Origin of the sequence: Methanoculleus sp. (genome assembly GCF_020696975.1) — an archaeon.
Classification (GTDB): Archaea; Halobacteriota; Methanomicrobia; order Methanomicrobiales; family Methanoculleaceae; genus Methanoculleus.
The window spans coordinates 1-56,989 of record NZ_JAJGBK010000017.1 but is presented as its reverse complement, the minus strand read 5'-3'; the positions used below and the strand labels follow the sequence as shown (position 1 = coordinate 56,989).

53 protein-coding genes and 1 other RNA gene (1 of these 54 cut by a window edge) are annotated in these 56,989 nt (G+C 60.8%); 27 read left to right on the top strand and 27 right to left on the bottom strand.

The window, feature by feature from the left end:
• Nucleotides 1–1,072, bottom strand: partial view of an alpha-amylase gene (locus tag QZ650_RS04375; protein WP_292521543.1) — the 5' portion only. 380 nt of this gene lie to the left of the window's left edge; 1,072 of the gene's 1,452 nt are visible here — the first part of the coding sequence; its start codon is at nt 1,070–1,072; the stop codon falls past the left edge of the window.
• 210 nt (nt 1,073–1,282) lie between these two features.
• Between QZ650_RS04375 and QZ650_RS04370 the strand changes: the two genes are divergently transcribed.
• Both QZ650_RS04370 and QZ650_RS04365 read left to right on the top strand, forming a co-directional pair.
• Nucleotides 1,283–2,131, top strand: coding sequence for a GNAT family N-acetyltransferase (locus QZ650_RS04370; protein ID WP_292521545.1), 849 nt, complete (start codon nt 1,283–1,285; stop codon nt 2,129–2,131).
• Nucleotides 2,132–2,200: 69 nt separating this feature from the next.
• Entirely contained in the window at nt 2,201–4,480 is a 2,280-nt protein-coding gene (locus QZ650_RS04365; protein WP_292521548.1) for an Orn/Lys/Arg decarboxylase N-terminal domain-containing protein, read from the top strand.
• Between the two features lie 6 nt (nt 4,481–4,486).
• Here QZ650_RS04365 and QZ650_RS04360 read toward each other — a convergent pair whose 3' ends face one another.
• Nucleotides 4,487–5,806, bottom strand: coding sequence for an MFS transporter (locus QZ650_RS04360; RefSeq protein WP_292521550.1), 1,320 nt, complete (start codon nt 5,804–5,806; stop codon nt 4,487–4,489).
• A gap of 394 nt (nt 5,807–6,200) precedes the next feature.
• Here QZ650_RS04360 and QZ650_RS11855 point away from each other — a divergent pair, with 394 nt between their 5' ends.
• On the top strand, nt 6,201–6,716 hold the full coding sequence (locus QZ650_RS11855) for a pre-peptidase C-terminal domain-containing protein (protein ID WP_292527403.1): 516 nt from the start codon (nt 6,201–6,203) through the stop codon (nt 6,714–6,716).
• 83 nt (nt 6,717–6,799) lie between these two features.
• A complete protein-coding gene (locus QZ650_RS04355; protein WP_292521552.1) occupies nt 6,800–7,573 on the top strand; it encodes a winged helix-turn-helix transcriptional regulator in 774 nt (257 codons plus the stop codon).
• A gap of 104 nt (nt 7,574–7,677) precedes the next feature.
• Here QZ650_RS04355 and QZ650_RS04350 read toward each other — a convergent pair whose 3' ends face one another.
• On the bottom strand, nt 7,678–8,370 hold the full coding sequence (locus QZ650_RS04350; RefSeq protein ID WP_292521554.1) for a hypothetical protein: 693 nt from the start codon (nt 8,368–8,370) through the stop codon (nt 7,678–7,680).
• A 487-nt stretch (nt 8,371–8,857) separates the two neighbouring features.
• Between QZ650_RS04350 and QZ650_RS04345 the strand changes: the two genes are divergently transcribed.
• The 7 genes from QZ650_RS04345 to QZ650_RS04315 all read left to right on the top strand — a co-directional run bounded on the left by QZ650_RS04345 (nt 8,858) and on the right by QZ650_RS04315 (nt 17,618).
• On the top strand, nt 8,858–10,156 hold the full coding sequence (locus QZ650_RS04345; RefSeq protein ID WP_292521556.1) for a hypothetical protein: 1,299 nt from the start codon (nt 8,858–8,860) through the stop codon (nt 10,154–10,156).
• A 31-nt stretch (nt 10,157–10,187) separates the two neighbouring features.
• Nucleotides 10,188–10,913, top strand: coding sequence for a carboxypeptidase regulatory-like domain-containing protein (locus QZ650_RS04340; protein WP_292521557.1), 726 nt, complete (start codon nt 10,188–10,190; stop codon nt 10,911–10,913).
• 304 nt (nt 10,914–11,217) lie between these two features.
• On the top strand, nt 11,218–12,240 hold the full coding sequence (locus tag QZ650_RS04335; RefSeq protein ID WP_292521559.1) for a cytochrome c biogenesis protein CcdA: 1,023 nt from the start codon (nt 11,218–11,220) through the stop codon (nt 12,238–12,240).
• A 361-nt stretch (nt 12,241–12,601) separates the two neighbouring features.
• On the top strand, nt 12,602–13,906 hold the full coding sequence (locus tag QZ650_RS04330; RefSeq protein ID WP_276833498.1) for a transglutaminase family protein: 1,305 nt from the start codon (nt 12,602–12,604) through the stop codon (nt 13,904–13,906).
• A gap of 33 nt (nt 13,907–13,939) precedes the next feature.
• Complete coding sequence (locus QZ650_RS04325; protein WP_286681195.1) at nt 13,940–14,776, top strand: PGF-CTERM sorting domain-containing protein; 837 nt, start codon at nt 13,940–13,942, stop codon at nt 14,774–14,776.
• Nucleotides 14,777–15,562: 786 nt separating this feature from the next.
• Complete coding sequence (locus QZ650_RS04320) at nt 15,563–17,014, top strand: hypothetical protein (RefSeq protein WP_292521566.1); 1,452 nt, start codon at nt 15,563–15,565, stop codon at nt 17,012–17,014.
• A 25-nt stretch (nt 17,015–17,039) separates the two neighbouring features.
• Nucleotides 17,040–17,618: a hypothetical protein gene (locus QZ650_RS04315; RefSeq protein WP_292521569.1), complete on the top strand. Its 579-nt coding sequence runs from the start codon at nt 17,040–17,042 to the stop codon at nt 17,616–17,618.
• Between the two features lie 166 nt (nt 17,619–17,784).
• Here the strand turns inward: QZ650_RS04315 and gltA are convergent, their stop codons facing one another.
• Nucleotides 17,785–19,131: an NADPH-dependent glutamate synthase gene (gene gltA / locus QZ650_RS04310; RefSeq protein ID WP_292521571.1), complete on the bottom strand. Its 1,347-nt coding sequence runs from the start codon at nt 19,129–19,131 to the stop codon at nt 17,785–17,787.
• The gene (locus QZ650_RS04305) at nt 19,124–19,984 is read right to left on the bottom strand and encodes a sulfide/dihydroorotate dehydrogenase-like FAD/NAD-binding protein (protein ID WP_292521574.1); all 861 of its coding nucleotides are present in this window, start codon (nt 19,982–19,984) and stop codon (nt 19,124–19,126) included. Before QZ650_RS04305 ends, gltA begins: the two co-directional genes overlap by 8 nt.
• A 202-nt stretch (nt 19,985–20,186) precedes the next feature.
• On the opposite strand from QZ650_RS04305, the gene QZ650_RS04300 reads away from it, so the two are divergent.
• Together QZ650_RS04300 and QZ650_RS04295 are read left to right on the top strand one after the other, a co-directional pair.
• Nucleotides 20,187–20,363 carry a hypothetical protein gene (locus QZ650_RS04300; RefSeq protein ID WP_292521577.1) on the top strand — a complete coding sequence of 59 codons (177 nt, stop codon included), beginning with the start codon at nt 20,187–20,189 and terminating at the stop codon, nt 20,361–20,363.
• Between the two features lie 6 nt (nt 20,364–20,369).
• Nucleotides 20,370–20,693 carry a YbjQ family protein gene (locus QZ650_RS04295; protein WP_292521579.1) on the top strand — a complete coding sequence of 108 codons (324 nt, stop codon included), beginning with the start codon at nt 20,370–20,372 and terminating at the stop codon, nt 20,691–20,693.
• A 525-nt stretch (nt 20,694–21,218) separates the two neighbouring features.
• Here QZ650_RS04295 and arcS read toward each other — a convergent pair.
• The 4 genes from arcS to QZ650_RS04275 are packed head-to-tail and all read right to left on the bottom strand — an operon-like array spanning nt 21,219 to nt 25,454.
• On the bottom strand, nt 21,219–22,856 hold the full coding sequence (arcS, locus tag QZ650_RS04290; RefSeq protein WP_292521581.1) for an archaeosine synthase subunit alpha: 1,638 nt from the start codon (nt 22,854–22,856) through the stop codon (nt 21,219–21,221).
• Nucleotides 22,843–24,294, bottom strand: coding sequence for a tRNA guanosine(15) transglycosylase TgtA (gene tgtA, locus QZ650_RS04285; RefSeq protein WP_292521583.1), 1,452 nt, complete (start codon nt 24,292–24,294; stop codon nt 22,843–22,845). The genes arcS and tgtA overlap by 14 nt, the downstream gene beginning before the upstream one ends.
• Nucleotides 24,295–24,299: 5 nt before the next feature.
• Complete coding sequence (locus QZ650_RS04280; protein WP_292521585.1) at nt 24,300–24,866, bottom strand: TIGR00296 family protein; 567 nt, start codon at nt 24,864–24,866, stop codon at nt 24,300–24,302.
• Nucleotides 24,867–24,905: 39 nt separating this feature from the next.
• Nucleotides 24,906–25,454, bottom strand: a complete 549-nt coding sequence (locus tag QZ650_RS04275; protein ID WP_292521587.1) for a hypothetical protein — start codon at nt 25,452–25,454, stop codon at nt 24,906–24,908.
• 166 nt (nt 25,455–25,620) lie between these two features.
• On the opposite strand from QZ650_RS04275, the gene rnpB reads away from it, so the two are divergent.
• Nucleotides 25,621–25,966, top strand: an RNA gene (gene rnpB / locus QZ650_RS04270) — RNase P RNA component.
• Between the two features lie 43 nt (nt 25,967–26,009).
• Here rnpB and QZ650_RS04265 read toward each other — a convergent pair.
• Nucleotides 26,010–26,267, bottom strand: a complete 258-nt coding sequence (locus QZ650_RS04265) for a hypothetical protein (RefSeq protein WP_292521589.1) — start codon at nt 26,265–26,267, stop codon at nt 26,010–26,012.
• A 76-nt stretch (nt 26,268–26,343) separates the two neighbouring features.
• On the opposite strand from QZ650_RS04265, the gene QZ650_RS04260 reads away from it, so the two are divergent.
• A complete protein-coding gene (locus QZ650_RS04260) occupies nt 26,344–26,898 on the top strand; it encodes a CBS domain-containing protein (protein ID WP_292521591.1) in 555 nt (184 codons plus the stop codon).
• A gap of 7 nt (nt 26,899–26,905) precedes the next feature.
• On the opposite strand, the gene tpiA is transcribed toward QZ650_RS04260, so the two are convergent.
• Together tpiA and QZ650_RS04250 are read right to left on the bottom strand one after the other, a co-directional pair.
• Entirely contained in the window at nt 26,906–27,574 is a 669-nt protein-coding gene (gene tpiA / locus QZ650_RS04255) for a triose-phosphate isomerase (RefSeq protein WP_292521670.1), read from the bottom strand.
• Between the two features lie 91 nt (nt 27,575–27,665).
• Nucleotides 27,666–30,197, bottom strand: coding sequence for a U32 family peptidase (locus QZ650_RS04250; RefSeq protein WP_292521593.1), 2,532 nt, complete (start codon nt 30,195–30,197; stop codon nt 27,666–27,668).
• A gap of 85 nt (nt 30,198–30,282) precedes the next feature.
• Between QZ650_RS04250 and QZ650_RS04245 the strand changes: the two genes are divergently transcribed.
• Both QZ650_RS04245 and QZ650_RS04240 read left to right on the top strand, forming a co-directional pair.
• Nucleotides 30,283–31,083 (top strand): pyrroline-5-carboxylate reductase dimerization domain-containing protein, encoded by an 801-nt coding sequence (locus QZ650_RS04245; RefSeq protein ID WP_292521595.1) that lies wholly within the window; start codon nt 30,283–30,285, stop codon nt 31,081–31,083.
• 52 nt (nt 31,084–31,135) lie between these two features.
• Nucleotides 31,136–31,765, top strand: a complete 630-nt coding sequence (locus tag QZ650_RS04240) for a type I 3-dehydroquinate dehydratase (protein WP_292521598.1) — start codon at nt 31,136–31,138, stop codon at nt 31,763–31,765.
• 351 nt (nt 31,766–32,116) lie between these two features.
• On the opposite strand, the gene QZ650_RS04235 is transcribed toward QZ650_RS04240, so the two are convergent.
• The 10 genes from QZ650_RS04235 to QZ650_RS04190 form a co-directional block, all read right to left on the bottom strand.
• A complete protein-coding gene (locus tag QZ650_RS04235) occupies nt 32,117–32,695 on the bottom strand; it encodes a type II toxin-antitoxin system death-on-curing family toxin (protein WP_292521601.1) in 579 nt (192 codons plus the stop codon).
• 191 nt (nt 32,696–32,886) lie between these two features.
• Complete coding sequence (locus QZ650_RS04230) at nt 32,887–33,888, bottom strand: chorismate synthase (protein ID WP_292521603.1); 1,002 nt, start codon at nt 33,886–33,888, stop codon at nt 32,887–32,889.
• Nucleotides 33,885–35,249, bottom strand: a complete 1,365-nt coding sequence (gene aroE, locus QZ650_RS04225) for a shikimate dehydrogenase (protein ID WP_292521606.1) — start codon at nt 35,247–35,249, stop codon at nt 33,885–33,887. Before aroE ends, QZ650_RS04230 begins: the two co-directional genes overlap by 4 nt.
• Nucleotides 35,246–36,514 (bottom strand): 3-phosphoshikimate 1-carboxyvinyltransferase, encoded by a 1,269-nt coding sequence (gene aroA, locus QZ650_RS04220; protein WP_292521609.1) that lies wholly within the window; start codon nt 36,512–36,514, stop codon nt 35,246–35,248. The genes aroE and aroA overlap by 4 nt, the downstream gene beginning before the upstream one ends.
• Entirely contained in the window at nt 36,511–37,305 is a 795-nt protein-coding gene (locus tag QZ650_RS04215; RefSeq protein WP_292521611.1) for a prephenate dehydratase domain-containing protein, read from the bottom strand. The genes aroA and QZ650_RS04215 overlap by 4 nt, the downstream gene beginning before the upstream one ends.
• Complete coding sequence (locus QZ650_RS04210) at nt 37,302–38,126, bottom strand: prephenate dehydrogenase/arogenate dehydrogenase family protein (protein ID WP_292521613.1); 825 nt, start codon at nt 38,124–38,126, stop codon at nt 37,302–37,304. The genes QZ650_RS04215 and QZ650_RS04210 overlap by 4 nt, the downstream gene beginning before the upstream one ends.
• A gap of 5 nt (nt 38,127–38,131) precedes the next feature.
• Nucleotides 38,132–39,118 (bottom strand): 3-dehydroquinate synthase II, encoded by a 987-nt coding sequence (locus QZ650_RS04205; protein ID WP_292521615.1) that lies wholly within the window; start codon nt 39,116–39,118, stop codon nt 38,132–38,134.
• The gene (locus QZ650_RS04200; RefSeq protein ID WP_292521672.1) at nt 39,115–39,900 is read right to left on the bottom strand and encodes a 2-amino-3,7-dideoxy-D-threo-hept-6-ulosonate synthase; all 786 of its coding nucleotides are present in this window, start codon (nt 39,898–39,900) and stop codon (nt 39,115–39,117) included. The genes QZ650_RS04205 and QZ650_RS04200 overlap by 4 nt, the downstream gene beginning before the upstream one ends.
• Before the next feature lie 5 nt (nt 39,901–39,905).
• Nucleotides 39,906–40,697 carry a 2-amino-3,7-dideoxy-D-threo-hept-6-ulosonate synthase gene (locus tag QZ650_RS04195; RefSeq protein ID WP_292521617.1) on the bottom strand — a complete coding sequence of 264 codons (792 nt, stop codon included), beginning with the start codon at nt 40,695–40,697 and terminating at the stop codon, nt 39,906–39,908.
• Between the two features lie 301 nt (nt 40,698–40,998).
• Nucleotides 40,999–41,487, bottom strand: a complete 489-nt coding sequence (locus QZ650_RS04190; RefSeq protein ID WP_292521619.1) for a multiprotein bridging factor aMBF1 — start codon at nt 41,485–41,487, stop codon at nt 40,999–41,001.
• Between the two features lie 57 nt (nt 41,488–41,544).
• Here QZ650_RS04190 and QZ650_RS04185 point away from each other — a divergent pair, with 57 nt between their 5' ends.
• Nucleotides 41,545–42,783: a proteasome-activating nucleotidase gene (locus QZ650_RS04185; protein ID WP_292521620.1), complete on the top strand. Its 1,239-nt coding sequence runs from the start codon at nt 41,545–41,547 to the stop codon at nt 42,781–42,783.
• 102 nt (nt 42,784–42,885) lie between these two features.
• Here QZ650_RS04185 and QZ650_RS04180 read toward each other — a convergent pair whose 3' ends face one another.
• From QZ650_RS04180 to QZ650_RS04170, 3 genes are all read right to left on the bottom strand, one after another.
• Nucleotides 42,886–43,527 (bottom strand): GNAT family N-acetyltransferase, encoded by a 642-nt coding sequence (locus tag QZ650_RS04180; RefSeq protein WP_292521622.1) that lies wholly within the window; start codon nt 43,525–43,527, stop codon nt 42,886–42,888.
• An 87-nt stretch (nt 43,528–43,614) separates the two neighbouring features.
• Nucleotides 43,615–44,058 carry a DUF5804 family protein gene (locus tag QZ650_RS04175; protein ID WP_292521624.1) on the bottom strand — a complete coding sequence of 148 codons (444 nt, stop codon included), beginning with the start codon at nt 44,056–44,058 and terminating at the stop codon, nt 43,615–43,617.
• A 157-nt stretch (nt 44,059–44,215) separates the two neighbouring features.
• Nucleotides 44,216–45,388 (bottom strand): proteasome-activating nucleotidase, encoded by a 1,173-nt coding sequence (locus QZ650_RS04170; RefSeq protein WP_292521626.1) that lies wholly within the window; start codon nt 45,386–45,388, stop codon nt 44,216–44,218.
• Between the two features lie 43 nt (nt 45,389–45,431).
• Here QZ650_RS04170 and QZ650_RS04165 point away from each other — a divergent pair, with 43 nt between their 5' ends.
• From QZ650_RS04165 to QZ650_RS04145, 5 genes are all read left to right on the top strand, one after another.
• Nucleotides 45,432–45,830, top strand: a complete 399-nt coding sequence (locus QZ650_RS04165) for a DUF126 domain-containing protein (RefSeq protein WP_292521628.1) — start codon at nt 45,432–45,434, stop codon at nt 45,828–45,830.
• Between the two features lie 8 nt (nt 45,831–45,838).
• A complete protein-coding gene (locus tag QZ650_RS04160) occupies nt 45,839–46,270 on the top strand; it encodes a J domain-containing protein (protein WP_292521629.1) in 432 nt (143 codons plus the stop codon).
• A gap of 126 nt (nt 46,271–46,396) precedes the next feature.
• Entirely contained in the window at nt 46,397–46,783 is a 387-nt protein-coding gene (locus QZ650_RS04155; protein WP_292521631.1) for a rubredoxin, read from the top strand.
• A 276-nt stretch (nt 46,784–47,059) separates the two neighbouring features.
• The gene (locus tag QZ650_RS04150; RefSeq protein WP_292521633.1) at nt 47,060–50,263 is read left to right on the top strand and encodes a tetratricopeptide repeat protein; all 3,204 of its coding nucleotides are present in this window, start codon (nt 47,060–47,062) and stop codon (nt 50,261–50,263) included.
• Nucleotides 50,260–50,775 carry a peptidylprolyl isomerase gene (locus QZ650_RS04145; protein ID WP_292521635.1) on the top strand — a complete coding sequence of 172 codons (516 nt, stop codon included), beginning with the start codon at nt 50,260–50,262 and terminating at the stop codon, nt 50,773–50,775. The genes QZ650_RS04150 and QZ650_RS04145 overlap by 4 nt, the downstream gene beginning before the upstream one ends.
• Nucleotide 50,776: 1 nt before the next feature.
• On the opposite strand, the gene QZ650_RS04140 is transcribed toward QZ650_RS04145, so the two are convergent.
• Complete coding sequence (locus QZ650_RS04140; RefSeq protein ID WP_292521637.1) at nt 50,777–52,093, bottom strand: hemolysin family protein; 1,317 nt, start codon at nt 52,091–52,093, stop codon at nt 50,777–50,779.
• 130 nt (nt 52,094–52,223) lie between these two features.
• Between QZ650_RS04140 and QZ650_RS04135 the strand changes: the two genes are divergently transcribed.
• On the top strand, nt 52,224–52,718 hold the full coding sequence (locus QZ650_RS04135) for a redoxin domain-containing protein (RefSeq protein ID WP_292521639.1): 495 nt from the start codon (nt 52,224–52,226) through the stop codon (nt 52,716–52,718).
• A 22-nt stretch (nt 52,719–52,740) separates the two neighbouring features.
• Here QZ650_RS04135 and QZ650_RS04130 read toward each other — a convergent pair whose 3' ends face one another.
• Nucleotides 52,741–54,036 (bottom strand): sodium-dependent transporter, encoded by a 1,296-nt coding sequence (locus QZ650_RS04130; protein ID WP_292521642.1) that lies wholly within the window; start codon nt 54,034–54,036, stop codon nt 52,741–52,743.
• A 194-nt stretch (nt 54,037–54,230) separates the two neighbouring features.
• Here QZ650_RS04130 and QZ650_RS04125 point away from each other — a divergent pair, with 194 nt between their 5' ends.
• The 3 genes from QZ650_RS04125 (at nt 54,231) to QZ650_RS04115 (ending at nt 56,715) form a co-directional block, all read left to right on the top strand.
• The gene (locus QZ650_RS04125) at nt 54,231–55,022 is read left to right on the top strand and encodes an N-formylglutamate amidohydrolase (protein WP_292521644.1); all 792 of its coding nucleotides are present in this window, start codon (nt 54,231–54,233) and stop codon (nt 55,020–55,022) included.
• Between the two features lie 83 nt (nt 55,023–55,105).
• Complete coding sequence (locus tag QZ650_RS04120) at nt 55,106–56,404, top strand: ATP-dependent DNA helicase RecQ (RefSeq protein WP_292521646.1); 1,299 nt, start codon at nt 55,106–55,108, stop codon at nt 56,402–56,404.
• 86 nt (nt 56,405–56,490) lie between these two features.
• On the top strand, nt 56,491–56,715 hold the full coding sequence (locus QZ650_RS04115) for a PspC domain-containing protein (protein WP_292521648.1): 225 nt from the start codon (nt 56,491–56,493) through the stop codon (nt 56,713–56,715).
• Nucleotides 56,716–56,989: the final 274 nt, after the last annotated feature.

Here is a 56,989-nt window from a genome sequence, read left to right as displayed (position 1 = left end):
GGCTGACGGCGTGGAGGGGTCGTCCGCACGAGGTTGAGCGCATGGCCATCCGCCGGATGTGATCGGTATCGAGGAGGCAGCGCCAGACTCCTCCGTCGGCAACCAGGTTTTCGGCCTCCTCGAGCGCCTCAAGGGCTGACTGCTGCAGGATGGTCCTCTGCAGGCTCTCCGGACCTGGCCCGGGGGTCTCCCCGATATCCCCGCGCGGTGGAAGCCGGGCAGCCTCCGACGGGCGTACGGTCTCGATCCCCTCCGCGGCGAGGGCAGAGGGGAGGGCACGCAGGAACTCGAGGATGCCGGTCTCCTGGCCGATGACGTCTCCGAATATGCGGTAGTCGAGGAAGAGCGTGATGCAGTCGCCAGGGGATACGGAGAGCCACCCGGCGTACTGGTCGGCCATGAGCGGCCACTTGTCCCATCCCCGCCACGGAAACCGCACGGCAATGTCATCAGAGAGGTCGCAGTGGGTGACGAGGACAGAGAGACCCTGATAGGTGTAGGTATGGTTCGGGTCCTTCTCGAGAGCAGGCCCCTCTCCCCCCTCGATGATGGCCGCCCGGATCCCGGCTCTGGTAAGCGCCTCTGCGGTGGCTGGGGTGATGGGGTAGTCGGTATGCGCAAACGTTGTCGGCGCGGCCGAGAACTGCTCCTTCATGAGGTCACGGTGCATGAGGATCTCGTCTGCAAACTCTTGCAGATCGGCAAACTGCCCGGCGACGCTGTGGTAGTAGGTCTGGGCGAGGAGTTCGGCGTTTCGGTGGGTTGCCGCCCGGGAGAAGAGTTCGAGCATCTCCGGGTACCACTGCCCGAGGTGCTCAACCACCGTTCCGGAGATAGCAAAAGCGCACGTAAACCCGTCATCGAGAAGTTCGAGAAGGAGTTCCGTCGTCGGCCGAAAGGAGCGGTCAATGACCCTGCCCAGGTCCTCCTTCGCGTTCGGGTTAAAGTAACTCTCTTTCGCGTTCCTCTTCCCCTTTACCACGTCAGGCTGAAACCCGGGATTGAGATAGCAGGGATAATGAATATCAAATCCCAGACAGGCCTTCGGTGGATTTAAGCCCTCGCCCGTCATCGGTGGTAGATGGCGGTTTCCGTATATAAATGTCGTCAGCCCGGATTATCTCCCGAGCTTTTGCCTTCTTCCAGGCCCCGATAACCTGAAGGGCGATGAATGCCGCCTTTGAGGCAAATCCAGGGTTACTTCTCCGGATACAAGATCCTCCCCACTTTATCCCGGATATCATCAAATGGGAGGAGCACCTACCGCATAACGAGGAACAGCGTGAGCAGAGAAGGGTTTGTCATAAGGACGATGAGCCGGGAGGAGGTCGCGGTCGCCGTCGGCTGGGCGGAGCAGGAGGGGTGGAACCCGGGAGTTTACGATGCGGAGGCCTTCTATGCCGCCGATCCTGAAGGGTTCTTCATCGCCGAACTCGACGGCGAGCCGATAGGTTCGGTCTCGGTCGTCAACTACACTGAAGCCTTTGCCTTCGCCGGCCTGTATATCATGAAGCCCGAATACCGGAACAGGGGCTACGGGAGCAGACTGTTCGCCGCCGGGATGAACCATGCCTCCGGCAGGAACATCGGGGGCGACGGTGTCGTCGCGATGCAGGAGAAGTACCGGACGCGGTCCGGGTTCACTCTTGCCTACAGAAACATCAGATTCGAGGGCACCGGAGACGAGAGCGAACCGGAGGGGCCGGTTGACCTCGGCGAGGTAGCATTCGACCAGCTCGCCGCATACGATACCCGGCACTTCCCGGCACCGCGCCCCAGGTTCCTCGAAGCCTGGATCTGGCAGGAAGGAACCCGGGGCCGGGCCGTTCTCGCGGACGACGGAGAGATCACAGGATACGGCGTCATCCGGAGATGCCGCCACGGCCATAAGATCGGGCCGCTCTTTGCGGATACTCCGGCCATCGCGGAGGAGATCTTTCTTTCGCTCTCGGCAGAGGCGCCGGGGGAGCCGGTCTACCTCGACACGCCGGAGCCGAACGCCGCCGCCGTGGCGCTTGCCCGCCGGCACGGGATGGTCCCCGTCTTTGAGACGGCACGGATCTACACGAAAGCGATCCCCGACCTCCCTATGGACGAGATCTTCGGCGTGACGTCGTTCGAACTCGGGTGACCGCCTTCTCCTGCCGGACCGCAACATTCTAAAGAGACGTCCCCCGATCATTCTCCAGGATGTGGCCGCATGGACTACCTGGAGGAGTTTCCCGTTCTCATCATCGACGACGAACTGCACTCGGATACCGCTGAAGGCCGTGCGTCGCGGGAGATTGTAAAAGAACTAAAGAGTGACAACTTCTCCGTCATTGAGGCCCTGACCGCCCGCGACGGGGTCCACGCCTTCCTCTCGCACCCTCACGCAAGCTGCATCATCATCGACTGGGAACTCACCCCGGAGGCCGCGGACGGCACGCTTACCGCTGCGGACGTCATCACCCTCATCAGGGAGAGGAACCCGAAGGTCCCGATATTCTTGAATACCGAGAAACTGGCGATCTCCGCCATTCCACTCTCCGTCATATCCCGGATCGACGGCTACATCTGGAAGCTTGAGGACACGCCCGGCTTCATCGCCGGCCACATCAAACGAGCGGCAACGAACTATCTCACCGACATCCTCCCCCCGTTCTTCCAGGGGCTGATGGACTACGTCGAGGAGTACCGCTACTCGTGGCATACCCCGGGGCATATGGGAGGCGTCGCGTTCCTCAAGAGCGCCGCAGGCCGGATATTCTACAACTTCTTTGGCGAGAACGCTCTCAGGGCCGACCTCTCGGCCTCGGTGCCGGAACTCGGTTCGCTTCTTGATCACTCGGGCGTCGTCGGCGAGGCAGAACGGAGAGCCGCAGAGGTCTTCGGGGCCGACCGGACCTACTTCGTCACTGGCGGGACATCGGCCGCAAACAAGATCGTCTGGCTTGCGACCGTCACCCCCGGCGACGTCGTCCTCGTCGACCGGAACTGTCATGCATCCGTGATGCACGCTATCATCATGACCGGTGCCGTCCCCGTCTACCTCATACCGGCCCGAAACGAGTACGGGATCATCGGACCCATACACAGCCGCGAGTTCCTTCCTGCGGTCATCGCGGCGAAGGTCCGGGACTGCCCGCTCATCGAGGACCCCGCGTCGCAGGCGATCAGGATGGCCGTGATCACGAACTCCACGTACGATGGGATCTGCTACAACGCAGAGAGGATCGAGGAGCATCTCTGGGATGTGGTCCCGTACCTCCAATTCGACGAGGCATGGTTCGGCTACGCGCGGTTCCACCCCCTCTATGCGGGGCGCTTTGGGATGCATACAGCGGATAGGGTTGGGCCGACAGTCTTTGCCACCCAGTCGACCCATAAGGTCCTCGCCGCCTTCTCGCAGGGCTCGATGCTCCATTTCAAGCAGGGCCGGGGATCGGTCGACCACCCGCGGTTCAACGAGGCGTTCATGATGCTCACCTCCACCTCACCCCAGTACACCATCATAGCGTCGCTTGACGTCGCCACCAAGATGATGGCCGGGCACTCAGGAAAGTTCCTTGTCGAAGAGGCGATCGAGGAGGCGATCGTCTTTAGAAAGAAGATGGTGACGGTGGCCGAAGAGATCCAGCGGGGTCCCTTTCCTGAGGAGGACTACTGGTGGTTCACCGTCTGGCAGCCCGACTGCATCATGGACCAGGAGGCGGATGACAGGCTCCTCCGGGAGGAGGCAGGCTGCTGGCTCTTAAATCCCCACGATACCTGGCACGGCTTTGACGGCATCGAGGAGGGTTACGCCATGCTCGACCCGATTAAGGTGACGATCCTCACTCCGGGGATCCGGCCGGGCGGGAGCATGGAGGACCGGGGGATACCGGCGAGCATCGTCACGAAGTATCTCAGGGAGAGCGGGATCGTCGTCGAGAAGACCGGATACTACTCGTTCCTGATCCTCTTCACGCTCGGGATCACCAAGGGCAAGTCCGGGACGCTGCTCGCAGAGCTCTTCCGGTTCAAGGCCCTTTACGACGGGAACAGCCCCATCGAGGAGGTCTTCCCCGATCTCGTGCGCCAGCACCCCGCCCGGTATGCCGGGCGTGGACTCCGCGACCTCTGCCAGGAGATGCACGGCTACCTGCGTGACAAGTCGATCGCCGACACGCTCAGGAACGTCTACGCGACGCTGCCTGAGCCGGCCATAACCCCGGCGGAGGCATACCGCCGCCTGGTGCGCGGGGAGGTGGCGCCGGTGCCCGCGAGCGACATCGAGGGGAAGACAGTCGCGGCGATGGTCGTCCCCTACCCGCCCGGGATCCCGGTCATCATGCCGGGGGAGCGGTGCACCCCGGCTACGCGGGCGATCGTCGATTACCTCACGGCGTCGCAGGAGTTCGATACCCTCTTCCCCGGGTTCGAGAACGAGGTGCACGGGGTGGATGTCGTGGCGAGGGATGGGCGCCGGGTCTACTACGTCTACTGCGTACGGGAGTGACCGGCGTCACTCCCACACCCTGCCGCGGGCGAGGGTGGCGAAGATGCCTGCGGTGCAGAGGACGGCGAAGATAGAGAACGCCACCCGGAGGCTCGTCATGAACGGCTCCTGAACCTCCGGCCCGATCTGGGTGCTGCCGATGAAGAGGGCAAACGTAACGGTGGCGATGGCGAGCGAGAACATCATCCCGGTCGTCCGCATGGTGGCGAGCATCCCCGAGGCGAGTCCGTAGAGGGACCGGTCGACCGAACTCATGACGGCGTTCGTGTTCGGGGAGGAGAAGAGGGCGAACCCGAACCCGAGGAGGACGAGGCTTGCGACAATCCAGGCCATTGGGGTGGTCGGGGAGAGAAGCGTGAGGAGGGCGAGGCCGGCGGCGGTGAGTGCCATCCCGGCCGAGGCGACGTACCGGGGCTCGACCCGGTCGGAGAGCCTTCCGGCCGGTGCGGCAAAGAGCGCCTGGACGACCGGCTGGGTGATCAGGACGAGACCCGCGAGACCGGGGTCGAGCCCCCGGACCACCTGGAGGTAGATGGAGAGGAGGAACCCGACGGCAAACGTTGCGCCGTAGTTGATCAGGGCGGCGAGGTTTGAGAAGGCGAATGCCCGGTTCGATGCGAGGAGGCCGATGTTGAGAACCGGACTCTCCACTCTCGTCTCCCATGCGTAGAAGACCGCAAAGAACGCCACGCCGGCGACGATTGCCGCGACGCCGGCCTGCCCCGGAAGGAGCGAGAATCCGTATATCACGAGAAGAAGCATCGCGCCGTAGAAGACCGAACCGACGATGTCCAGCCGTTCTCCGCAGGCGTCGGCCCACTCCCCGGCAAGGTGGCGGCGGACCTGATAGATGATGTAGATGCCGAGGGGGATGTTTGTTAAGAAGATGCTTCGCCAGGTGAGGAACTCGGTGAGGTAGCCGCCGAGGAGCGGCCCGATAGAGAGGCCGACGTAGACGGCGGTGACGTTGATCCCGAGCACCCGCCCCCGCTCCTCGGGAGGGAAGACCGACGTGATCATGGCGACCCCGGTGCCGTAGATCATGGCGCTTCCTATGCCCTCGAGGAACCGGAAGACGATGAGCATGGGGCCCGACGTCGCGAGCGCGGAGAGCAGGGCCGATGCAGTGAAGACCGCGATCCCGAGGGTGAAGACCCGTTTGCGCCCGTAGATGTCGGCGCACCGCCCGAGCGGGACGAGGAAGATCGCGGTCGCGATGAGGTACGAGGAGGCCACGAGACTGAGCGATACGGCGTCGAGGGCAAACTCTGCGGCGATGGACGGGAGCGCGATGTTCACCGCCGAGCCCATGAACGGGGTGACCACGCACTGAGTGCAGGGTGGTCAGGATGATGCCGGATCACCTGATGGGGGTACGGTGCCGGGCAGGAACCTGCCCGGGAGAGAACAATGAAGGGGAGAGGAGCGGGTTAGCCAGTGGTACTCTTTTACACTAACTGATAACATATGCAAATTATTTACACGTCTGGGTTTTATTGGAGAAAGAGCCCTGGTTCCGTCGTGAGTAATCTCTTGCTTCAACGGTTATTTTTCGGAAAAACCCCTTGAGGTGGGGTTTAATATTCCGCGCAACACCTCTCCCGCACTGCGCTTGTTCGTCAGAAAGGTGAGAAGTGGACGGTTCTCGGCGGAATGCCCGTGATCCTGCGTGCTATTCCGGAGACGCTCGGGCGATCTTTCACGCGCCGAGATCGACGTAATGCTTGCGTATATAAAACGTGTAAAGAAATTGGACAGAATTTTTATACGGAGGTCTACTGATGTCTCATCGGTAGATTCTGATGAAGATCAGTCGCATTATAGGCTTCTGGCCGTCGTCGCCTTCATCGTGCCGGTGGTTTCAGCTACAGGTATCGGAAACGAAAATGACGGAGTCGCGGGACTTCTCTCGCAGGCGGACGGGTACGGAACCCGTGAGTATTTTACGATCACACAGGGGGAGACTGATACTCATCTGCTCAATGTACCAGCCGGTATGTCCTTACTGAATGTCGACTTAAACTGGTTTACCCCGGACCACTCCCTGGAATTGGAGATCTACAGACCGGATGGGGGCCTGTATGGTTCGTACCATGACAATTATGGCGGACGTCTGGATGGACGGATCCGCGTAGATATAAGCAGCCCTGCATCAGGTACCTGGAGAATTGAAGTGTATGGAGAGAGTGTGACAGAAACCATTCCGTATATTTTGAATTGCAATGCTTATGCTTAAATGATTACCTCTCACACGCTTTCAACAAAGCCGAACACCTACCAAACCAAATCTTTTTATTGACACCGATTTTATATAAATCCATGGTCGTGCGAGTGCGGATTGCCGGAATCGCTCTGGCCATCCTCTGCCTCGCACTGCTGCCGTCTGCCGCATGTGCTACTATCGTTCAGGACGCATATCCGGAGAGGGTGCCTTTGGATCCGATGCCGGTGTACGTCTGGAATATCCCCCTGGATATTGTTATTCTCGGACTCGTATCCATATTCGTTCCGGTGCTCTTTGTCCCGATGCAGCTTGTATTCTCGCTACTCGCATGGCTGCATTTCGGCCATAAGAGGGTCCTGCAAAATAACGTCCTTGAGAACGAAACCCGGAATGCAGCGTACCTGTGCATACGCGATAATCCGGGGATAAATACAAGATCTCTCTCCCGGTTGCTCGAGATGAATATCGGAACCCTCCGCTACCACGTAGAGATGTTATGCAGGATGGGAACGGTCGTCCCCGAGCCGAACTGCAGTGGTATGAGATATTACGCCGACACGGGCGCCTGTCCCGATCTGGAACGAAAGGTGGCGGGATATCTCAACGAGCAGTCAAAGAGTCGGATACTCAATATCGTTTTGCAACATCCGGGAAGCACGAGAAAAGAGATCGCGTCCCGGCTCATGATGTCGGGCGCGAACGTCACCTGGCATATGAAACCGCTGCTCCGGGACAGTATTGTCAGAGACGAGAAGAAAGGACGGTTCGTACGCTACTATCTCTGCGCCGATGCGAAAGAGTATGTACAAGCCCACGGATCGTGGAAGCCTGCGATCCCCGGGGGGCGTGTGTCCGGTACCGGTATCTGATTGCCGTTCGGCAGTTCTCCATAACTACACCGTTTGCCCTTTTTCCCGGATCACCCTGTGGCTTATCGAGGATGCGTTCAGAGTCTCCGGGCGCCGCCTGCACGTCATGCGTGGACGACGGAGTCGGCCCGGGCGATCTCCTGTTCGGGGAAGAGGATGATGCGATCCGATATGCTCTCTGCGGTCGTAATCTCGCCCGACTGCCCGATCTCCGGGAAGATCTCGATCATATGCCGGGATGCTTCGGAAGAGAACGTGGCCTCCCTCAGGGAACGGAGTGATCCGTCCGCGAAGGCGTACAGGTCGCCGTTGGTTCTGTTGTAGGTCATTGGACCGTCGTGTTTGAACGTCGTGAGCGTTATGTTGTATTCTCCGTGAATAAGATCGTCAAACTCGATCCTGTCGACCTCGCGTAATATGGCGAGGGGATGTACCCCCTGTATGGGGAAGTCAAATATCTGGTCGTTATAATATATGTTGCCGCTCTGGTGGACATATACCTCGTACGCGTGCTCCTCCCCGTCTACGTAGCCGATCCAGTGGAGTTCGGTGCACTGCACTGTTCCGTCTTTGTTGATATGCTGGTTCAGCTGGATGAGCACGGCCGACTCGTTCGAAAACGCCTGCTCCTGTACAAGCGTATTCCAGAGGTCAACCAGGTCGGGTCGGCACTCCCGGGAGTCAAAAGAGATATGCATCTCTCCCTTGGTGATCTCGGGCTGCTCGGGCATGTAGAAATAATGCACGAAGACGAGAGCGATGAGGATGCTCCAGATGACAATCTGGCTCTTTTTCATGGGACCTCAGGACAGGAGCGTTCTGGTTTCGACGGGTTTTTGTACAGGTTGAAGGTACTGTCACTCATGGCTGATACAGTTTATGCAATCGGCCGGCAGGCCTGCCTGTCCATCGACAGAACCCAGTACTTCGGGTGCAGGGCGCGCGCAAGTGCGGCGGTCAGAGGGTGCTGCGTCCTATGCGGCATATACCACCGTGAGAATAGGTTCTCTCCTGTGCCCTCGTCTTCCGGGGAGGGTTCTCTCCGTTCACTTTCGGCAAATATCCGCGAACGTGTAAATGAATCTGACAGAATTTCTAAATAGATCGACGCCCATGTCCTTGTGTGGATGCTTGGAATAGCGTTCGCAAAACCGCGGAGGCTCACCCCATCCGTGCAAGGCCGGGTGAACCCCCTACTGCCCGAAGGCGAAAGAGTGGTTCGCATTCCATGTACTTAAGGGTGTGCCTCTTCTGCCTCCGGGAACATTACAGGAGGAAAAACAAATGAATGGAACCATTGGAATGCGAGCACTCTCCGCGCTCCTCGCCGTACTGCTGGTGAGCGCGGGTGTTGTGCCGGCAGTGAGTGCGAGCGAAGGAAAAAGTGAAAACACAAACATCATTGGCATTGATGTGCCTGTACCGGAGCAGCTTGTACCGCCGGATGCGGAATCATTGCATCTCATGGAACATGATGATGGAGTGATCATCGATAATACGGTAGTCTATCTGAGTTATTGGAATGAAAAGTTGAATTGGGGTATATCTGAAGAGGAGATCAAGGAATACTCACAAATTCTTGAAAAGCAGGTGTTGATCAGGTATTATGATGTAGATCATCGTTACTATTACATATCAGACCTGGACAAATTTGGGAAAGATCTAGGGCTCGTTTTAGGGTTTGATGCCGATGAGACGGATCGATTTATCCGATCACACAGAGAGCAGCTTGTGAAAGATCATCAAAATTATCATGGCGGGACCTTTGCGCCAGATAACCGGATTCAGGACTATATTCCTCCCGGCACTCAGTCAGCACCCTATGCACATGGAAAAATGTACTATTTGTATTTAATCACTAACTTCCAAACCCAAAGCAGCGATGGAGCATGGACCGTGGCGGATCGAGATGATGCATTGAGTGATGCATATTCCGGAACAAATGCAATTCGCCAACAAGCGCCTTCGGGTGCCAACGCTGTCAACGATGGCGGTTATTATACTGTAACCGTTTCTGGAGCAAATACTGGCGATAACATCCATGCCTGGGGTGTAAATGGATGGATGGAAGAAGCAGCAAGAAATCTTGGCTACTCTGACAGCAATGGCGATGGAAGAACAACAGATGACATGGCGAGATCGGCAAAAAGTTGGTCCGGAGCAGATACCGTCATACTTCTCTACCTAACACATGACGACATGGGCGGTTATGCGGTGGGTCCTGACCAAGGTTATGCAGATAAAACTGCGATTTCATACTGGGGTAGATCATCATCCGGAAGATTCGCTTCGCAGCCTGGCAGTTATGAACACGAATCATTGCACCTCTACGGTGCCCTTGACGAATATGCTGGAGCAAGTTCCTGCGGACAGTCCAGTATTCTTGCTGTCAGCCCGATGCACGATATGTATACAAATACAAATCATGTTTCGTGCCCTTCGTCAACCAACAGTGTTATGAGGGATCCTTACAAAACATCGACGATAAGCACATCCAGCAGGCGGTTCATCGGTTGGGGCGATTATGACAATGATGGAATTCTCGACCCGCTCGACGGCACGCCGTGGGGCCCCTCAGCCTAATTTTTGGACGGGATTGGTAATGCGCATATCTTTGATTGTTGCCATACTAGCGATTATCGCGTATCCTGCAGTCTGCTCGGGCCTTCCATCTGAAAATACGGCTTCCATCGGGGAACCGATAAATCTTACAATCATCTCCCCGAATGACGGTGATGAAGTTTGGATCGATGTCGTTCCGCCTCACGTTGTGGTTATCGGCGAGGCCGATGCCCCTTCCGGCATACGGAGCGTGGTTGTTCAAAGCGGGGTAGGGGAGGTTTCATGCGGGAACGAGACGAAGTTCGCATGCTCCGTGCCGGTCTCTACGGGGAAGAACAGAATCACGGTCATAGCGACCGATAACCTCGGAAACCGAGCGGAAAAAACTCTGAACGTGACCAGGCACACTGGAATCCCTCCGCCGCCGGCGATCACCGTTTCGGGCAGGGTGACAGACCCTGAAGGCAACCCGATTCCCAATGCATCTGTGAGATTTGAGATGAGATTTGCGCTGGATGATGAAATCTTCTCGGTGACAAACACAACCGGAAGAGATGGCAGGTATCTGATCGAAAACGCGATCGGGTACGATCAGACCATCATCGTTCAGAAAGAGGGCTACCAGCCCCTCCAGCGCAAGATTGTCTTTGGAAATCTGACGAACGAACTTGACCTGGAATTGGAACCGTCAGGCCAGGAAGTTCCGGGATTCGGTCTTCATACTGGTATCATTGGGGTATTAGGAGCATTGCTGGTCCTCCGGGGCAAGAAAACGTGAAATCGCATGTGCCTTTTTCCTGTGTAAGGTACGGAAGCATCGTCGATTATCTTCATTTCCTGCCATGGACGAGAACCAAGACATAGTAATCGACGGATTATACCTCTTGGTTTGTCGATGAGCACAGCGAAAACGTACGAAAACAGACAAGCAGGCAATTCATTATTTCGCCCCAAAAAATTCCCATGACCACCTAAAGGGTGATTTTCATTGCGATTGAACCTTCTCTGAAGGAATCGGATGCATACGTCGGGCATGAAGATACTGATTCGAGTGTATTTCCCCGGTGGGAATTCACGAACAAATGGCTGATTTCATGATTCACCGGTTAACGAATAACATAGTTGCCGTCGCGGTTGCGATGGTCCTCATCGGGTTAATCCCCCTCGCCGGTGCATCTGTTATTCACGTAGAATATTTTCATACATCTCGCTGTTCTGAGTGCGAATTAACCTATCCGATTATTGCCGACCTGAAGGGGGCCTATGGTTCCACCTTGAACGTGGAAGAAATTGACGTCAATACACCAGACGGGTGGGAGCGATGGAACGCATACGAATTTCTCGAAATCCCGGCCGTGGTCGTGGACGGCACCGTCACAATTCCCAAAGAGGAGATCACCGAAGAGAACCTCAGGGCGGCGATCGAGCGGTCTCTTGCCGGCGCTGAGCTGCAGGAGAACTCGCCGCCGATAAACTGGGACATTCCGCTTGCATACTCCCTGGGTCTTTTTTCCGGGTTCTCGCCCTGCCTGATGGCAATCCTTGGATTCATACTGGCCTACGTCACCGGGTCGGGCAACGGGCTGAGGAGCAGTCTCCTGAACTCGTTGATATTCGGCCTGGGGCTGGTCGCTGCGTATATCGTCATGGGATGCTGCTTCCTGCTGGCGGGGATGTCCCTCGGCGGCTTCGGTCCGTACCTCACCGTCGCGGCGGGACTGATCACGATACTCGCCGGGGTGAACCTGCTCGGGTTGATACGGCTCCCGATCTCCACCGACGACTACGTTAAGTCATCCATACAGAAGCACGCGACCACCCTTGCCGGGTTGTTCGTTCTGGGCATGGTGTTCTCGATCGTCAAGGCTCCGTGTGCCGCACCGATGCTCCTCATTCTGTTGAACAAAATCCTGATCGGCGGCACTGTGCAGGATCTATCGCTCCTGCTGGTCTTCGGAGCCGGGGTGCTCACGCCGTTTTTCGGCGTCGGAGTCCTCGGGGGATATGCCTCGTCAAGCAGGATACGGGAGTACAGGGATGTTATTCGAGCGGGAAGCGGGATCCTGTTGATAGGATTCGGGGTCTGGATGCTCTTCTGGGGATAGATGGAGCGCCGGATCCGGTGATGCCCGTCCGCCCGGATCGACTGGCGTACCTTGCACGACCTTCCTTGCCGCGAGAATATTCGTTCTCCTGCACCTGCATCCTTCAGGATGAGACCGAATGCCTCATTTTCGCAAACAGCCGATGGACGTGTAAAGAAAAAGGACAGAAAACATAAATGGCTTGATGCCTATCTCCTTGTGCGGATGCTCAAAACAGCGTTCGCAAAACCGTGGAGGCTCACCCTATCCGTCCAAGACCGGATGAGCCCCCCCACTGCCCGAAGGCAAGAGATAGATTTGCACTCCCTGTACTTAAGAACTGTGCCTCTTTGCCTCCGGGGACGTTAGAGGAGGCAAACAGATGAAAGAAACAATTGGACCGCGGGCACTTTCCATGCTTCTCGCTGCATTGCTGGTGAGCGGAACGATGGTGCCGGCGGTGAGTGCAGAGAATGAATCAAGGGGCTGGCTCGATACGTTCGACCAGTGGGTTGAGCCAAGGGATATGTCGAAGTATACTCCGGTCATTGAAACCCCGCAGAGGGTTCCGATCACTGAGGAGATCGCACGGCAGCACCCCGGAGTAATCATTCTAGATCCGAAGAGAGAATCAGAATTCCCGGTAATCGATGCAGACATAGTTCCAACCTCTCCCGGTAAAGTATCATTGACGCTGCAAACCGAGAGCAGTGACCTCGGCACCAGGGATTTAATGCCGGACGTGAGGATGACCCAGGGAACTATCTCCTGGTACTGGACACAGGACACATTTGTCTACCACGAGATCACGATTCATAACTATGCTTCTTCTGCAGCGAGCGGGATGGTCATCCTCTGGTCGCTTAAGGATGGGTATGGGTGTGGTGTACCCTTCTCGGATCTTGCAGCGGGAGCGGACCTCACTGTGACGGTTCCATTCGAGGTTCTCCCACAGCACAGTTCCATCGGAATAAAACCGATGGCAGTCGAGATCAGAGTTGATCCGACCGGCCTTACGTCGTGGATGGCAAGAATGCCGATCGATGCCATAGAAAAGTATAACAACGATGCGGCGCATCTCTTCGATCCTGACGGCGGAGAAAACCTCGAGACAAGTGATCTATATCATTTCCCATTCAGTGAGGGATATAGGGTGTTACTCGAAGCAGCGCAGGCAGCTGATGGTACGACAGAGCCGTATCAGTCTGCCTACGAAATAATGCAACGGGTTCATGATATGATGGAATATAATAACGAAACAATGTACGTTGAGTATATATTTTCTGATCTGTATACCCTAGACCATCCGTCTCCCATAAACGGAAAATATCAAGGGGTCTGCGATGAGTATGGGACCCTGTATACCGCCTTCACCCGCGCACTGGGCATCCCGACGCGATTCCTATCGTTCACCATGGAACTGCCTTCCGGTAATATAACAGGGCATGCTATTGCAGAATCATGGAATGGAAATGCCTGGATCCACTCGGATCCAACATGGGATGTATTTGACAATCCCCAGGTTTACAGGGCAGCGGGAAACAACCACATCAACATCACCATCTACGGTGACGCCGATGACTCCTATTACACGCAGGACCCGAACGACCCAACCGGCGATGGCATTCTCAGGTACGAAGATTTCAGAACGCAGATTCTCCTCGGAGAGGTTCCGAGGTATAACTAACCCTTTTTTATGTCGAAAAGCGTTGTCCTTCTGATGCTCGGTCTCATCCTTGCGGTGCTTGTCTGCAGCATACCCGCAGATGCGGTCGTGACGCCTCTCCCTGGGCAGGGAAACCAGACGGGAATTCTGTTTGGGGTTCACCCGAACGCGAAGACCAACGAGACGATCACCGCATTCATCGCTGAACATGGGGAGATCTGGTGGCATGAGAGCACGTACAACCACACGCATGAGTACGTGTACATCGTGCCGGCGAACGCCTGCGAAGAACAGCTCGTCTATTTAAACAAGATTAGAGCCGATGAACACGGCGGCGAACAGTCCATCGGGCAAATCTGGATTATCGGCTGCGATGAGGCGCTGCCCCTGGCCGCGGAACTCACCTTCCCGAAGATTTTTGCGAAGTACCCGGCGCTCAGCAACGACGGCGGGGTGCGGTCGTACGTCGAGAATCAATCCCCCAACCGCTATGAGGAGATCACGTCCAAACCTTCTCGGGCGCAGGTCTACTTCATCAACGATACCGGCGTGTTCACGGAGTACATCGTCGACCTCTCGGGAGGAGAGATCGTCTCCACCACCTACATCTCGGAAGAGAACCTCACGGTCGGGAGAGCCGAAGCGGAGGCGCAGGTCCTCTCCGGGCAGTCTCCGGGCGCCTGCGTCGAGAACGTCGTGCTGAAAGTCTACGACAGCGACCGGATAGTCTGGGAGATCACCGTTCGGGCCGGTCGGGAGACGGACGTCGTGCAGATCCCCTCGGACCTGGCGCCCGGGCAGTCGCTCCGGACGACGACGCCGGGGTTCGGAACGATCCTCGCGGCTTTTGGCGTAGGGATGAGTTTCGTCCTGTACCGGAAGCGGAGATAGGGTCGGGGCGGCGGATACGCCCTTTGCAAACGCTCCTGTCCGGCATGCGCGCCTGCCCATCCGGGCATGAGGGGGCATCCCGCTCGAACTCCGCTTTGGTGAAACATCGCCCCTCCAGGCGGCACACCTGAAGAACGGGTTGGACCCGGCCTTGTCCCCGGGCCGATCCGAAAAAAATTTATTCTTCCCGGAGCATCGCGTCGATCGCCGCGGCCGCCTTCTTCGCCGAACCCATCGCCTCGATCACTGTCGCCGCGCCGGTGGCGATGTCCCCGCCGGTGTAGACGCGGGGGATGGACGTCCGACCGTCCTTGTCGATGACGATGTCCCGGACGTTCCATTCGTCGCACTCACGAATCGTCGCACGTCACCCTTTCGGCGTTTCGACTCCTTTCCCTGCGGAGAAGCCGCACAGCAGAGCCCGACGGCTGCTCGAACTTCTACTCCTGATCCATTGCGTAGCTTCCGCGACGCAGACCGCATGATTTTCCTCGCCGCGAGAACAGCCATCCTCCTGTGTCCGTGCTCCCCGTCGCAGGATCGATCGTCTCATTTTCACGAACAGCCAAAGGACATGTAGATGATTGTGAGAGAAATGCTATATAGGCCCGGGTCTATCCCCTTATGCGGATGCTCAAAACAGCGTTCGCAAAACCGTGGAGGCTCACCCTATCCGTCCAAGGCCGGATGAGCCCCCCGCTGCCCGAAGGCGAAAGAGTGGTTCGCATTCCATGTACATTAAGGTTGTGCCTCTTTGCCTCCGGGGACGTTAGAGGAGGCAAACAGATGAAAGAAACCATTGGAATGCGGGCACTTTCCATGCTCCTCGTTGCACTGCTGGTGAGCGGAACGATGGTGCCGGCTGTGAGTGCAAATTGTGTGAAAAACTCTCCGGGTAAAACGGGCGCAAACGACGGCTGCACCCTAGATCAGGAACTGTCACTTGAATTGATACAACCAGACTCTGTTACGGTTTCTCCGATTGTGGAGGCCGACAAAAAATTGCTGCACGGGATTGCGATCCCTTCAGATTGGAAAGAAATCCCAGCAAAGCAACTAAAGCCGACTGAAGAGGATTGGGCGTTCGTCAGGGAGCTCCTCCGGGGTCTTCCGGATGATAGGAAACAATTTGAAAATACGGTGCGAAGCATCTTTGAAGGTGAATCATCGCTTTCTGAGGAAGAAGAGAAAGAGATTCTCCTGCAACTATCGTACCTTATGGTCGAAGCGACGGAAGGAGAGTTCATCGGTCCGAAATGGGCAGGCTCTCCGGGCCATTGGCACTTTTCAGGGACAGCCGGGGAGAATTTGGGGTATACCTCCTCTGTACATACTGATACACTCCGGAATTACAGCGGCTGGGCTGATGTTCATCGCGAGGAGCCTATTGGGATTGTACCCCCTGGAACGCTTAATCGTCACTCCTGGGTTTATATCTGGGATTTCCCGCTACCGGGTGACAATTTAGGACCATACTCCTGCGAGTACTATATAGATGCAGCAAAAAGCGACTTCGCAAACTATGACTCTGACTCTGCATACATCAATCTTGGCAAAGGACTACACTATATTGAGGATCTCGGCTGCCCGTTCCACACGTCGAGTGTAGTGGGACAGGCACACCATCTGGACTACGAAGAATGGGTGGGATCAAATTGGGGAGATTTGTTTGAAGATGCAACCGACGTTGATACCTACTACATCATCACCGACCCCTCAGAAGATGCAAAAACTTTTGCAGCATGGTCTCATCAGTATTTGGAGCCGATCTGTACGATTATGAACTACGATCTCAATTGGAGGACAAATACCAATCTCATCAACTATACACGGATACTCGTATCAGAAACGGAAAAGATGACCATGGGAATGGTCATTTACTCGACGAAGGCCGAATCTCCTGATACAGCCGGGTCAAGTTCGGTTCCGATAACCGATTATCAGACATCGTATGCTCATATTAATGGCGTTGCCTGTTCCGACAGTATGTTGTTCACAATCCTGATCGACCATACCTACATAGCCGATCTGGATATCTGGCTTGGGTGGAAGGAAGAGGCGTGGGACGAGTACGCTGAATATCAGATCTGGGACAATCAGGGTGGAAGTGCAGATCACCTGATACTCAGTGTTCGAGCAGAAAGTTTTGCAGCTATTCACGATTGGCAACTGAGAGTTGTGGATACATATGAAGGAGATGAAGGTGAGATCAGCGAGTTTGCGCTCTATATCGGATGAACCGCTGGAACCTCGAGGCCATGCGATGAAAACGCCCTTCTGTAGCGTATCGCTTGCGTGTGCTTCAACCATCTTCTTTTTCTTCTGGGTCGCCCCGTTCACCGGGCTTACCCCTCTGTTCTCTGCAGTAACGTCCGTATTGAGCGGGCTCTCCCTTATCGGGCTCCTCTTGTTCATCCCGGTGGCACGGGAGGAGACCAGACCACGGTACTTCGACCTGCTGCTCCCGGGCACCGTCTCGGCCCTTGGTGTCGTGAGTTTCCTGATCTATCCCGATGGGAGCTCGTTCCTTTCGGACCCGGTGAGCGAGATCGAGGTCGTCTGGATCGGCCTGCTTGCAGCGCTATCTCCGGCGTCCCTGGCCTTCGTCCATCTTCTCCCGGAACGCCTGAAGGCGAAGGCGTTCGTCCCTCTTCGGGCGATCGCGGGCATCGTAATCTTTGCCGCCATCATCTTTGCCTGTGTCGTGAAGGATACCGTTCTCTCGCCTTCGCCTACACTTCATCCCTGGAGCGGGCTCATCACTCTCTACTGGGCAGTCGGATTGCCACTGATCGGGTTTAACCTCCTCGCGATTGCGATCCGGTGCAGGGAGGACGACTGATCCGGTCCCCTGCCTTCACACAGTGCCTGCAAAAAGCCGGTTAAAATCACCGCGCGACTGCCCGAAGGCAGGAGACCGGTCTGCACTTCCCGTACCATCGAGGTAGGGAATAGGCTGGACCCGATTCTGTCGGGGCAGAACTTCCGGGCCCGCCCTAAAAATGAGTTTACTCTTCTTTCAGCATCGCGCCGATCGCCGCCGCCGCGCGTTTTGCCGAGCCCATCGCCTCGATCACCGTCGCGGCGCCGGTGGCGATGTCCCCGCCGGCGTAGACGTGGGGGATGGACGTCCGACCGTTCTTGTCGACGGCGACGTTGCCTCTCCGGCCGCGCTCGAGGCCCGGGATCAGGGAGACGAGGAGCGGGTTCGGGCTCGTGCCGATCGCCTGGATGACCATGTCCACGTCGAGGATGAACTCGCTCCCCTCGATCGGCTCCGGGGACCGGCGGCCGCTCGCGTCGACGCCGCAGAGGGACATCTTCACGCACTCGATACCGGTGACGCAGCACTGCTCGCCGAGGATCCGGGTAGGGTTCGTGCAGGTGTAAAACTCGATTCCCTCCTCCTTCGCGTGCCCGACCTCGGCCCTCCGTGCCGGCATCTCTTCCTCACCCCGCCGGTAGATCAACGAGACCTTCGCACCCAGGCGGCGTGCCACCCGGGCTGAGTCCATCGCGACGTTGCCGCCGCCGATCACCGCGACGCGCGCCCCATGCAGGACCGGGGTGTCGAACTCAGGGAACGCCTCGGCGTGCATCAGGTTCACCCTCGTGAGGAATTCGTTTGCTGAGTAGACACCGTTTAAGTTCTCCCCGGGGATGCCCATGAACGCGGGAAGCCCTGCGCCGGTCGCGAGGAAGACCGCGTCGTAGCCGAGGAGTTCGTCCACGCTGACGCTCCTTCCCACGAGATGGTTCTTCTTTAAGCGGACGCCGAGGGCGAGCACCTGGTCGAGTTCCGCCCTGACGACATCCTTCGGGAGCCTGAACGCAGGGATGCCGTAGGTCAGGACACCGCCGGCCTCGTGGAGCGACTCAAAGATCGTGACAGCGTGGCCGGCACGGGCGAGCTCGGCCGCGGCCGTCAGCCCGGCCGGGCCGGACCCCACGACCGCCACACGCTTCCCGGTCGGCTTCGCCACCTCAGGGAGCTCAGGGCCGTTCCCCCGCTCCCAGTCAGCCACGAACCGCTCGATCGCGCCGATCCGGATCGAGGTCTCCTTGTTGCCGAGGATGCAGACGCCCTCGCACTGGGTCTCCTGCGGGCAGACACGCCCGCATATGGCGGGGAGCATGTTCTGTTCCTTGAGCGCCCGTGCGGCTGCCGGGAAGTTGCCCTCCGCAACCTCGCGGACAAACGCGGGAATATCGATGCCGACCGGGCAGCCCCTGACGCAGAGCGGTTTCTTGCACTGGAGGCAGCGCTCCGCTTCGGCGATAGCCTCGTCGGCGGAGAGGCCGCAGTCGACCTCCCTGAAGTCCTTGACCCGGATGTCAGCCGGCCGGTCACTCATGGTGGTGGCCCCCTTCGCCGCACCGGCACCGGTGCTCCGCAAACCGCTCAAGCGAGACCTTCTCCTGCCCGGTGTAGATCCGCTGCCGTTGCATCAGTTCGACAAAATCGACCTGGTGGGCGTCGAATTCGGGACCGTCGACGCAGGCGAACTTCGTCTCCCCGGCGACGGTCACCCGGCAGGAGCCGCACATCCCCGTCCCGTCGACCATGATCGGGTTGAGGCTGACGTAAGTCTTCACACCGTAGGGCACCGTCACGCCGGAGGTAACCTTCATCATGATGGCAGGGCCGATGATCCAGACCCGGTCGATCTTTTGCTCGCCGAGCAGTTTCTTCAGGACGTCGGCCGCAAACCCGTGAACGCCCTTGCTCCCGTCGTCGGTCGTGATGTAGAGGTCGTCACAGATCTCCTTCATCTCGTCCTCAAGGATGAGAAGATCGGCGCTGCGCGCCCCGATGATCCCGATAACGTGATTTCCGGCTTCTTTCAGTTCCCTCGCGATGAGGGGCGTGCTCGCGATCCCCACACCGCCGCCGATGACGCAGCAGGTGCCGTAGTTCTCAATCTCGCTCGGTTTCCCGAGCGGTCCCACGACATCCTTGATGCTGTCGCCCGCACGGAGCGTCGCAAGCTCCTCGGTCGTCTTGCCGACGGTCATAAAGATCACCCGAACGGCGTCTCCCCTGACGGCGGAGATGGTGAGGGGTATGCGCTCGCCCGCCTCGTGCAGGCGCAGGATGACAAACTGGCCTGCCCGCGCGTGCTGCGCCACCTGCGGCGCGCGTATCCAGTATTCATAAACCCGGTCGGCGAGTTTGGTCGCCGCTTCTATCTTATACAACTGCTTCACTCCTGACGGTGCTGGTCGATCGTATCATCGAGACGCATCCGAACTTTTCGTACATATTGTGACTCCAGCCTCTTTACTTCAGCTATCCCGGATGGGCCGCTGGCGATCGGTGCCATAGAGATCCTCCAGAGATCCGGAGGATAAGTCATGATCCGGGGGAAGAATGCGAATGGTTATCCCCCCACCCGTCTCAGGGATAGGTATGCGGAGTCCGGCACGTTGGGGGATTGCCCTGACCGCCATCGGCGCGGTGATCACAGCCGTAGCGATCTTGGTGCTCCCGTTCCCCCTCATATACGGCGTCCCGCTCATCGTGATCGGTCTTGCGCTGATCATCTGGCGGGGGCGCGAGGAGACAATCGAAGCGATAAGAGAGTGAACGAAGATGATACTGACGACGACTGCAGAGGTTCCAGGCTACGCCGTAGGGGAGATCCTCGGCGTGGTCTTTGGGAACACGGTACGGACAAAGAACGTAGGAAAGGATGTCCTGGCCGGGCTAAAGAGCCTTGTCGGCGGAGAACTCGATGAGTATACCGACATGCTCGCCGACGCCCGGACAGAATCATACAACCGGATGGTCAACGCCGCGCGCGACCTTGGGGCGGACGCAGTGGTGAACATCCGCTTTACGACATCCCAGACGATGGCGACGGCGGCAGAGCTCCTCGCCTACGGGACAGCGGTGAAGCTCGTCCCGAAGAAGTAGGGGTTTAGGGGCAGGGGGTCCTGCCTTTCTTTTTTTGGTTACATTTACAATACGGGTTTAAGGCCGCAGTATCGGCAAGGCGTATGGTCCCCGGTAGGTGCAATGACCATGGGGTTATTTGTGTAGACCCTCGCCCGGATTTCCACTGAGTATCGCCACGCACTGCCCCCACCCCCTCCAGGGGGTGGGGGAGGAGGCCGGAGGCCGGGCGGGGTGGGGGTGACAAGAAGTGCGGATCTTTGCGAATTGGAGACAGGGGAGGGGGCATGCCCCCCTCGCACCTATCGGTGCTCAAGCTCGCTGCGCTCGCACTCCCCGTCAGCCCCGCCCCCGCGGGGCGATAGCCACCACGGTCCACTGCACCGGGCTCTATCCTCGTCGACTGTTCCAACAGTCGCTTACCCTGCATATGGACTGGCGGGCGTTTGAAAATCACAGACACGAAAAGCGACGCCCTTGACGATTCTAAATTTGAGCGCCACAAAACATGGGCCCCAGGGGGAAGCGAAACCCCCCAGGGCTCACTCACTCCCCGATCTTCTTCACCTTCCTCACCCTCACCGCGACCCCGCGCTTTGACCGGAGCATCTCGTCCGCTCCCATCATCGCCCGGCCGGTGGCGATCGCAAGCGGGCCTTCGACCAGCACCTCGTCACCCTCCCGTATCCGGGGATCGCAGTCCGTGATCCCGGGAGCAAGGACGTCGCCCTGCGGGACGAACGCATCAATCCTGACCCGGTAGCCCTCCGGTATCAGGCCCCATCCTGCAAACGTCGGGCGGAAGAGCCCGGTCCCGGGGTCGATGCTGAAGAGTTGCTCCTTCCCGCGGAGGACCGCCATCTGCATGCTCCTGCCCCGGATCTGGAGTCCCTTCGTATTGATATCAGTCGCGAACTGCCAGGAGACCGTGCCCCGGATGGTGTCGGTCTGCATCCGGCGCTCGCCCTCGAGGGCGGCGTTTAATGCCCGGAGAGACCCCGGTGCCGTCGGGTGCCCCTGGCAGGTCACCTCGAGGTCGATCCCGGAGGCCTCCGCTGCCATCTCGGCAACCGTGAGTGCCCCGCCCTCGAGGTGGGCGATAACCCGGCGGTAGGGGTGCGCGGCGAAGTAGCGCGCGAGGATATCGGCGATGAATGCGCACTCCTCGCGGTCCCAGTAGCCCGTCACCGGCACGTCGTAGTGGCCTGCCGGGTAGACCCGCTCGAGTTCCCGGGGCACGAGGCCGAGCGGCGAGGTGACGATCAGTTCGTGCGCCCGCCGGTCCACGGTGTTGGTAAAGAGCCGGTGGCTCCGGGAGAGCGAGTAGGGCTTCCTCGCCGAGCAGGGGAGGAGGACCGCGACGTCGGTCCGGGTCGGGATGAACCGCTCGATCACCCGGTCGGCGAACCGCCGGATCTCGGCCCGGTTCTGCGACTCGGCGGTATTTGCATGCATCGGCACTGCCCGCACCACAGGGAGGAAGCGCTCCATCAACGCGTAGTCCCGGTCGAGGAACCGGAGGATGCCGACCTGTGCGGCGTCCGCACGGCACCGGGACTCCATCAGTTCCCTGAGTTTTCCTGCCTCGATGTAGTGCCGTACGAGAGCGAGTTCACGGTCGAGCGCGAGACGGTTGTGCCGCACGAGATCGCCGTCCCGGCACCCTTCGCACCCACAGATTCCGGTCTCCATGAGCGAAGCGGGGAACTCGCCTTCGGCGAGGCAGAACCTCTTCTGCGCGGAGGCGAGGTCGACAGCCCGGTAATCGAAGAGGTCAAAGCCCGAGTAGACGAGGAGGCAGGCGGTCGAGGGGAGCGCCGCAGCCGGGGCATACCACGCGGTGTCCGGCGGGAGGCTCTCCTTTAAGGCTGCAAGCCACCCCGCGTAATTCCGGGGGTTTTTAAGCGCTGTGTGCCAGTTTGCAACCAGGACACAGTCGCCGGACTCCGCTGCCTGCGGGGCGAGCGGGTGGACAGCCACCGGCTGCCCCTCTCCCGGTGAGAAGTAGTCCCGGACAAACGCCTCCTCTGCAGAGAGCGGGACGTTTGATGCGGGGCGCTCACGGAGCGCCGGGAAGAGGGTATCCGTATCGAGAGCGGCAGGGAGGGATACGCTCTCCCCGCCTTCTTCATACATTCCTATCCGCGCGAGACCGTCACGTCTTCCCGCCTCATACCTGCTCACGGTACACCTCCACATCGGGGACCTCTTCGAGGACGAGGCTGACCCACGCATCATCGCACCGGACAGCGAACCGCTTCTCCGGGTGCGCCTCCATCAGGGCCCGGATACCGGCGCATCCCGACCGGACCATATCATCGTCCCACTCCGGGACCTCGCTCTGGCCGACCGGGAAGGTCTCCGCAAGTTCCGTAGGGTAGGGTCCGAAAGGCGGTTTGAAGTTCAGCACCGTGTCAAACCCGGGAACTTCACGCCCGTCAAACGAGACGAGCACCCGCTCACCGAGCGGGATGCGGGGGATGACCTCCTGATACCGGAGCACTTCTGTGCGCCGGCAGGTCTCTGAGCCCCGGTAGAAGAACCGGCGCTTGGAGACGGGATCATCGCGCTCGAGTTCAGCCGCGTGGGCGAGGAGTTCCCGGTAGCCATCGAGCAGGCGCGGGTGGCTCCGGCACCGCTCGTCGACCAGTTCCCAGAGAGTCCCGTCCTGGATCGCCTGCCGGATGCGGGCGATCTCGGCAAGAGTGACATGCAGGTTGTGGAGGGCAAGCAGCCGCTCCCGATCCTCGGACTTTCGGAGTTCGTCGGCGGTCATCGAGCGGCAGACCCGGCAGGGGCAGGGGAGTTCTGCGAGCTCATCGATCTTGAGGCTCCCGTGCGGGGTGATGTAGCGCCCTTCCCGGGCAAAGAGGGCATATGCGGCCGAGTCGAAGAGGTCGCAGCCCATCGCGACTGCAAGAGCGAACATCGACGGGTGGCCCGCACCGAAGAGGTGGATAGCGGTCGCCGGGGAGAGCCCGCGCTTGGCCGCAAGGACGACCTGCACGAGGTCTTTGTAGCGGTAACTCTCCATCAGCGGCACCACGGCGCCGATCGGGGCGAAGGCGAAGTCGAGGTCCCGGACGGCTCGCCCGGCCTCCTCGCGGAGATCGGTGAAGATGCCGCCCTGCACCGGTCCTGCCAGGTTCGCGTCAGGGAAGAGTTCCTGTGCCTCGCGGATACGGTCCATCGTGATCGCGAGTTCCCGTGCCGCCCTCTCGTGCCCTGCGTCCGGCGGGGTGGGGATGTCCAGGGGGACGACGATCTCGCTTCCTATCGCCTGCTGGAACTCGAGCGTATCCTGGTTACTCACCTCGACCTCCCCGTAGACGGAGAGCTGGAACGAGCCGGAGTCGGTCATGATGACGCCGTCGAAGTCGAGAACCTGGTGAAGCCCCTCCGCAAGCGCCCGGTCGTGGTACTCCGTGCTCCGCCTGAAGATGTAGGCGTTCGTGATCAGGGCCTCGACACCCATCTCCTGCATCTCGCGGGGGGTGACCAGGGGGAGGTGGGGGTTGACGACGGGGAGGAGCGCGGGTGTCCGAACAATCTTGTCGTTCACCCTGAGTCTCCCGACCCTTCCTGCGATATCTTTGTGTATGACCTCAAAAGTAATTGCCATTCGGGTTAGACCGCCTTTTCATTGAATATCTGCCCCTCGAAAGTCAGCACGGCAACGTCACTGCGCCTCCAGCACCCGGGCCGGAACCCGGCCTTGACACAGGTCTGGTCGAGGAACTCCCTGCTGGTCCAGCCGCACTCGGTCGGGACCTGCGGGAGGAGGAGGCCCCCGGTCCCGAGGCCGCTGACGATCAGGCCGTGCTTTCCGACCTCAACGCAATCGGGGCGCTCCTCCGGCGGGCACTCGAGCGGCCGGGGCTGTGTGAGCACCGTCACCTCGAGATCGAGATCGGCAAGTTCCGGCCGCGATACCGGTGGGAATCGGGGATCCTCAAGAGCAGCCGATCCGGCCGCTTCGAGGATCGCGTCGCCGAGCGATTTTATCGGGTACGGGAGGCCGATGCATCCGCGGAGACATCCCTGCCGCTTGATCGTAACAAAGACGCCGCGCTTCTCCCCGAAGACCGGGGGAAGAGCGGGCAGCACCATCCGTTCACCGCCGACGGCTTTCTCGATGGCGTTCCGTGCCAGACAAACTGCCGTCCTGCCTTCTTCCGGGGTCAGCATTTCCATCAGAATGGGTCGTATGATATTGAATACTTTTAGTCTTTCTCAGAAGAGGGAAGAGCCTGTATTCACCGGCCCGGTGATCAAGCAGGGTCCGCTGCCCTCGGGGCGCACCTGGATGGTCAGGATCTCATCGGCAGAAATGAAACGGTCAAGGTGAAGGCGGATCGTGCACTTCTCTCCGGCGTGCAGAAGCGTGCCGCCCCCGGGCGGTATCGCCGTCCACATCCCGGGTCCCGGGAGGAGGTCTTTTGACCGCGTGAGGATCTCAAGGTAATCCCCTGCCATGACCGTCACAGTGGCCCGGGAGAGGTCGACGGCCCCGCTATCCCCGGTATGGGCGATGCGGAAGGTGAGGGTGTCAACGGAGGTGCCGGAAAACTCCGGGACCGATGATGAACCGATGACGTCCCCGACCGGCGCAAGATGCGGTTCACCAGCAGTCAGGACCGGGTATGCGCCTAAATTAGATGCGGGACCACCGCCCATGGCGCTTGCACCAAGTGAGACGAGCGAGAAGAGTGTGGTGACGACAACGAACGCTGCAAAGACTGCCGCAAGTTCCAGGTGTGTGCAGGTCTCACGCTCCCCCATGGTAACGCCAATGGTAAGACCCAGGTATATATATTTATCCCATGGCGCGGGTATGCGCGGCCGGTCTGAAAGGCTTCACGGAGCGGTCCGAGATGCCTGAAGGTTGAGGAAGGGTTAGGCAAGGTACCCGTACGGCTTTATATTCTTACTACGAAATATTATATGGGAGAGGGAGAGTGCGGCCGACGGTGGCACATCCTGTGCTGCTGAGGAAAGTCCTCCCACCGGCCAGACACGCAGCCGCATGCAAGTGCGGGTGGCGAGAGTCACGGCAATGACACAGAAACGACACGGCCCATCGTCAGTGATGAAACGACCGAGCCTCCGTAAAGGAGGCGAGAAGCGCGAACTTTCGCGCGATAACTCGTTGAACGTAGCGGTGGGATACGGTGAAACGGTGAACCCCTGCGGGTGCAAGCCAGAATAGGGCATACGGATCGTCTGGTATCCGCCCAGGTATGGCGCGTAGCTGAATGCCGCACAGAACAGAAGGAGGCTTACTCCTCCCACTCCTTGCTAATTGCAACTCTTCTTATCAGCGTTTATAGAACGTTATTATCGCCGCGGTTTGAGTTCGATCTCCTCAAATGTCACCACATGCGAGTCGAAGACATCGCCCTGGTCGTTCACGAAGAGCTGGACGAAGATCTCGGCAGGCGTATTCTCCATAGATATGACCTCCCCGTGCTCTGCTTTAACATCGAATCCCAGGGATTTCAGTTCGTTCCGGACGGCATCCCGGGTGTAGTAGGTCGAGAGTATATCCCTGACCTTCTCGAGGACGTTCTGCTGCTCCTCCTCCTTCACGGCCATACCCTCTCATGCACTCTGTGGTATATTAACCTCTCCAGACAAATGTATAAATAAAAAAATTACCTATAGTAATAATATGGAGATACCCACCCCGGCCGAGCTGCGCGCAAAACGGATCCGTATGGGCTTAAAGCAGGCAGATGTAGCCCGTATGGCTGGAATCAGCCAGTCCATGGTCGCGCGGATCGAGGCAGGCAGTGTGGACCCGAGGGTGAGCACGCTTGCAAGGATCGTGGAGGTCCTTCAGGCGGCGGAACACTCAGCAATCACGGCGGCCGACGTGATGAGCGCACCTGTCCGCTCCATTGCCCCGGGCGATCCTGTCAGCCATGCGGTTGAGATCATGGGCCAGAACGGCATCTCCCAGCTGCCGGTGCTCGAAGAGGGGGTGCCCGTCGGATGCATATCCGAGTCCGCGATCATGAATGCCATGGAAGAAGGGGGCCTCCATCAGACGCACCGGAGACTGGTGCGGGACTATATGGAACCGGGTTTTCCAACGGTTCCTCCGACGGCGCCCATCGATACGGTCGTCCACCTCCTGCATCACAGCCACGCGGTCATCGTACTTGAGAAGGGGGAAGTCCAGGGTGTCATCACCAAGCATGACCTGATATCCCTGATAACATAACCCGTTTTTAAAGCATGGAGACCAGGTCCCGAAGGACAGCTTCAGGATCGTCGGCCTTGACGACGCTCGACGCGAGGAGGACGCCGCTGGTTCCGAGGTCGACGGCGATCTTCACGCATTCACCCGACTGGATGCCCGCCCCGGTCAGAACCTTCACGTCAGGGTTCACCGACCTGACGGCATTGACGGACCGCTCGATGATCCCGGGGTCGGCCTTTGAGACCGAGACACCGCTCCCGATCAACTCCGGAGGCTCGATCGCCACGTAACCGGGCCCAAGGGCTGCGGCGGCGGCGCTTGTTGCGTCGTTGTTCGTGCAGACGACCGATTCGAGGTGAAGCCTTCGTGCTGCCTCAACACAGGCGCCGATATCGGCCAGGGTGAGACGCCGTTCGGAGTGGTTGATCAGAGTGCCGCGTGCGCCCGCCGCCCTGACGGCCTCAGGGAGGATATGACCGGTATGGGCGCCGGGGGTGATTGCATCGATATGCTGGGCGTAGACCGGGATCGCGTAGTGGTGACTCATTGGGTGAAGCTCGGTGAAGGCCGGGGCGATCCCGATGACGGCACCGCTCTCTCTTGCCACGGTCTCGGCCGCAGCGGCGATCCGGTGGGCGTTGTGGCCCATACCCTCCTGATAGGTCTTGAGATTGACCAGAATGAACGGTGAAACCATATCCATCACGTCTGCCTGATAGGTTGCTCCTCCTGATATTAACTCTGATGCCGGGCGCAGGGAACCGACGGCGGCCGCCGGGGGCGCTCTCTCACTCCTCGATTCCTCTAACAAAATGCCCGCCGGTTATGCCGCCGAGGGCCCGCCGTTTCACCTCGTCCTTAAGCACGGAGAGCATACCGTGGTCTCGTCGGGCCACGGCGTCGATCCCCTCCCGGTAGATCCGGGCCATATCGGCGGCGTAATGGGGACCGCGCCCTCGTGCGTCGATCGCGACGGCATCGACACCCATCCCGGCGATCCGCGGGAGGTGGTCTATGAGGCAGGTCTCGACGGCGTTCGCTATGCAGGTCCGCCCCTCACCATCGGAACGGAGCGGGAAGACACGGTTCCGCCGGTCCTCGATGCCCATGAAACGGCCGGCCGGATGCTCCCCGGCAACCGCCGCCACCAGCCGGTCCTCGGTCACCAGCGCTTCAATGTTGCCCTGAACAAGCACCTCAAGCTCAAGGACGCCCCCGGCCGATTCCGCGAGCCGGGCCAGATCAGCGGCCGGGAGTTCGGGGGATGCCGTGCACCGCAGGAAGTGACCCGCCAGCTCTCCGGCGGTGCGGTGGTTCCAGACGTTCAGCCCGGCGGCGCCATAGAGGGGCATGCGGGGCTCGGCCCGCCGCACCGCATCCGCCGCCCCCATCCCGCTCACCATGACACCATGGATGCCCGCCTCGTAGAGCGACGGGAGGAGTGGAGCCGCCGCGTCAAGGAAGTTACGCCGGGTGATCGACGGCCACTTCCAGACGAGGTCTGCACCCCCTTCCCGGCAGACGGCGGCGGCCTCTTTGAGGATGGCGGGGGTAGAGGGTTCGAGGTAGACAACCTTTGCACCGCATCGGGCAGCGGCCGCTGCACCCTCGAGGGTATCGGTGTAGACCGAGACCGACGGGACCCGGGGCTCCGGGTGCGGTGAAGGCGGTCGCACCATCCCGGCAATCGCTTTCTTAACCCGTTCCCGCGCGGCATCCACCGCATTCTGTCCCGGGCGCCATGCAGCGAGGACGGCCGCCTCGACCCTCTCAAAGAATGAACGCCTGACCCTGTTTAATTCCCCGAGCGGGGCAAAGAGCCCGCCCGGGTACCGGAGATCCATATGCCGGATCATAAACGGCGTTCCCCCGGTCTTTCCAAACTGCTCCGCGATCTGTTCTGTGGTAAGCGGCCGGCTCCGTGCCGGCTCCATCACGAGGTCTGACCGGTAGCGCACCCGGAGCGGCTCGTCGTCGTGTGCGAGAACCGTCGCCTCCAGACAGGGCGTTCCGTCATCCCAGGTGACCGTGACGTCGAGCGGCAGTTGCTGCAGGGGCTTTTCCATGACCCGTTGTGCCCGCTCTTCGAGGTCCGCGCTCCGGGTCAGGAAGACCCGGGTGCCCTCTCCCACGGGTTCGGGGACCGAGAGACGTGCCGTGCCGCGCCGGACAGCGGGGGTGCCGCGGACGACCGCTCCCACATCATGATCGGGATCGTCCGTGCAGAAGGCCAGCCCATCGCCGGAACGGGGCGCGAGATCGCCGATGAGGCGCACGGTTGCCTCCCGCCTCCGGGGGTCGTAGCCGACGACCGTGCCGAGCAGGATGCCCCGGTTCCCGGGCCGGTCGCGGGCCATGATATCGGGAGCGCCGAGGATGTAGCCCTCCGTGAACTCCCGGTTGAATGCGAGGGCGAGAGCCCGGATATCCTGCCGCGAGGGGGACCAGGCCTCCCCGGCGGCGATTGCGTCGAGGGCCCGCCGGTAGATGCTCACCACCGTGGCGACATACTCTGCCGAGCGCATCCTCCCCTCGACCTTGAGCGATGCCACCGGTGCATGCACGATCCGGTCGAGGTATGGGTAGATCGCCAGATCGCGTGTCGAGAGCAGATAATGATCCTTTGCGGGCACAGCCCGGAGGTCTTTTGGGCGCCCGAAATCATCCATCTCTCCGATGACAAGCCGGTAGGGCTTCCGGCACGGCTGAGCGCACATCCCCCGGTTGCCGCTCCGCCCCCCGATGACCGAGGAGAGGAGGCATTGGCCCGAGTAACAGTAGCAGAGCGCACCGTGGGCAAAGACCTCGATGCCCACTCCCCGCGCCTCGGCATCCTCCGCCATCCCCTCGATCTCGGCGAGAGTGAGTTCCCTGGCGAGCACCACGCGAGAGAATCCTTCCCGCGCTGCCCAGACCACACCTTCACGGTTGTGGACCGTCATCTGGGTCGAGGCGTGGAGGGGGAGGTCCGGAACGACCTCCCGGGCGAGCGAGGCCACCCCGGTGTCCTGCACCAGGACGGCATCGGCCCCGATCTCGTAGAGCCAGAGGAGATAGCGGGCCACGTCGGGGAGCTCGTCGTCCCGGATGAGGATGTTTACGGTGACATAGACCCTGACGCCGCGGAGGTGCGCGTAATCGACAGCAGAGCGGAGTTCATCATCGGAGAAGTTCGCCGCGTAGTGCCGGGCCCCGAAACGCCTCCCGGCAAGGTAGATGGCATCGGCGCCGGCGGCGACTGCTGCGGCCAGGGCCTCCGGCGACCCCGCCGGTGCAAGCAGTTCCGGGGATCTGGATACCCGGGGGTGGTTGTGCGGCATATCCCAGTACAGTCACCCCGCCGGCCTATATACCTGGCAGGTATCCTTTTGGGGCACGAGAACGATGTGGAGAGGGGCCTTGGGTATGGACCGCGTAGGGATCATCGGATACGGACACATGGGCAGCATGCTGGTGAAGGGGTTTCTCACGTCCGGGGCCCTCCTGGCCGGCGAGGTCGTGGTTGCGTCAAAAAGCCAGGAGAGCAGGGACGCGTGCGCCGCGGTGTGGCCCGGAATCAGTATCGCCGAAACGAACACGGAACTCGCACGGCAGTGCCGTCTCATTATCATCGCCGTCAGGCCGCAGGAGACGAAGGGCGTCCTCAGTGAGATCGTCCCGGTGATGGACGGGGACGAGCATATCGTCTCGCTCGCCGCCGGTATCAGCCTCGGGGATATCGAAGAACTCTTTACCGGATCGGTCACCAGGGCCGTACCCACGGTCACCTCCACGGTCGGGCAGGGGACGACCCTGGTCTGCCATGGCCGGCAGGTGGGGATGCATGGGGCTCTCCGGGTGGAGGGGCTCTTCTCGTCGATCGGGCATGTGATGCTCGTCGATGAGGGGGAACTCCCGGCGGCCACGCTTCTCTCGAGCTGCGGGCCGGGACTGCTTGCCGCCATCATCGAGGAACTCGCCAGGTCAGCATCCCGTGCAAGCGGTCTCCCGAAGGAAAGGGCGGTCGTGCTCGCAACGGAGATGGCTGCCGCCACGGCTGCCTACCTCCGGGAGACGGGCAGGGCGCCCGGGGACGTGATCGGAGAGGTTGCGACCGGAGGCGGTGTCACAGAGGTCGGGGTGCGAAGACTCCGCGAACAACTGCCGGGTGTCTTTGATGAGGCAGTCGTCTCCATGCTGGAACGCTGCGAGACGGTAGGGAAGTGACGAAGGAAGCGGGCAGACTTTTAAGTGATAAGGGGTTATACCTCGGGTAAATATGAAGATCGTCGTCTCCGTGGAGAATGCCGGCGTTATCGACGAGGTAGTGGAGTATAACCCGACATTCATCGAGATCAGGCTCGACCGGATGGAGGGGGACCTGCTGGAGCAGGTTCGCACTATCCGGGAGAAGACCGCCATCCCCCTTATAGCCACGCTCAGAAGCAGGGAGGAAGGAGGCAGGTTTGTCGGCGATGCCGACCTCTGGGTCCGGATCATCGGGCCGATCGCGCGATACGTCGATTTCGTGGACGTAGAGGCCCGCTACCGGGACCACGCGCCGTTCATCAAGGGTGAAGGGGTCCAGATCCTCGCATCCCTCCACACGAGCGAGATGCCCACCCTCCCGGAGCTCGGGAAGATCGAGGGGATGCTCAGGTCATACGGCGACATCCCGAAGATTGTCGTGAAACCCCGTACCAGGGACGACCTCTTTGACCTCATCACGTTCACTCACCGCGCCCAGAAGCCCATCTGCACGAGCATTATGGGCGCCGAGTTCCGCTACGCCCGTGCAATCCTCCCCCTCTTCGGGTCGGAGTTCACGTTCTGCCATGCCGGGACTCCGACGGCCGAAGGGCAGTACCATATCCGGGAGATGCGCCAGATTGCGAATCTGCTGAAATGAGGGGGGGGTTGGGGGGCCCTGCCGGGTCTCTGGAGACCAGGCTCCTAGTTGGGTCCGGCAAAACGGCGGGGACATGTTACTCGAAGAGTTTCCAGTGGGTGTCCCCTCCCAGGAAAGGTGCTCTGGGACAAACTCCTAGTTAATGATCGATTGGCTAAGTTTCTCGATACTTTAATAAAATGCTACAATATACTATATGTTACGTTAATAGGAGGCGGGATACCTATGGTAGAAGCTCATGCAACCAACAACTCATGTCGGAGTGCCCGGACAAAAGGATCTATTCGCATGGGACTAACATACATGGAAAGACGATCTCTAGAAGCCTCCATAAAAAAGAATCAGAAGGCATTAGATCTCCTCAGTCGGCACTGAAAAAACATCCAATCTTTTTGTATTTGTGCGGATCCATTCTTCGATTTCTTCCGGAGTATACGTAGCATTGTACTCTGCATCCAAACTCGCAAGAGTTGTTATAAACCGATCCGCCTCGTCACCGTCAACATCAAATGCCAATCCATTGGCACGCAGTATGAGGACATCTGTAACTGTGTAAGCAGTTCTTTTGTTACCCTGCCAAAAGGCATGTCCATTGGCAATCTTTTCAAGGAACCACGCGGCCTTTGCGTAAATGTTCTCACGGTGATTCCAATAGTTTTCCCATAAATAAACCCAGGTTTCAACCTCGCCTTGTGTTTTTATGCCTTCCCAACCCTGATCTTCCGATCTATTGTGCAACGCGATCAGGGTGTCATGAATTGCGATTATCTTCTCGGGGGTAATATCGTTAACCAACCACCCGCAGCAGGGGCACCACCAACCAATTGGAACCTCAACTGGCTTGCCCTCTTCATCCATGTCATGAATGAATGCCCTTATCATATCGATATCTTCGCAACCAGGGCAGGGGCATTTGGGAGATGGGCTCATAGCAATGTTATACACCGAATTGGTGAAAAACGTAATGTTGAAAGTCCTGATTCACATCCTCGTAGATTCTTACCGTCCTTCAGTCTAATCATCCACGAGCTGATCACACTGGGTACAGTACCAACCGATAAGTCAAGCGCCCGGAGGTGCATGAGCCTCACAGGGGGGTGAGGCAGGACGGTCCCCCCCCTTCACTCCCCGGCAAATACCCGGTACTTCGCCTGCTCAAGCATCGCATCGATAATAACAAGCGCCATCATGCACTCGGCGACCGGTACAACCCGCGGTGCGATGCAGGGGTCGTGCCGCCCTTCGACTGATATCTCCCGCTCTTTCCCGGCAGTATCGACGGTCTGCTGCACCCGGCGTATCGAGGGCGTCGGCTTGACGGCAAGCCGGACGACGATATCCTGCCCGGTGCTGATCCCGCCGAGGACGCCGCCCGCGTGGTTGCTTGCAAACCCGGTTCCGGTGATGGGATCGTTCATCTCACTCCCGAAGAGCCGTGCGGCACCGAACCCCTCGCCAAGTTCAACGCCCTTCACCGCACCGATGCCCATCATCGCCCCGGCGATGGCGGCGTCGAGCTTCCCGAATACCGGGTCACCGAGGCCCGCCGGGCACCCGGCCGCCGTCACCTCGACGATCCCGCCCACGGAGTCGCCCGCATCCCGGGCGGCACGGATCTCCGCCTCCATCGCCGCTGGATCCGTCGCGGCGTGCACCTCGATGATCCTCCCCCGGATCGCTATGCCGTAGGGCGCAAGGCAGCGCATCGCGACGGCGCCTGCCGCGACCCGGGCAAGAGTCTCCCGGCCCGAACTCCGCCCGCCGCCGCGGTGGTCCCGGAGCCCGTACTTCGCCTGCCAGGTGTAGTCCGCGTGTCCCGGGCGGAATACGTCCCGGAGTGCGTCGTAGTCCTCGGACCGGACGTCCCGGTTCCTGACGACAAGCGCTATCGGGGCGCCGGTCGTCCTCCCTTCAAAGACCCCCGAGAGGATCTCCACCCGGTCGGGCTCCTGCCTCCCGGACTCGAGCGGGCTCTTTCCCGGCCGCCTCCTATCAAGGTAGGGCTGGATATCCACCTCCGTGAGGGGGATATTGGGCGGGCAGCCGTCGACGATCACGCCCACGGCCAACCCGTGGCTCTCTCCGAACGTCGTGCACCTGAAGTTTCTCCCGAACGTGTTCATGCCAGCATCTCCCGCACCATCTTTGGCGTGACCGCGATCCCGGTGATCAGCCGGAACTGCTCCACCGCCTGGTGGACGAACATCTCCGTACCGGGTATCGCCTCGCACCCGGCCTCTCTTGCCGCTCGAATAAGGGGCGTCTCCGGCGGCGTATAAACAAGGTCAAAGACGGTCGTCTCTCGCTCAAGGTCGCAAGCGGCAAGCAGGCTTCGGGTGTCGGGCTCCATCCCGATCGGGGTTGCGTGTACAACCACATCGGCATCGCTCCCCTTGAACTCTTCGAGACCGCCCCACCGGCAGTTGAAGCGCTCCGCAAGCCTCTGCGCGAAAGCCGCCTTCCGGGCAAGCACCGTGACGTCCATATCGAGCGAGCGAAGTGCGTAGACCGCCGCAGCCGCCGCACCCCCGGCGCCGAGGACAACCGCCCGGCCGCCCCGGCGGTGGATGAGCGGGGTCCGGACCCCCAGCCAGTCGGTGTTATGGCCGTATAACTTTCCACCGCAACTAACGACGGTGTTCACCGCCCCGATCGCCGAAGCGTGACCGTCCACCTCGTCAAGGTGGCGCATCACGTCGGTCTTGAACGGGATGGTGACGGATAAGCCCTTCAGGGGGAGGAGGTTTGCGAGACGGATGATGGTTCCGGCATCCGGCCATTCAAAGCGGGTGTAGTGGTAGTTCATCCCGAAGTGTGCAAAGAACCGGTTGTAGAGGAGCGGGCTCTTGCTGTGGGCGCAGGGGTTCCCGGCGATGGCGCATACCCGAAGACCCGGGTCACGGTCAACCATATCCCCGAGGGCGGGAAGGCCGAACCGCTCAAGGAGGGCGTCGCGTTCGCGTGCGTCACCAGGGGGGATGCCGATCTCTTTGCCGATCTGGCCGACGATCATCTCCGCGACCTCCCGGGGAGTGCGCTTCCCGGTATCGATGCAGATGTCGGCCGCGCCGAGGTAGGCATCCCTTCTCCTGGCGAGAAGCGTGCGCACCTCTTCTGCGGGAGAAAGCCCCGTCAGCCCCGGCCGATCGCTCCCGGCGATCCGCTCGTGACAGATGTCAGGAGCGACCGAGAGGAGATAGACCGTGCCGTGCCACCGGAGATTCGCGACGTTTGCCGGGTCGCATACCGCCCCCCCGCCGGTGGCGATCACCCCCTCCACATCTCTGAGCGACGCGATCGTCTCCCGTTCAAGGGTCCGGAAGTGCGCCTCCCCGGCCCGGTGGAAGATCTCCGGGATTGGCATTCCCGCCCGCTGCTCGACAATCAGATCGGTATCGTAGAACGGCATCCCGAGCCGATCCGCGAGAATCCGACCAACCGTGGTCTTTCCGGTTCCCCGAAAGCCGGTGAGGACGATCTTCACAGCAGCCCCTCCCCATAAAGCGCCTCCCAGAAACCAGGAAAAGACTTCTCCACACATTCGGGGTCACGAATTGCCATTCCCCCGACCGCGAGCCCGAGGACGGCGAACGCCATCGCCGTCCGGTGGTCGTCGTGCGGGTCGACGGCGACGCCGTGGAGGAGGCCGGGGGTGATCGTGAGCGAGTCCTCCGTGACCGTAACACCCGCACCCATCCGCCGGAGGGTATCCGCCGTCACCCCCACGCGGTCGCTCTCCTTGTACTGCAGGTGCCCCGTCCCCGTGATCGTCGTCGGTGAGGCTGCCATCGCCGCAACAGCCGCGAGCGTCTGGACGGTATCGGGGGACGAGGACATATCCATCTCGATACCGGCAAGACCGCCTGTCCGCTCCACCGTCACCGCGTCGGTGCTGGAGGTGACGCGACACCCCATCGCCTCGAGGGCGTCGAGGAACCGGCGGTCACCCTGGACCGATGCCGGGTTTAAGCCCGTGACCGTGACACGCCCGCCGCAGACGGCCGCTATCGCGAAGAGGTAGGATGCCGAGGAGTAATCCCCCTCGACCCGGTAGTTCCTCCCCCGGTAGGCTACGTCGCTCTTCACCCTGAACCAGTCGTAGCCCCGCCGTTCAAGCCTGGCCCCGAACCGGAGCATAACGTCCGCTGTCACGTCGAGGTAGGACCGGGATGCCGGGGTTTCCGGGAGCGTGAGTTCAACGTCCTCCTCCGCGTAGGGCGCCGCCATCAGGATGGACGAGATAAACTGGCTGCTGATGCTCCCGTCGATCGTCGTCCTGCCGCCCCGGAGTCTGCCGGAGACCCGGATGGGCGGGTAACCTTCCCGTCCGGTGAACGCGATCTCCCCCCCGAGTGTGCGGAGCGCTCCGGCCAGCGGGCCGACCGGCCGCTCGAGCATCCTCGGGCTCCCCATCAGCACCACCGGGTGCCGGGCAAGGAGCGCCGCTGAGGTGAGGAGCCGCAGAGTCGTCCCGGAGTTTTTGCAGTCGATGGTGACCTCTCCTGCCGCCGGGAAGGTGCCGTCGCATCCGGTGATGGTGATCTCCCCCGGCAGCCACTCGATCGGCACCCCGAGGGCTTCGAGCCCCCGGGCGGTCAGTTCGGTATCAACCGCCCGGAGCGGCCCTGAAATCCTTGATCTGCCCGCCGCAAGCGCTCCTGCAATCAGGGCCCGGTGCGTGTAGCTCTTCGAGGGAGGGGCCGAAAACGTCGCATCGACCGGACCGGTCTGCGATACCCTGACGATCATAATCCCGGCACCTCCATGCGGGCGTAGCACCCGAGTTCCCTGACGGTGGTCATCCCTTTGAGTTCCTCCTTTGCCTCCCGCCAGCCATCGGAGACCTCGATATCGATAAAGAATATGTACCTCCCGATGCCCCGCCGGGACGGCCGCGACTCGATCCGGGTCAGGTTGACCCGGCGCCGGGCGAAGACCCCGAGCAGGTCGGCGAGGAGTCCGACCCGGTCGATCGGTGGGTCCACAAGGAGGCTGCACTTCGTGCACCCGGTAACATCACGAGGAACGGCGGATATCTCCACGAACCGGGTGGTGTTCGTGCTGCAGTTCTGGAGATCGCGGACGGCTATCGGGAGGCCGTAGATCGCCGCCGCCATCTCCGAGACGACCGCACCGGCGTTCTCGTCTCTCTGCATCGCGACCGCACTCGCGGCGTTGCTGCTCGTGTGCACGACCTCGGCGCCGAGACGATCGAAGAGGACGGAGCACTGCTCGTGCGTCTGTGGGTGGGCGTAGATGACCGAGAGGTCCGAAGGCTCTTTCCGGGCCGCGAGATGGTGCCGGATGGGCATGTACGCTTCTGCGGTGATCGAGACATCGAACTCCGCGAGCCCCTGGAGCGTCTCTCCCACACCGCCGGCCTCCGAGTTCTCGATCGGGACGAGCCCTTTCGCTGCACCGGCCGCCACGCGCTCGATGATGGCGTGGATCGTCGGCAGGAGTTCGATGTCGTCACCGTAAAGGCGTACGGCGAGTTCGTGGCTGAACGTCCCGGCCGGCCCGAGTGTTGCGACGGTCATCGGCTCACCACATGGTTGATGAGGTCGTCCGTCTCTTCCGTCGCGGCGCGGAGGAACGAGGCGTAATGTCCGGCATTTTGGGCAAAAAACGCCTCAAATTGCTCACTATCCCCGGACTCGGCGATCTCCCGGAGCATCCGGACAGCCTCCTCAAACTCGCCGAGCACCTCCGGGACGGCCGGGTTCATCTGGAGGATGTCGCCGTAGAGCCCGGCGTCCTGGGCGAGGAGACGCCCGATGAACCCCATCTCGATCCGGTAGACAGGGCTCGTGTAGGTAAGGGTCTCTGCGACGTCTGCACCGGTCCGGCGGATCGCCTCTGCTTTTGCGAGCGTCACGAAGTGGGTCAGCCCCTGGATAACCGCCATCATCCGGTCATGCTCTTCCGGTGTCGAGATGGTGATCGCCGCCCCCTGGTCGCGAAAGACGGAGAGGAGCCCATCAAGGGTCTCGGGGCTGCACCGGGCCGGCGTTGCGACGATCGTCTGGCCCCGGAGCGACGCGCTGTTGGGCCCGAACATCGGGTGGAGCCCGATCACCTCCGCACGCGAGGCGAGCATCGCCCGGACCGGTTCGGTCTTGAGGGAGGTGAGGTCGCAGAAGACCTGCTCCTCCGAGAGGAGCCCTGCGACCTCATGGATCACCCCGACAGTGGCGCGGATCGGGACCGAGACCACCACAAGATCCGCCATCTCCGCAACGTCACGGTTGGAAAGAGACGTCTTCGTCCCGGAGACGATCACCTCCCACCCGGCCGCACGGAAGACCTCTGCAAAGAACCGTCCCATCTGCCCTGTGCCGCCGATGATGCCTGCAAGCATTCGTGTCACTTCTCCCGGATCGTCTCGGCGACGGCGACCCCGAAGTGCCGTCCGCCCTCCGCGACGCTCCCGAGCACCGTATCGCCGACCGCGAGGCTGGCGACCGATACGGCCGAGCCGTCGGGCCTGACGAGCCGGATCGTCTCGGCGTTCTGGAGGACCAGGCTCACCGTTGCACCGCCGGCCTTCGCCTCGACGAGGAGGAGCGGGCGGCGCTCGATCTTCACCCGCCCGACGACCGCATCATGGGTCGCGCCGGTGTGCTCCGCGACGAGCACCTTATCCCCGACTCCGAGGTCGGCGAGGTATGCGGTCTTCCCGTCCGGGAGGAGGATGTAGGCGTGCACCGCTCCGGCGTTCACCCGGAACGGTCGCGGCGCCACGTAGGGGTTCTCCAGGGTCTCGGGGTGGACCAGCAGGAACGCCGAGGAGGTGTTGCCGACGAGCATCCCCTCACCGTCGGCGAGGAGGGAGCAGGTGTCGACGCAGACCCTATCGCCCATCCCGATGGGAGCGATCCTGGTCACCTCGAACGGAACGAGCGGGACGTGCGCCCCGGCGCCGGCGATGACGTCCGCCGTCTTCCTGACCTCTGCGGGATCATCGGTCGCAAGGAGGATGCCCGCCGTCCCGCGTTCGAGAACGGTCAGGGCGACCCTTGCCTCTTCGGCGCTTTCGACCGCGGCGATGATCCGGTCGGACTGCGCGACGAGGTTCTCAAGCGGGATGACCGTCCAGTCCCGTGTCCGGACGATGACGAAACCCTCGCGGGAGAGCCGGAGCGCCTCTTCCTCGGCCGCCTTATCGACGATCTCGGCTTCAAAGACGTCTTTGCCGGGTACAAGGTCGCCGTTGTCTGCGACGGTCGTCACCCGCCCGAGTTCTCGCACGCGTTCTGCGTCATCGACGACCAGAGCGTCTGCGCCGCTCTCGATCGCGGTCGTCGCGAGATCCTTCCTCCACGGCCTGAGATCGACCCAGAACCGCTTCATCGCTCCGTCTCCAGTGCTTCGGCCGGGTCTCTTCCCTCGTGCACAACCCGGGATATCGCGGCGATGAACCGGGCCGGGTCGTCGCGCTGGAAGGCGTTCCTCCCCATGCAGACACCCGCCGCGCCCGCACCGATCGCGTCCCGGATGGTCGTGAGGGTCTCAATATCCCCACCCTTCTCCCCACCGGCGATCATCACCGGCACCGAGCAGGCGGCGGTGATCTGGCCGAATGATTCGGGATCACCGGTGTAGTTTGTCTTGATGAGGTCGGCGCCGAGTTCTTCCGCAACCCGGACACAGTGCCCGATCGACTGCGGCGATGTGGGATCGATCCCCTTGCCGCGGGGGTAGATCATGATCAGGAGCGGCATCCCCCAGCGGTTGCAGTCCCGCACCACCTCGCCGGCCGATTCGAGCATCCGTGATTCGTTCGGCGCGCCGAGGTTGATGTGGATCGAGACCGCGTCGGCACCGAGCGCGACCGCCTCCTCCACGGTGCAGACGAGCACCTTATCATTCGGGTCCGGGTTCATTGAGGTGCTCGCGGAGAGGTGGACGATGAGACCGATATCCTTTCCGTGCTTCCGGTGCCCTCCCTTCACCATGCCCTTGTGGAGGACGATGGCGTTCGCCCCGCCCTCGCTCACCGCGTTGACGGTCTTTGTCATGTTACGAAGCCCCTCGACCTGGCCCATCGTGAACCCGTGGTCCATAGGGATGATCACGGCGCGGCCGGTGTTTCTGTCCATTATCCGCTCAAGGCGGATCTCTTTTCCAATCACATCCATCACATCCGAAGAATCTCGATTGCTTCCTCTGCCGACCGCCCTTCATGGATGATCAGCGCGGCGGCACGGATCAGGCGGTCAGGCGCCGCATGCTGGAAGGCGTTTCGCCCGATCGATATACCGGCGGCACCCCCCTCCATCGCGCCTTCCACCAGGTCGAGGATCGCCCGCTCGTCGGTCTTTGAGCCTCCGGCGACCACGACCGGCACCGGACAGCCTTCCGTCACCTCGCGGAACGAGTCCGCGTCTCCGGTGTAGACGGTCTTGACGATATCGGCGCCGAGCTCCGCCGCCACTCGTGCCGAGAGTTTGACGCTCTCAAGGTCGTGCTCGTCGATAACCTTCCTGCCCCGCGGGTACATCATCGCGAGAAGCGGCATTCCCCACTCCATGCACGCGACCGCGACACTGCCCAGGTCTTCAAGCATCCGTGCCTCGGAGTCTGCACCGACGTTGATATGCACCGAGACGCCATCGGCGCCCATCTTTAAGGCGTTCGTGACGGTGTTCACGAGCACCTTGTCGTTCGGGTCCGGGCCGATGCTGGTGCTCGCCGAGAGGTGCATGATGAGGCCGACGTCCCGCCCATGCCCCCGGTGTCCGTGCAGCGCAAGCCCCACATGACCGATCACCGCGTTTGCTCCGCCCTCGGCGACGAGGTCGATGGTCTTTCCGACGTCAACCAGCCCCGGGATGGGCCCGAGCGTCACGCCGTGGTCGAGCGGCACGATGATGGTCCTGCCGGTATTCCGATCCATAATACGTTCCAGACGAATCTCTTTTCCTCTCATAACCATGGTCCTCCCGGATCTCAGTGATGCAATCTCCGGGAATGATTCAAAACGGGGTAAAATAGCGATAGAATGCTGCCGCTCCGTCATCATGGGTGGCGGCGGTCAAAAACTGACAGGTTGCTTCTGCGGAGGCGGTTACTTCGTTAGCCGAGGTAAAAACGTTCACCGGCGAAAAAACATTCACCACGCATTGGGTATATCGTTATGCTTTCTTGTATAAAAGCGTGCCGGATTGCCGCGCAAGAGATTGATCCGGGACACAGGGTGAGTACCCCGGGGAAAAAAGTATGGTGAAGACTTACTTCCGGCTTTTCTTGAAGGATATAACGTCGCCGACGGTCATGGTCACCCGTCCCGGACCGCCTGTGGAGGTGCTGTCTTCGCCCGAATCAATCAGTCTGATATTGAGGGCTCTCTCAAGCTTCCGCCGGACATCGTCTTCGGGGATGAGGTCTCCCTTCTCGATCTTCTTGACCAGGATCTCACGCTCCTTGATCGCCTGCGCGAGGTCGAGCGTGGACCACTCCTTCTCCTCACGGGCGACCCGGATCCGGTCGGCGTAATCATCGACGAGATCTCCTTCCATCAGATCAAAGACGTCTCGCGGCTTCCTTCGGGTCGGTGGGGCGGCGAACCCCGGCTTCTTCTGCTGAACACCTTTTCGTCGTGGTTGCTGGACTTCTGTACCATGTTTTGCACATCGAACGCAGACACAGAGTTCTGCACCTTCGATCTGGATGATTTTTGACGGGCCCTGGATAGAAGCGCCGCATAGTTCACACTGCATAAGTCTCGCAAACAACTTTATATTCATTTTAACCTATATAATTATTCGAGGAGACCTATGGGAGATATCGCTCGGCAGGCACCAGAGAAGGATACCGGTGAAGACATCTACCAGTATCTCCTGGAACGGATTACGAACCTCGAAAACCGAAACCTGGAGCTACGCGAACAATTTCGCCAGATGGAGTCCGAGAAACGATACGTTGAAACCCAGAAGATCCGCTACGAGCGCGAGCTCCGAAAACTCAAGAGTGAGATCGAACAGCTCCGAAGCCCTCCTCTCGTGATCGGGACTGTTACGGACGTGATCGACAACAGCCGGGTGATTGTGCGAAGCAGTGCAGGACCGCGGTTTTTAGTCCGGACATCGCAACTGATCGACCCCGATCTCCTCAAACCGGGGGTCCGGTGCACGCTCAACCAGCAATCTCTCGCCATTGTGGATGTGCTCCCCACGAGCTACGACGCGCAGATTTACGGCATGGAACTGGTTGAGTCTCCAGATGAGACTTATGAGAATATCGGCGGCCTTGAGCCGCAGATCGAGGAGGTCAGGGAAGCGGTCGAACTCCCCCTGACAAAGCCGCACCTCTTTGAGAAGGTCGGTATCGCCCCGCCAAAGGGTGTGCTCCTCTACGGGCCGCCCGGCACGGGGAAGACGCTCCTCGCACGGGCAGTGGCCCACCAGACAAACGCGCACTTCCTCCGCGTGGTCGGTTCAGAACTGGTGCAGAAGTACATCGGCGAAGGGGCACGCCTGGTCAGGGAACTCTTCGATCTCGCGAAACAGAGGGCGCCGTCGATCATCTTCATCGACGAGATCGATGCGATTGGCGCGCACCGGAACGACTCGACGACATCGGGAGACCGTGAAGTCCAGCGGACGCTGATGCAGCTCCTTGCAGAGATGGACGGGTTTGACAACCGCGGGGACGTCAAGATCATCGCTGCAACGAACCGGATCGATATCCTCGACCGCGCCCTCCTCCGCCCGGGCCGGTTCGACCGGATGATTGAGATCCCGCTCCCCGACCACGAAGGAAGGCTTGCCATCTTGAAGATTCACACCCTGCACATGAGCCTTGCTGAGGATGTCAACCTTGCAGAGGTGTCCCGGCTGACGGAAGGCAAGAACGGTGCCGACCTCCGGGCGATATGCATGGAAGCGGGGATGTTTGCCATCAGGATGGAGCACGAGACGGTCAGCCACGAAGATTTCCTGAAGGCGATCGACAAACTCTCGGTGGACTTCGACCGGCACCACTTCCACACCACCTTCGGCGAGATGTTCGCCTGAAGGTTGCCTTTTTTTGGCTCCTGAACCCATTTTCGGGTCTTCACCCCTGCCTCCCGGCGGGTTGGTGCCTGGCTCGGCCCTGTCCTCTCAGGTATGCCCGCATCAACAAGGCCCTTTCTGAATGCCGGGTTGTTGAACCGTAGTCAGATGCTCTGCCGTGAACGCCTCTCTCACTGCCGAAAGCCGCTCCGGGGCAAGATCGCTCGCGAGGAGGCCGAAGACCACGCGGTCGTAATACTCACCCCCGGCATGCCAGTAGTGCCGCTGAACGCCCTCCAGGACAAAGCCGCACTTCTCCATCACCCGCCGTGATGCCGTATTGTCGGCAACGGCGTCGCCGTTCAGCCGGTAACCCTCGAGCACGATGAACGCGATGTAGACTAAGAAGGTGCAGGCCAGGGTTCCGTAGCCTCTTCCCCAGTATGGGTCGTCGAGCTGGTAGCCGATCAGGTAGGATCCCGGGCTGAAGTCGACCGGGAGGAGTGCGCACTGCCCGACGAACTCCCCGGAGTGCTTCAATCGTATTGTGAAGATGTGATTTTTCGGCGTCTTCCCCTCCGCGAGCGCCGCCTGCATCTCCTCGATCAGGGGGAGGAAATAGGACCGGGTGGCCTCATCGGTATTCGGCCCGAAGAACAGCCACCTGCAGACCGACTCCTTCGCGAGCATCCGGGATATCCCGGGAAGGTCACGCTCGGTGCAGCAGGAGAATCTCAGATCCCCGCCAATCCAACTCTGTTGCATGCAGTAGTCTTCGATTCCCCCTCATATAAGGAAGGGAGTCCCGAAATAAGGAGATGCGGTCCCGGCGGATAGTGCAGGTGTATCCGCCTACCCGGTCGGATACTCTTCTTTCGTGCACCAGACCTCGAGCAGTGTGTCGTCGGGTTCGGTCCGGTCGGCATATGCCTCCGGCGTCGTGCCCTCGTCCATCCATATAGTATCGAGCATGTGGTCCCCTGCGATCCGGTAGAGGCAGCGGTATCTCCACGGCGACACCGGCTTCACGTCCCGCTCGTAGATCTGCCGGGCAAGCCCGGACGAGCAGAATATGCCCTCCTCGGGCTCGAAGAGAACCTCCTCGACGTATCGCTGGATGTACCACCGGAGCTCGGAGACAAGGGCGAGTGCACTCCCGAGCGATGCCGTCCGGATGCGCATGCCGTATCGGAGCCGGTCAGGCTGATAAAAACGAAGAACGCCTCTGCTGGTCTCGGACTTGAGCAGGGTGGCGTAGAGGTCAACCCCCTCCGGCTGAATGAGGAGGACATTCATAGTATATCTGGTGGGCCGGAGGGATCTATAAGGTTTCCCCTTAAAATCCCGAACAGAAAGGTCTCGGAAGCCGCATCGGCCAGGGTCGGCCGGATATCCGGCAAAGCGCTTTGCGGCATGCGTTCCGGCAAAAAGATAGGAATCGGAGGGATCTCCGTCAGATATACATGCGGCTGTCGGGCGCCGCCACCTCGCGCTTCACCTTTTTGACCGCGAGAAGGAAATCTTCCTGGTCGACGGCATCGGCGTCCCGCCGGATCGCCATCATACCGGCCTCCCGGCAGATCGCCTGGAGTTCCGCGCCGGTGGTGTTCCCGGCGAGTTTCGCGAGTTCGGGAAGGTCCACGTTCCCGGAGAGCGTCATCTTCGCGGTGTGGATCTTCAGGATCTCGAGGCGTGCTCCGTCGTCGGGCAGCGGGACCTGGATGATCCGGTCGAACCGGCCGGGGCGGAGGAGAGCCGGGTCCAGCATATCGATCCGGTTGGTCGCCGCCATGATCCGGATATTGCCCCGGTTGCCGAAGCCATCCATCTCCGCGAGGAGCTGCATCAGCGTCCGCTGGACCTCGGCGCTGCCTGAGGTCCCATCGTTGGTGCGCATGCTCCCGATCGCATCGATCTCATCGATGAAGACGATCGCCGGAGCCCGCTCCCGGGCAAGGACAAAGAGCTCCCGCACGAGCTGCGCGCCCTCCCCGATGTACTTGTGGACGAGCTCGCTCCCGGACATCCTGATGAACCGGGCCTTCGACTGGCGGGCAACCGCCTTTGCGATCAGGGTCTTCCCCGTGCCGGGCGGCCCGTAGAGGAGGATGCCCTTCGGCGGTTCGACGCCCACGCGCTCGTAGATCTCGGGCTTCGTGAGCGGGTACTCGACGGCTTCCCGGACCTCTTCGATCTCTTCCTTCAGGCCCCCGATCTGCTCGAACGTCACGCTCGGCTGTTCGTCAAGCTCCATGACCCTGACCCTTGCATCATATATATTGCCGATCGTCTTGACGATGGAGAGGGTGTTGTTCACCGCCACCTTCATCCCGGGCTTGAGGGTGCGGTGGAGTTTCTCGTTGACCGCGGTGACGTATTCCTGATTGTTGCCCTGCTGCCGGAGATACACTTCGCCGTTTTCAAGCACATCGACCACAGCGGCAACAAACAGCGGCACCCGTTTCAACTGAGCGTTCTCTTTTCTGAGCTGCAGGAGTTCCTTCTCCAGCAACTCATTTTTCAGTTTGTAATCCAGGATCTGCGCCTTCAAATCCTGGATCTGGAGGGTGAGCATATCGTGCTCGCTGCCAGGAGTGTTGCCAATGGTTTCGTCCATGTTACTCATATAGTTGGATCTCCAACCACTTTATAGTGTGGTGGCAGTGATTATGCAAGGCAGAAGCATATCGAAGGGTATTGCAAACGGAGAACTCCTCATTTCGCCAGAACCCATATCGTTCCTCTCGGGCGTCGACCCTGAGACCGGGACCGTCGTGGAGCACGGACATCCGCTTGAAGGCCAATCCATCGCCGGGCGCGTGCTGGCCTTCCCGTACGGGAAGGGATCGACGGTCGGGTCCTACGTCATCTACGCGTTAAAGCAGAACGGTCTCGCCCCCGCGGCGATCATCAACACCGAGGCCGAACCGATCATCGCGGTCGGGGCGATCATCGCCGGGATTCCCATGGTCGACCGCCTCCCGCCGGAGTTTTCCCGCCTCCCGTCCGGTACCCTGGTGACGGTGAACGGGGACACGGGTGAGGTGTCCTGCGACGAGACCGGGTGAGGAGCACCGTGGAGACCTACTACGATATCCTGGACGTCCCGCCGGACGCCGCGGTTGACGAGATACGGGCGGCATACCGGAGGCTTGCAAAGCAGTACCACCCGGACGTCAACTCCGACCCGGACGCAAGCGAGCGGTTCATCGCCATCCAGCAGGCGTACGAGACACTGATCGACCCCGATGCCCGGGCGCGCTACGACCTCGCCCTCCAGAGCGGTAACACCTCAGGGCCGCATGACCCGTTCCAGTGGTATCGCCCCGGCGGGCAGACGAGCTGGGCGCCGGGATTCTCGTGGCAGGGACAGGTGCCGAGATCGGGGATGGGCCGGGTCGGCGTTATCGCCCTCCTCTTCGTTGGCGGCATCCTGATCGTCCTCATGCTCATGCTCTCGCTCATCTTCCGTGTTGCCGCGGGGAGCAGGCGGCGGCAGGACTCGTAGGACGCATCTGGCGGAGGATAATCCAGTCGGGAGAGCCTGCACCTGCGGCAGACCGGATCACGGGAAACCTTATCAGATGAAACCACCTTCGTGCAGGGTGGCTACCCCTGAGTGAGCGTGATCCACATGGAGAAAGTGAAGCGATACCGGTGCAAGTACTGCAATTACATCTACTCTCCGTTGCGGGGAGAGCCGCACCGCGGCATCCCGGCAGGTACCGCGTTTGAGGACCTGCCGGAGGACTACATATGCCCGGTCTGCGGTGCGACCGGGAAAGGGCCAATCGGTGCATGGGGATTCGAGCCCTGGATGCCGACAAGGTACGTCTGCAAGATCTGCGGCTACGTGTATGACAAAAAGCGCGGCGAACCGCTCCGGGGCTACCCGAAAGGCACTGCGTTCGAGGACCTGCCGGAGGACTATACCTGCCCGGTCTGCGGGATGGACGAGAGGATCACAAGTTTCCACGGACCGGTCGGCAAGTCGCAATTTGACCCCATCCTGGATGTCTGACCGGTGGAGGGTGGTTCAACCCACCTCTCTTCCGGGCTCTTCATACCTCTTCATGCCGACCTATGCCCCGGCATGGTGCATGGGTTTGCGGCGCCTGTTTATATTCCGATAACCTGCTGCCATCAAAACCCATCTGCCCGCACAAACCGGTCTTTTCAAATAATGGTTTGAGCATCGATCTTAGCAAACAACGGTTCCCTCCTCTGGAGGCAACAGATCGCAAGAATATAACACTGAATAACCTCATAGGTAACGAGCAGCGGCAGATGGTATCGAATGGACTTCTTCGGTAATATTCTGGGTCAGGGGAAGAATGCAAACCCCTCGATAAAGCAGGGAACCTCTCAGTTCGAGGCCGGGAACTACAACGAGGCGGTGAAGAGTTTCGAGAAAGCGCTCAAGATCGATCCGGAAAACGGCTCTTTATGGTTATGTATGGGCCAGGCGCTCGCCTGCCTCGGCAGGGATACTGAAGCCGCAGAGTGGCTGAGAAAGGCTCTCGAGTCCTCCCCCGGCGATGCCGGGATACTGCGGGAACTGGGGCACACTCTCGCCCGGGCCGGCAACTACGAGGAGGCGGCCGGGTGCTTCGCCGCGATCGTCGAAGGAAGACCTGATGACACGAACGCCTCATACTGGCACGGAGAGATGCTTGAGAGGCTCGGCCGGTATGCCGACGCGGCAGCAGCCTACAGGCGAGCACTGGATGGGGACCCGAAGAACCCCGTCCTCCAGGAAAAACTCGGAAGGATATTCGAGCGAACCGGGAACTACCGGGAAGCGGCAGGCTGTTTTGAGCGGATCATCCGTTCGGACCCCGGCAACACCGATGCGCTCGCAAAAAAAGGCAGCGCTCTCCTGTATCAGGGAGACTACCCCGAAGCCGTCGAGACGTTCAGCCGGGTGCTCGACGCGGAGCCTCACAACCTCGATGCTCTCTACGGCAAAGCCCGGGCGCTTGAGCATCTCGGCCGGTTCCAGGACGCCGCCGTCTGCTACGGCAAGATCACCACCGTCCAGCCCGAAAACACGCCTGTCTGGTATCTCCACGGTTCACTCCTTCTTCGGGCGGGAGAGTATCCCGCAGCGATGGAATGTTTTGATAAGGTCGCCCTCGCCGACCCGGACCATGTTCCGGTACGCTACTCCATGGGACTGGTCTACAGCACGCTCGGCCGGTATGACCGGGCGGTCAAGAGCTTCGACCATATCCTGAAGCACGACCAGGGCCAGGTCCACGTGTGGTACGCCCGCGGCATGGCCCTCTTCCACCTCGGCCAGTACGCCGAGGCGGTCCGGTCGTTCGACCGTGTGCTTGAGAACCGGGCGATGGCCGGGATGAAATGGATCGGGAGCAGTGCCAACCTTGCTCTCTTTGAGAGAGATGGGACTGAGGCACCCCTGACACAGAAGCCGTCGATCTCCGATGCCCTGAACAGGGCCGTCCTGAACTTCCGGGGGATTGCGCTGCTCCACCTCGGCCGGTATGCAGAGGCGCAGAAGGACTTCGAGCAGGTTCTCGATCTCGATCCCGAAATCATCTCCATACTGCAGCAGAGCAGCACCGCACTCATCCATCTCGGCAGGTACGACGAGGCCAACCGCTGCCTTGATGCGGTTCTTGAGAAAGAGCCGCATAACATAGTCGCCCTCTCAATGAAAGTGGACGTCCTCGAGAACCTCGGCAGGTACGGCGATCTGCTGGCGTGCCTTGACCGGATATTCGACACCGGCGGGGAAGAACCCCATCTCCTGCACCGGAAGGGGGAGGCCCTGATGCGCCTCTCCCGGTATGCGGAGGCCGCGGAGACGTTCGAGGTCCTCCTCGGGACCAACCCGGGGGATACAGAAGCGGCGAAGTGCCGGGGAGATGCGCTCATGCGCCTCGGGGAGTACGAAACGGCGCTCGCCTGCTTCAACCGGGCGCTTGAGGCATCCCCGGCCGACAGGGTCGCCCTGCTCGGTCGGAGCGCGGCGCTTGAGCGCCTGGGGCGGTATGCCGAGGCGCTCGAGTCCGCCAACCGGGTAGTGGGGGCGGGTCCCGGAGAGACCGAGCTGCTTGCCCGGAAAGCGCGGATCCTTGAAGGGCTCGGACGGTATGCGGAGGCTGCCGACTGCTATGAAGCGCTTCTTGCAGCGGACCCGGACGCCGCGGGATACCTCCTGAACCTCGGGATCACTCTCGCCACACTCGGGCGATACGAGGAGGCGGCCGGGCGCTTCAAGCAGGTCATCGAGGCCGACCCGGGTGACCTCTCTGCATGGCTGAACCGGGGCCGGGCCCTGGAGAGGATGGAGCAATACGCCGATGCAGCGGAGTGTTATGCAAAAGTGACCGCCGCACGCCCGGGAGATGCCGGTGCCAGATTCGCGCTCGCCGCCGCGCTCGCACGGCTCGGGAGGCACCAGGAGGCGATCGAGTCCTGCGACAGGGTGCTCGCCTCCGACGCCTCGAATGCAGCGGTCATAAAGATCCGGGCGGATATGCTCAAAGCCGTCGGCAGGCATGCAGAGGCGGCGAGCGCATACAAGCATTACCTGGAGATCTCACCCAACGACCGCGACGCGCGGATGGCATTCGGGATGGCGCTTGAGAAGGGCGGCATGTTTGACGATGCAATCCGGCAGTATGCGCTGGTGCTCGAGCATGATGAGCATGACATCGAGGCCTGGTACACCCTCGAGAGCGCCCTTCTTCACATGGGGCGGTATGAGGAGGCACTGGAGTGCTCCAACGGCATCATCGAGGCCAACCCGGAGAACCAGGCTGCCTGGCAGCGGCGTGGGGAGATCTGTATGTGGGTAGGCCACTACGCCGATGCCGTCGACTGCTTTGAGAAGGTGCTCAAGACCGATCCGACCGATATCCTCACCCTGCAAAGACTCGGGGAGGCGTACGAGAAGGCCGGCAGGTATGAGGATGCTCTTACCACCTACACGCAGGCGCTCGACCGGGAGCCGACGAGCATCGAGACCCTCCATGCCCGCACATCGGCCCTCGTCCACCTCGGCCGTTACGATGAAGCGGTCAGAACGATCGATAGAATCCTCGTTCTCCAGGCTGACAACCCCGCCGCGCTCTTCATGCGGGGGGCGGTGCTTGAGAAGGTGGGCAGGTACGGCGACGCCCTGACCAGTTACGAGAAGGCGCTCTCGGTCAACCCGAAGAACGCGGCCATCTGGAACACTACCGGGGTGCTCATGGATACGCTCGGACGGCATGCCGATGCTGTCCGGGCGTTCGATACGGCAATCGGGCTCGGGAACCCCGACACGCACGCCTGGCTATGCAAAGGAATCGCTCTTGGCCACCTGGGCAGACACGACCAGGCAGCCGCCTGTTTCGACAGCGTCCTCGCAACGGATCCTCACCATGCCCGGGCATGGTACCTGAAAGGGAGAGCGCTTGACCGGCAGGGCAAGTTTGCCGAAGCGGTGGAGTGCTTCAGAAAGGCGCTTGAGAGCGAGGGGGAACCATGAGAAGGGTGCAGGGCATCCTGCTGATCACGGGCATCCTCGCGCTCCTGGTCTTCAGTGCGGGCTGCACGGGAAGCGGAGGCGAAACAGTCCAGGTGAAACCCGGGGATACCGTGAAGGTCCACTATACCGGCACCTTCGAGAACGGGACGGTCTTTGACACCTCCAGTGGGGGCGAACCGCTCGAGTTTACCGTCGGTGGCGGCAGGGTGATCCCCGGGTTCGATGCGGGTGTTCTCGGGATGCGGGTAGGCGAGACAAAGACCGTTCATATCCCTGCCGATCAGGCATACGGGCCATACCGGGAGGAACTCGTCTTTGTGGCCGACCCGGCCGGGATCTCCGGTGGGGAGAACCTGACTGTCGGCGATCAGGTTGCGATAACCCTGCCGGACGGGCGGGTGATCCCCGGAAAGGTTACCAATCTCTCGCCCGGCGCGGTAACCCTCGACGCAAACCATCGCCTTGCGGGCGAAGACCTCACATTCGTCATCAGTCTCGTTGAGATCCAGTGAGTTACTCTTTTTTCACATCTCCGGCAGGCATCGGGGTGACGAGCACTTTATCGACCCGGTGACCGTCCATATCAAGAACCTCAAACTGGAGATTGTTCCAGGTGAACCGATCCCCGGTGTTCGGTGTGCGCTCCAGGTACATCATCACGAACCCTCCGAGCGTCTGGTAATATCCGCGTCCCTCCCCGGGCAGGGTGCCCACGCCAAGGAGATCATGAAATTCGTCGACCGGGAGCAATCCGTCAAGAAGCCATGACCCGTCTTCACGGTGAATCGCCGTGCCCTCAGGCGGGTACTCCGTCGACGGGATATCCCCGACAATCGACTCCATGATGTCGTGGATGGTGACTACCCCCTGAATGCTTCCGTACTCGTCGGTGACAAGGGCGATCCGTGCTCGGGAGGTCTTGAACCTCTCAAGGACGGCGAGAGCGAGGACGCTCTCGGGCACGAAGAGAGCGGGTTCAATCGCCTTTGAGAGGTCAGGGGATTCGCCCGAGATCATCCGTGCCCAGAGGTTGCGGACCGAGACGACCCCGAGCAGGTTGTCCAGGTGCTCGCGATAGACAGGGAAGTAGATGTGTCCCGACTCCACCATCTTCTGCCAGTTCTCTTCGAGAGGGTCCTCCACGTCCACGGCAACGATGTCGGGCCGCGGGGTCATCAGCACGCTGACCCTCCGGTCGCCGAGGCGAAAGACACTCTCCACCATATCCTGTTCCGCCTCCTGAAAGACGCCTGCCCGGGTGGCCTGCCCGATCAGGACCCGGACATCCTCCTCGGTGACCTCGGGGCCCGAAGGCTGCCGCACTCCGAGCGCCATGAGAACCCCCTCGGTCGATATGCTCAGCACCCGGATGAGGGGCGCGGCGGCTATGGAGAGGAGGCGTATCGGGCGCGAGACAAGGCGGGCAATCCGGTCGGCGTTGTTCATGGCCAACCGTTTCGGCACCAGTTCACCGATCACGAGCGTCAAGTAGGTGATGACGGCGACGACGAGAACGCCTGCCAACGGGCCGCTGTAGGGAGCAAGCAGGGGGATGTCTGCGAGGACTTCCGCAAGAGGGCCCGCAAGCGTTGCCCCGCCGTAGGCACCGTTCACGATCCCGACGACGGTGATGCCGACCTGGATCGTGGAGAGGAACTGCGTCGGTTCGTTTGCAAGTTCGAGGGCGGCGGCAGCCCCGGCATCGCCTTCATCGGCCTTCTTCTGCAGGCGTGTCGTCTTTGCAGAGACGAGCGCAAACTCCGCCATCGAGAAGAATCCATTTGCAAGGATCAGGAGGACGATGATCGCGATATCGGTGGCGACGGGCATGGTAGTATTTTAACTACAAGGATTCTTAAACCTGCGGGATTCGCGGCGAGCGAGAGCAGACCTCTTCAGGCGACGAACCTGGGAAACGTTTATCTCTCTTCATGACCGGTGTCTCACCCGGTGAACTGCGATGGTCGAGATCGGCGAACAGGCTCAGGATTTTGCGATACCGGACCAGGACGGAAACAGCGTCCGGCTCTCGGGCTTTCCGGGGAAGCGGGTTGTCCTCTCGTTCCACCCGCTGGCCTGGACCAGCATCTGCGCCAGGCAGATGGAGGCGCTCGAGGCGAACAAGGAGGCATTCGACGCCCTTGATGCCGTTGCTCTCGGGATCAGCGTGGACTCGGTCCCCTGCAAGCGGGCGTGGGCGGAGAGCCTTGGTATCAAGAAGACCCGGATCCTCGCGGACTTCTGGCCACACGGCGAGGTGGCGCAGATGTACGACGTCTTCGACAGTGTGAAGGGCTATTCCCGGCGGGCGAACATCGTCGTCGACGAGTTTTTGCGGATCATATTTGTCGGGGAGTACCTGGTGACGACGGTACCTGATATGCAGGACGTCCTCGACGTCCTCCAGGCGCAGGAGAAGAGCAGGCAGGCTGAAGAACAGGTTCCGGAGATATAGCCGGCCGCCGATGCCTGGAGGCTCACCCTGTGACCAGGAAGAAACTGCCGGCCAGCGTGATCAGCAGGACCGCCGGGACGCAGTAGCGGATGAGCGCCATATAGACAGTCTGCTGCCATCCGCAGCCGCCGATCTCCGCGCAGATCCGGGAGCGGCCGACGAACCATCCTCCCACGACGCTCAGGATCAGTCCTGCCACGATGAGGCCGATCGTTCCGAAGACGTAGTCGGCGAGGTCGAGGACCGGCGTTCCGAAGAACGCGAGATCAAGAGCGGTGTAACTGAGGGCGGACGGAAGCCCGATGAGCATGACTGCAATGAAGACGAGGAGCGTCGCCCGTCTCCGCGAGTAGCCGTAGGTATCGATCATCGTCGCCACCGGGACCTCGAGCATGGATATCGCGGAGGTGAGCGCCGCAACAAAGAGCATCGTAAAAAAGAGCGTCCCGAGCAGCATCCCGAACTGGATATCCGCAAAGGCAGAGGGCAGGGTGACGAAGACGAGGTTCACCCCGGCCGCGGGATCGAGGCCGGCGGTGAAGACCAGGGGAAAGATCATGAGCCCGGCAAGGACCGCGATCAGCATATCGGCGGCTGCGATGATGGAGGCGCTCTTAAAAAGGCTCCCTCCACGGAGATAACTCCCGTAGGTGAGCAGAATCCCCATCCCCACCGAGAGCGAGAAGAAGGCCTGCCCGAAGGCCGCGATCCAGACAGTCGGGTCGGTCAGCCGTGAGTAGTCAGGGGAGAGGTAGAACCTGATCCCCTCACCCGCACCGGGCTCCGTGAGCGAGACGACGACGAGGATGAGGAGGATCACAATGAGAATCGGGATGAGAAAACGGGAACTCCTCTCGATTCCTTCCCGGACCCCGGATCGCACCGTCACAAAGACTGCGAGCCCGGAGATGAGATAGAAGATGAGCGGGAGGTAGGAGTCGGTGAATGCACCAAACTCCACCGGCCGGTTGAGGACAAAGAAGAGCGCATACGCAAGCACCCAGCTCGCGATCACGAGGTAGTAGCCGAGGATCAGGGTGACGACGGCGACGATCGCAAGACCCAGAAAGGCGAAGCGTTGCCGGATCGACTGGAACGTGGAGACGACCGAGGTCGCGGCGGAGCGGCCGATGGCGAACTCCAGGATCATCAGAGGGAGGCCGAAGAGGAGGACAGAGATCAGGTACGGGATCAGGAACGCTCCGCCGCCGTTGGCGCCGACGACGTAGGGGAACCGCCATATGTTCCCGATGCCCACCGCGGACCCGATGCTCGCAAGGATAAAACCCGCCATCGACGACCATTGTTCTCTCTCCATACCTCTCACCTTCCGGGACCAGTTTCGTCGTGTAGGATGGTACTCCGCCTTAATATGCATACCCGCCCGGGTCCGGCGGCAGGTTTTGCCAGGGTATTGACCAGTGCACTTTTGTAGAGAGGCACCCATACGGCTGCAGTTAGAGGCAGCATGAGCGTCAGTTCCGGAACGCTACCCGGTGGAGGGAGGAGAGGGTGAGCGGCCAATACCCGTTCCTCATCTCAATCCCCCACGCCGGCACCCGGGTTCCACCCGAACTCTATGGTCGCGTCAACCTCTCGCGAGAGGAGATCGTCTCCAACAGCGACCCTCATACCCACCTCCTCTACGGGTTCGGCGACAGGGCGGCGGCCCTGGTCGATTTTGAGATCTCCCGGGTCTTCGTCGACACCAACCGGCCACCCTACGATTACCCGCCGCGGGCCCAGGACGGCGTGGTCAAGGTCATCACGCAGGACGGGACCCCGGTATTCCGGAAGGGGCAGGTGCCCGGCAAAGAGGTGGTAGGGGTCCTCCTGAAGAAGTATTACTACCCGTTCCACGAACGGCTGACCGCGGCGCTCGATACGCTGCCGATCGAGATCGCCTTCGACTGCCACAGCATGCTGCCGAGATCACCGCCGGTCCGGGTGGATTCCGGACGGGAGCGGCCAATCTTCTGCCTGAGCAACCGGGGAGACCGGAACGGGAGACCGAGATCAGCAGGCGGTCTTGTGACCTGCCCGCCGGAGTGGCTCCAGGCGCTCGCCCGCTCGTTTCAGGCTGAGTTCGACGGAGAGGGAAAGGTTGCCATGAACGACCCCTTCCGGGGCGGGTTCATATCGGTGGCACACTACCGGCACAGAAGGATACCCTGGGTCCAGGTCGAGATCAGCCGCGGCCTCTACGAGACAGAAGGCCACGTGGCCGATGAGGCACGTCTCGTGGAACTCCGGGAGAGGATCTTTGCCTCCCTTGCCGACTTCTGGGATGGAGTCTCAGGATAAGAGGTACTCCCGGGATCGAGCCATATATCGCGTTTTTTCCGGGCCGAAGATACTATGCCGATAGAGCACCCACTTATATAGTGATGGATCGCCTGCACCTGATCCTCCAGCGTTACTTCGGGCATACGGCGTTTAACCCCTACCAGCGGGAGATTATAGAGGACCTTCTCGCCGGGCGCGACGTCCTTGCAGTGCTCGCGACCGGAGGGGGAAAGTCGCTCTGCTACCAGATTCCCGCGCTCGTCGGCGACGGTGTTGTGCTGGTGATATCGCCCCTCATTGCCCTGATGAAGGACCAGGTCGACGACCTGCAGGCCCGCGGAATCAGTGCAGAAGCGCTGAACTCTTCCGGGTCCTACACCGCGACACGCCGGATCCTCTCGGATCTTAACGAGGGGCTGGTCCAGATCCTCTACGTCTCGCCGGAGAAGGCGGTCGGCGACGACTTCCTCGACCTTATGGCGTCCCTTTCGGTCAGCCTGATCGCGGTCGACGAGGCGCACTGCATATCGATGTGGGGCCACCAGTTCCGCCCGGAGTACCGGTCGCTCGCGGTCCTCAAGGAGAGGTTCCCAAAGGTGCCGATGGTTGCCCTGACGGCGACCGCGACCCCGGACGTCCGCGACGACATCGCGCGGCAGCTCAATCTTTCGGACCCCACGGTCTATGTCGGGAGTTTTAACAGGGATAACCTCCGCTACACCGTCGTCCCGAAGGAGGAGGATGCGTACGAGCGGCTCCGGGCCTACATCAGGGGCCGGAGAGGGGACGCCGGGATTGTCTACGTCGCAACCCGGGAAGGGGTCGAGACGCTCGCGGCCAACCTTCAGACCGACGGCATACCTGCACTCCCCTATCACGCCGGTATGACGGCAGCCGCCCGGGCAGAGACGCAGGACCGGTTCATCGGCGGGACGACGCCGGTCGTCTGTGCGACGAGCGCGTTCGGCATGGGCATCGACAAACCGGATGTCCGGTTCGTCGTCCACTACGATATGCCAAAGACCCTCGAAGCCTACTACCAGGAGAGCGGTCGGGCGGGGAGGGACGGAAAGGAGAGCGACTGCATCCTCTTCTATAACGATAGCGATGCGCGACGCCTCCGATCGCTCATCGATCGTGACCTCCCATCTGAGTTCCAGCGCGAGGTTGCACGCTCGAAACTGCAGAGCATGGTGGACTACTGCACCACGACGAAGTGCCGGAGAAGAATGCTCCTCGGATACTTCGGGGAGCATTTCAACGCTCTTCCCTGCGGGGGCTGCGACGCCTGCGCCCCGCCCGGGATCGCTGCCGGCGTCCGGGAGGAGGGCCAGACCGGGAAGACCCGCCGCCGTTCAGGACAGCGAAAGCGCGGCACCACGCGCTCCGTTTCCGGCTGAGCCACCGGGTGCCGGTCCTCCCGCTCTCCATTCTCCGGGGAAACATCTATTATGTCGACAGCAGAATGAGCGCGCCGGGAGTTGTCATGCCAAAGAAATTAACCCGTTCGACGTCCGACCGGTGGGTTGCCGGGATATGTGGCGGTATTGGAGAGTATCTCGAGATTGACCCGAACGTCATCCGGGCGATCTGGGTCATCCTCACCGTGATCACGGGGTTCTTCCCCGGGATCGTCATCTACATCCTGCTCTGGCTCATCCTGCCGGAACAGGGGCAGGCGCGCCCGGTCGAGGCGACGGCCGAGGTATAATGGAGGATGGGGTGCGGTCGGGAGACTGTGCCCATTTTTTTTGTGGAGGGCAGGCAGCCGTACCGCTGGGTCTCTCGAGATGTGGAAGTAGGGGTGATGCGCATACTCAAGTGTCCTTGCTCACCCGTGCACGGCTTTCCAGTGATCATCCACCCGTGCACGGCTTCCCAGTGGATATCGCCATTGGGGAGGGGCTGAGGGGGGGGGGGGGGGGGGGGGGGGGGGGGGGGGGGGGGGGGGGGGGGGGGGGGGGGGGGGGGGGGGGGGGGGGGGG

Excerpts from the sequence above, each read along its gene's own strand:
- QZ650_RS04365 (WP_292521548.1), top strand. The coding sequence starts at position 2,201 with ATGGACTACCTGGAGGAGTTTCCCGTTCTCATCATCGACGACGAACTG.
- QZ650_RS11855 (WP_292527403.1), top strand. The coding sequence starts at position 6,201 with ATGCTTGCGTATATAAAACGTGTAAAGAAATTGGACAGAATTTTTATA.
- QZ650_RS04355 (WP_292521552.1), top strand. The coding sequence starts at position 6,800 with ATGGTCGTGCGAGTGCGGATTGCCGGAATCGCTCTGGCCATCCTCTGC.
- QZ650_RS04350 (WP_292521554.1), bottom strand. The coding sequence starts at position 8,370 with ATGAAAAAGAGCCAGATTGTCATCTGGAGCATCCTCATCGCTCTCGTC.
- QZ650_RS04345 (WP_292521556.1), top strand. The coding sequence starts at position 8,858 with ATGAATGGAACCATTGGAATGCGAGCACTCTCCGCGCTCCTCGCCGTA.
- QZ650_RS04335 (WP_292521559.1), top strand. The coding sequence starts at position 11,218 with ATGGCTGATTTCATGATTCACCGGTTAACGAATAACATAGTTGCCGTC.
- QZ650_RS04330 (WP_276833498.1), top strand. The coding sequence starts at position 12,602 with ATGAAAGAAACAATTGGACCGCGGGCACTTTCCATGCTTCTCGCTGCA.
- QZ650_RS04325 (WP_286681195.1), top strand. The coding sequence starts at position 13,940 with ATGCTCGGTCTCATCCTTGCGGTGCTTGTCTGCAGCATACCCGCAGAT.
- QZ650_RS04320 (WP_292521566.1), top strand. The coding sequence starts at position 15,563 with ATGAAAGAAACCATTGGAATGCGGGCACTTTCCATGCTCCTCGTTGCA.
- QZ650_RS04315 (WP_292521569.1), top strand. The coding sequence starts at position 17,040 with ATGAAAACGCCCTTCTGTAGCGTATCGCTTGCGTGTGCTTCAACCATC.
- gltA (WP_292521571.1), bottom strand. The coding sequence starts at position 19,131 with ATGAGTGACCGGCCGGCTGACATCCGGGTCAAGGACTTCAGGGAGGTC.
- QZ650_RS04300 (WP_292521577.1), top strand. The coding sequence starts at position 20,187 with ATGCGGAGTCCGGCACGTTGGGGGATTGCCCTGACCGCCATCGGCGCG.
- QZ650_RS04295 (WP_292521579.1), top strand. The coding sequence starts at position 20,370 with ATGATACTGACGACGACTGCAGAGGTTCCAGGCTACGCCGTAGGGGAG.
- tgtA (WP_292521583.1), bottom strand. The coding sequence starts at position 24,294 with ATGGCAATTACTTTTGAGGTCATACACAAAGATATCGCAGGAAGGGTC.
- QZ650_RS04280 (WP_292521585.1), bottom strand. The coding sequence starts at position 24,866 with ATGGAAATGCTGACCCCGGAAGAAGGCAGGACGGCAGTTTGTCTGGCA.
- QZ650_RS04275 (WP_292521587.1), bottom strand. The coding sequence starts at position 25,454 with ATGGGGGAGCGTGAGACCTGCACACACCTGGAACTTGCGGCAGTCTTT.
- QZ650_RS04265 (WP_292521589.1), bottom strand. The coding sequence starts at position 26,267 with ATGGCCGTGAAGGAGGAGGAGCAGCAGAACGTCCTCGAGAAGGTCAGG.
- QZ650_RS04260 (WP_292521591.1), top strand. The coding sequence starts at position 26,344 with ATGGAGATACCCACCCCGGCCGAGCTGCGCGCAAAACGGATCCGTATG.
- tpiA (WP_292521670.1), bottom strand. The coding sequence starts at position 27,574 with ATGGTTTCACCGTTCATTCTGGTCAATCTCAAGACCTATCAGGAGGGT.
- QZ650_RS04250 (WP_292521593.1), bottom strand. The coding sequence starts at position 30,197 with ATGCCGCACAACCACCCCCGGGTATCCAGATCCCCGGAACTGCTTGCA.
- QZ650_RS04245 (WP_292521595.1), top strand. The coding sequence starts at position 30,283 with ATGGACCGCGTAGGGATCATCGGATACGGACACATGGGCAGCATGCTG.
- QZ650_RS04240 (WP_292521598.1), top strand. The coding sequence starts at position 31,136 with ATGAAGATCGTCGTCTCCGTGGAGAATGCCGGCGTTATCGACGAGGTA.
- QZ650_RS04235 (WP_292521601.1), bottom strand. The coding sequence starts at position 32,695 with ATGAGCCCATCTCCCAAATGCCCCTGCCCTGGTTGCGAAGATATCGAT.
- QZ650_RS04230 (WP_292521603.1), bottom strand. The coding sequence starts at position 33,888 with ATGAACACGTTCGGGAGAAACTTCAGGTGCACGACGTTCGGAGAGAGC.
- aroA (WP_292521609.1), bottom strand. The coding sequence starts at position 36,514 with ATGATCGTCAGGGTATCGCAGACCGGTCCGGTCGATGCGACGTTTTCG.
- QZ650_RS04215 (WP_292521611.1), bottom strand. The coding sequence starts at position 37,305 with ATGACCGTCGCAACACTCGGGCCGGCCGGGACGTTCAGCCACGAACTC.
- QZ650_RS04210 (WP_292521613.1), bottom strand. The coding sequence starts at position 38,126 with ATGCTTGCAGGCATCATCGGCGGCACAGGGCAGATGGGACGGTTCTTT.
- QZ650_RS04205 (WP_292521615.1), bottom strand. The coding sequence starts at position 39,118 with ATGAAGCGGTTCTGGGTCGATCTCAGGCCGTGGAGGAAGGATCTCGCG.
- QZ650_RS04195 (WP_292521617.1), bottom strand. The coding sequence starts at position 40,697 with ATGAGAGGAAAAGAGATTCGTCTGGAACGTATTATGGATCGGAATACC.
- QZ650_RS04190 (WP_292521619.1), bottom strand. The coding sequence starts at position 41,487 with ATGCAGTGTGAACTATGCGGCGCTTCTATCCAGGGCCCGTCAAAAATC.
- QZ650_RS04185 (WP_292521620.1), top strand. The coding sequence starts at position 41,545 with ATGGGAGATATCGCTCGGCAGGCACCAGAGAAGGATACCGGTGAAGAC.
- QZ650_RS04180 (WP_292521622.1), bottom strand. The coding sequence starts at position 43,527 with ATGCAACAGAGTTGGATTGGCGGGGATCTGAGATTCTCCTGCTGCACC.
- QZ650_RS04175 (WP_292521624.1), bottom strand. The coding sequence starts at position 44,058 with ATGAATGTCCTCCTCATTCAGCCGGAGGGGGTTGACCTCTACGCCACC.
- QZ650_RS04170 (WP_292521626.1), bottom strand. The coding sequence starts at position 45,388 with ATGAGTAACATGGACGAAACCATTGGCAACACTCCTGGCAGCGAGCAC.
- QZ650_RS04165 (WP_292521628.1), top strand. The coding sequence starts at position 45,432 with ATGCAAGGCAGAAGCATATCGAAGGGTATTGCAAACGGAGAACTCCTC.
- QZ650_RS04155 (WP_292521631.1), top strand. The coding sequence starts at position 46,397 with ATGGAGAAAGTGAAGCGATACCGGTGCAAGTACTGCAATTACATCTAC.
- QZ650_RS04150 (WP_292521633.1), top strand. The coding sequence starts at position 47,060 with ATGGACTTCTTCGGTAATATTCTGGGTCAGGGGAAGAATGCAAACCCC.
- QZ650_RS04145 (WP_292521635.1), top strand. The coding sequence starts at position 50,260 with ATGAGAAGGGTGCAGGGCATCCTGCTGATCACGGGCATCCTCGCGCTC.
- QZ650_RS04140 (WP_292521637.1), bottom strand. The coding sequence starts at position 52,093 with ATGCCCGTCGCCACCGATATCGCGATCATCGTCCTCCTGATCCTTGCA.
- QZ650_RS04135 (WP_292521639.1), top strand. The coding sequence starts at position 52,224 with ATGGTCGAGATCGGCGAACAGGCTCAGGATTTTGCGATACCGGACCAG.
- QZ650_RS04130 (WP_292521642.1), bottom strand. The coding sequence starts at position 54,036 with ATGGAGAGAGAACAATGGTCGTCGATGGCGGGTTTTATCCTTGCGAGC.
- QZ650_RS04120 (WP_292521646.1), top strand. The coding sequence starts at position 55,106 with ATGGATCGCCTGCACCTGATCCTCCAGCGTTACTTCGGGCATACGGCG.
- QZ650_RS04115 (WP_292521648.1), top strand. The coding sequence starts at position 56,491 with ATGCCAAAGAAATTAACCCGTTCGACGTCCGACCGGTGGGTTGCCGGG.